Annotated in this window: 39 protein-coding genes and 1 CRISPR repeat array (1 of these 40 only partly in view); of the genes, 29 read left to right on the top strand and 10 right to left on the bottom strand. The window is 39.3% G+C overall.

The window, feature by feature from the left end; genetic code table 11:
* From cas7c (WKU33_RS07710) to cas3 (WKU33_RS07695), 4 genes are all read right to left on the bottom strand, one after another.
* The coding region (cas7c, locus tag WKU33_RS07710) for a type I-C CRISPR-associated protein Cas7/Csd2 (RefSeq protein ID WP_340454008.1) at nucleotides 1–885 on the bottom strand (885 nt) is incomplete at its 3' end.
* 1 nt (nucleotide 886) lies between these two features.
* Nucleotides 887–2,515 (bottom strand): type I-C CRISPR-associated protein Cas8c/Csd1, encoded by a 1,629-nt coding sequence (gene cas8c / locus WKU33_RS07705; protein WP_340454006.1) that lies wholly within the window; start codon nucleotides 2,513–2,515, stop codon nucleotides 887–889.
* Nucleotides 2,515–3,153 carry a type I-C CRISPR-associated protein Cas5c gene (cas5c, locus tag WKU33_RS07700; protein WP_340454004.1) on the bottom strand — a complete coding sequence of 213 codons (639 nt, stop codon included), beginning with the start codon at nucleotides 3,151–3,153 and terminating at the stop codon, nucleotides 2,515–2,517. The genes cas8c (WKU33_RS07705) and cas5c (WKU33_RS07700) overlap by 1 nt, the downstream gene beginning before the upstream one ends.
* Before the next feature lie 19 nt (nucleotides 3,154–3,172).
* Nucleotides 3,173–5,299 carry a CRISPR-associated helicase Cas3' gene (gene cas3 / locus WKU33_RS07695; RefSeq protein WP_340454001.1) on the bottom strand — a complete coding sequence of 709 codons (2,127 nt, stop codon included), beginning with the start codon at nucleotides 5,297–5,299 and terminating at the stop codon, nucleotides 3,173–3,175.
* A gap of 640 nt (nucleotides 5,300–5,939) precedes the next feature.
* Between cas3 (WKU33_RS07695) and WKU33_RS07690 the strand changes: the two genes are divergently transcribed.
* On the top strand, nucleotides 5,940–6,353 hold the full coding sequence (locus WKU33_RS07690) for a VOC family protein (protein WP_340454000.1): 414 nt from the start codon (nucleotides 5,940–5,942) through the stop codon (nucleotides 6,351–6,353).
* On the opposite strand, the gene WKU33_RS07685 is transcribed toward WKU33_RS07690, so the two are convergent.
* Nucleotides 6,341–6,535: a hypothetical protein gene (locus WKU33_RS07685; protein ID WP_340453998.1), complete on the bottom strand. Its 195-nt coding sequence runs from the start codon at nucleotides 6,533–6,535 to the stop codon at nucleotides 6,341–6,343. The two genes, WKU33_RS07690 and WKU33_RS07685, sit on opposite strands and share 13 nt — an antisense overlap.
* Nucleotides 6,536–6,563: 28 nt before the next feature.
* Nucleotides 6,564–8,138 (bottom strand): bifunctional metallophosphatase/5'-nucleotidase, encoded by a 1,575-nt coding sequence (locus tag WKU33_RS07680; RefSeq protein WP_340453996.1) that lies wholly within the window; start codon nucleotides 8,136–8,138, stop codon nucleotides 6,564–6,566.
* Nucleotides 8,139–8,685: 547 nt separating this feature from the next.
* Between WKU33_RS07680 and WKU33_RS07675 the strand changes: the two genes are divergently transcribed.
* The 15 genes from WKU33_RS07675 (at nucleotide 8,686) to cas2 (ending at nucleotide 26,762) form a co-directional block, all read left to right on the top strand.
* On the top strand, nucleotides 8,686–9,705 hold the full coding sequence (locus tag WKU33_RS07675) for a phosphate/phosphite/phosphonate ABC transporter substrate-binding protein (RefSeq protein ID WP_156855256.1): 1,020 nt from the start codon (nucleotides 8,686–8,688) through the stop codon (nucleotides 9,703–9,705).
* Between the two features lie 84 nt (nucleotides 9,706–9,789).
* Nucleotides 9,790–10,572 carry a phosphonate ABC transporter ATP-binding protein gene (phnC, locus tag WKU33_RS07670; protein WP_340453994.1) on the top strand — a complete coding sequence of 261 codons (783 nt, stop codon included), beginning with the start codon at nucleotides 9,790–9,792 and terminating at the stop codon, nucleotides 10,570–10,572.
* Nucleotides 10,565–11,377: a phosphonate ABC transporter, permease protein PhnE gene (gene phnE / locus WKU33_RS07665; RefSeq protein WP_340453992.1), complete on the top strand. Its 813-nt coding sequence runs from the start codon at nucleotides 10,565–10,567 to the stop codon at nucleotides 11,375–11,377. The genes phnC and phnE (WKU33_RS07665) overlap by 8 nt, the downstream gene beginning before the upstream one ends.
* A gap of 14 nt (nucleotides 11,378–11,391) precedes the next feature.
* Nucleotides 11,392–12,198, top strand: a complete 807-nt coding sequence (gene phnE / locus WKU33_RS07660) for a phosphonate ABC transporter, permease protein PhnE (protein WP_340453990.1) — start codon at nucleotides 11,392–11,394, stop codon at nucleotides 12,196–12,198.
* 180 nt (nucleotides 12,199–12,378) lie between these two features.
* Nucleotides 12,379–13,542 carry an RNA-guided endonuclease InsQ/TnpB family protein gene (locus tag WKU33_RS07655; RefSeq protein WP_340453988.1) on the top strand — a complete coding sequence of 388 codons (1,164 nt, stop codon included), beginning with the start codon at nucleotides 12,379–12,381 and terminating at the stop codon, nucleotides 13,540–13,542.
* 252 nt (nucleotides 13,543–13,794) lie between these two features.
* On the top strand, nucleotides 13,795–16,395 hold the full coding sequence (locus WKU33_RS07650) for a DUF3945 domain-containing protein (RefSeq protein ID WP_340453986.1): 2,601 nt from the start codon (nucleotides 13,795–13,797) through the stop codon (nucleotides 16,393–16,395).
* Between the two features lie 345 nt (nucleotides 16,396–16,740).
* A complete protein-coding gene (locus tag WKU33_RS07645) occupies nucleotides 16,741–16,920 on the top strand; it encodes a type II toxin -antitoxin system TacA 1-like antitoxin (RefSeq protein WP_336252286.1) in 180 nt (59 codons plus the stop codon).
* Complete coding sequence (locus WKU33_RS07640; protein ID WP_336252285.1) at nucleotides 16,904–17,446, top strand: GNAT family N-acetyltransferase; 543 nt, start codon at nucleotides 16,904–16,906, stop codon at nucleotides 17,444–17,446. Before WKU33_RS07645 ends, WKU33_RS07640 begins: the two co-directional genes overlap by 17 nt.
* 1,491 nt (nucleotides 17,447–18,937) lie before the next feature.
* Nucleotides 18,938–21,298: a CRISPR-associated helicase Cas3' gene (cas3, locus tag WKU33_RS07635; protein WP_340453983.1), complete on the top strand. Its 2,361-nt coding sequence runs from the start codon at nucleotides 18,938–18,940 to the stop codon at nucleotides 21,296–21,298.
* 13 nt (nucleotides 21,299–21,311) lie between these two features.
* Nucleotides 21,312–22,031: a type I-C CRISPR-associated protein Cas5c gene (gene cas5c, locus WKU33_RS07630; RefSeq protein WP_156855174.1), complete on the top strand. Its 720-nt coding sequence runs from the start codon at nucleotides 21,312–21,314 to the stop codon at nucleotides 22,029–22,031.
* Between the two features lie 2 nt (nucleotides 22,032–22,033).
* Nucleotides 22,034–23,932 (top strand): type I-C CRISPR-associated protein Cas8c/Csd1, encoded by a 1,899-nt coding sequence (gene cas8c / locus WKU33_RS07625; RefSeq protein ID WP_340453981.1) that lies wholly within the window; start codon nucleotides 22,034–22,036, stop codon nucleotides 23,930–23,932.
* Entirely contained in the window at nucleotides 23,913–24,788 is an 876-nt protein-coding gene (gene cas7c / locus WKU33_RS07620) for a type I-C CRISPR-associated protein Cas7/Csd2 (RefSeq protein WP_340453979.1), read from the top strand. Before cas8c (WKU33_RS07625) ends, cas7c (WKU33_RS07620) begins: the two co-directional genes overlap by 20 nt.
* Nucleotides 24,775–25,434, top strand: coding sequence for a CRISPR-associated protein Cas4 (cas4, locus tag WKU33_RS07615; RefSeq protein WP_340454014.1), 660 nt, complete (start codon nucleotides 24,775–24,777; stop codon nucleotides 25,432–25,434). Before cas7c (WKU33_RS07620) ends, cas4 begins: the two co-directional genes overlap by 14 nt.
* Complete coding sequence (gene cas1c, locus WKU33_RS07610; RefSeq protein ID WP_340453977.1) at nucleotides 25,431–26,462, top strand: type I-C CRISPR-associated endonuclease Cas1c; 1,032 nt, start codon at nucleotides 25,431–25,433, stop codon at nucleotides 26,460–26,462. The genes cas4 and cas1c overlap by 4 nt, the downstream gene beginning before the upstream one ends.
* Before the next feature lie 9 nt (nucleotides 26,463–26,471).
* Nucleotides 26,472–26,762 (top strand): CRISPR-associated endonuclease Cas2, encoded by a 291-nt coding sequence (gene cas2 / locus WKU33_RS07605; protein ID WP_156855253.1) that lies wholly within the window; start codon nucleotides 26,472–26,474, stop codon nucleotides 26,760–26,762.
* 157 nt (nucleotides 26,763–26,919) lie between these two features.
* A CRISPR array of direct repeats spans nucleotides 26,920–29,645; the repeat unit is 33 nt; unit sequence GTCGCTCCCTGTATGGGGAGCGTGGATTGAAAT.
* 6 nt (nucleotides 29,646–29,651) lie between these two features.
* On the opposite strand, the gene WKU33_RS07600 is transcribed toward cas2, so the two are convergent.
* Together WKU33_RS07600 and bla are read right to left on the bottom strand one after the other, a co-directional pair.
* Nucleotides 29,652–31,730 carry a methyl-accepting chemotaxis protein gene (locus WKU33_RS07600; RefSeq protein WP_340453974.1) on the bottom strand — a complete coding sequence of 693 codons (2,079 nt, stop codon included), beginning with the start codon at nucleotides 31,728–31,730 and terminating at the stop codon, nucleotides 29,652–29,654.
* Nucleotides 31,731–32,272: 542 nt separating this feature from the next.
* Nucleotides 32,273–33,142, bottom strand: a complete 870-nt coding sequence (gene bla / locus WKU33_RS07595) for a class A beta-lactamase (RefSeq protein ID WP_340454012.1) — start codon at nucleotides 33,140–33,142, stop codon at nucleotides 32,273–32,275.
* A gap of 395 nt (nucleotides 33,143–33,537) precedes the next feature.
* Here bla and WKU33_RS07590 point away from each other — a divergent pair, with 395 nt between their 5' ends.
* From WKU33_RS07590 to WKU33_RS07580, 3 genes are all read left to right on the top strand, one after another.
* The gene (locus WKU33_RS07590; RefSeq protein ID WP_188857704.1) at nucleotides 33,538–35,328 is read left to right on the top strand and encodes a BlaR1 family beta-lactam sensor/signal transducer; all 1,791 of its coding nucleotides are present in this window, start codon (nucleotides 33,538–33,540) and stop codon (nucleotides 35,326–35,328) included.
* Nucleotides 35,329–35,382: 54 nt separating this feature from the next.
* Nucleotides 35,383–35,763 (top strand): penicillinase repressor BlaI, encoded by a 381-nt coding sequence (gene blaI, locus WKU33_RS07585; protein WP_156855162.1) that lies wholly within the window; start codon nucleotides 35,383–35,385, stop codon nucleotides 35,761–35,763.
* Between the two features lie 147 nt (nucleotides 35,764–35,910).
* Nucleotides 35,911–36,309: a hypothetical protein gene (locus WKU33_RS07580; protein ID WP_188857707.1), complete on the top strand. Its 399-nt coding sequence runs from the start codon at nucleotides 35,911–35,913 to the stop codon at nucleotides 36,307–36,309.
* Between the two features lie 252 nt (nucleotides 36,310–36,561).
* Here the strand turns inward: WKU33_RS07580 and WKU33_RS07575 are convergent, their stop codons facing one another.
* Both WKU33_RS07575 and betB read right to left on the bottom strand, forming a co-directional pair.
* Nucleotides 36,562–37,770 (bottom strand): iron-containing alcohol dehydrogenase, encoded by a 1,209-nt coding sequence (locus tag WKU33_RS07575; protein ID WP_188857709.1) that lies wholly within the window; start codon nucleotides 37,768–37,770, stop codon nucleotides 36,562–36,564.
* Nucleotides 37,771–37,977: 207 nt separating this feature from the next.
* Nucleotides 37,978–39,447, bottom strand: a complete 1,470-nt coding sequence (betB, locus tag WKU33_RS07570) for a betaine-aldehyde dehydrogenase (protein WP_340453969.1) — start codon at nucleotides 39,445–39,447, stop codon at nucleotides 37,978–37,980.
* A gap of 290 nt (nucleotides 39,448–39,737) precedes the next feature.
* On the opposite strand from betB, the gene cudC reads away from it, so the two are divergent.
* From cudC to ald, 10 genes are all read left to right on the top strand, one after another.
* On the top strand, nucleotides 39,738–40,295 hold the full coding sequence (gene cudC, locus WKU33_RS07565; protein WP_156855152.1) for a choline uptake/conversion transcriptional regulator CudC: 558 nt from the start codon (nucleotides 39,738–39,740) through the stop codon (nucleotides 40,293–40,295).
* 24 nt (nucleotides 40,296–40,319) lie between these two features.
* Nucleotides 40,320–41,225, top strand: coding sequence for a glycine betaine ABC transporter substrate-binding protein (locus WKU33_RS07560; protein WP_156855150.1), 906 nt, complete (start codon nucleotides 40,320–40,322; stop codon nucleotides 41,223–41,225).
* 703 nt (nucleotides 41,226–41,928) lie between these two features.
* Nucleotides 41,929–42,732: an APC family permease gene (locus WKU33_RS07555; protein ID WP_188857717.1), complete on the top strand. Its 804-nt coding sequence runs from the start codon at nucleotides 41,929–41,931 to the stop codon at nucleotides 42,730–42,732.
* Between the two features lie 175 nt (nucleotides 42,733–42,907).
* On the top strand, nucleotides 42,908–44,971 hold the full coding sequence (locus tag WKU33_RS07550; RefSeq protein WP_188857745.1) for a sigma 54-interacting transcriptional regulator: 2,064 nt from the start codon (nucleotides 42,908–42,910) through the stop codon (nucleotides 44,969–44,971).
* Nucleotides 44,972–45,197: 226 nt separating this feature from the next.
* On the top strand, nucleotides 45,198–46,565 hold the full coding sequence (locus tag WKU33_RS07545) for an aminotransferase family protein (protein WP_340453965.1): 1,368 nt from the start codon (nucleotides 45,198–45,200) through the stop codon (nucleotides 46,563–46,565).
* A gap of 101 nt (nucleotides 46,566–46,666) precedes the next feature.
* On the top strand, nucleotides 46,667–47,779 hold the full coding sequence (locus WKU33_RS07540; protein ID WP_188857719.1) for a C45 family autoproteolytic acyltransferase/hydolase: 1,113 nt from the start codon (nucleotides 46,667–46,669) through the stop codon (nucleotides 47,777–47,779).
* Entirely contained in the window at nucleotides 47,766–49,187 is a 1,422-nt protein-coding gene (locus WKU33_RS07535) for an NAD-dependent succinate-semialdehyde dehydrogenase (protein ID WP_340453963.1), read from the top strand. Before WKU33_RS07540 ends, WKU33_RS07535 begins: the two co-directional genes overlap by 14 nt.
* A 23-nt stretch (nucleotides 49,188–49,210) precedes the next feature.
* Nucleotides 49,211–49,861: a GNAT family N-acetyltransferase gene (locus tag WKU33_RS07530; protein WP_229782700.1), complete on the top strand. Its 651-nt coding sequence runs from the start codon at nucleotides 49,211–49,213 to the stop codon at nucleotides 49,859–49,861.
* Between the two features lie 202 nt (nucleotides 49,862–50,063).
* Nucleotides 50,064–51,506: a Na+/H+ antiporter NhaC gene (gene nhaC / locus WKU33_RS07525; protein WP_156855136.1), complete on the top strand. Its 1,443-nt coding sequence runs from the start codon at nucleotides 50,064–50,066 to the stop codon at nucleotides 51,504–51,506.
* 147 nt (nucleotides 51,507–51,653) lie between these two features.
* Nucleotides 51,654–52,418: the 5' portion of an alanine dehydrogenase gene (gene ald, locus WKU33_RS07520; protein WP_188857723.1), read on the top strand. 366 nt of this gene lie beyond the right edge of the window; 765 of the gene's 1,131 nt are visible here — the first part of the coding sequence; it begins with the start codon at nucleotides 51,654–51,656; the stop codon falls past the right edge of the window.

The raw sequence follows: 52,418 nt of genomic DNA, 5'->3' as shown, positions 1-52,418 counted from the left end.
CACACCTTGTGGAAGTGTTTTATTAGTAAGGACCTCATAGTCTTTATAAGAACGTGGAGCAGTGTTTCCTGTTTTGTTTTTAATATCAACTTTTTCAAATAAAAGATGGGAAGGAGCATTGCCATATGGGCTTTCATGTTTGAAAACGTATAATCCTCTACATGCTAACCGGCCTCGTGAGGCTGAATGGTCTAGATCCCACATATTAATAAGGGCGTCCCAAAATATTTCTAAATCTTGTTCTTGGATCCCAGTTTGCATAGCGAAGGCGGGGGTGAAAAAGCCGTAAGCTTCATATAGGCCATACGGTAAGTAGGCTTTCCGTCCAAACTGACCGTGTCGTGCTTCTGTTTCGTCTTCCGAAATTACTCCTTTTTTCTTTCCATCTTCTGCATTTGTCAGTGCAACCCTTGTGATTGTCATATCGAAAGGAGTTACTGGATCAATCGAACGGGCAAAGGTTAACTGCATTGGACCACGAACTTGGCCGGCATTATATTTTGTTGAAGACATTACAGCTCCGAACATGCGGGTATCGTAGTACTGTTTGCACATCCAGTCACGAGCGTTATTTACAATATTGGATTCTTGAACTTCAACTGTTTCTTCATTGATTGCTTCATATGCTTTCTGTTGTTCATTTGTCAGGATGCCGCGATGTTTTACGAAAATATCGAAACCTGGCTGGTCTCCTCGGGTGATTTGGATATAGTCGCGAACTTTTCTTTTGATTGCGACGTCTGTTACGATACCTTGCATAGTTTCAGGGTCTACACGAGGTAAGTTACCTGCATCTGGATCCCCGTTGGGATTACCGTCTGTTACGTCAAATACTAGTTTAAAGTCATATCGTTTTGTTGGATCAGTTAATTGAGAGAAATTCACCTTATTTTTCCCCTTCCAATTCTTTATTTTTTGTCACACCTTGGAGTTGATGAAAGTATCCTAAGGAAAACTCAGCTTGTTCTTTTAAATTTAGGACCGTTGGAAAATCGTTCAAACCACCTGCTATCTCTCGAATTTTACTCGAATAGAAGTTTGCCGTTCTATCTGATATTTTCTTTCTAACCGTATTCAAATGTGCCTGACTATTTTTTATTAATAAACCAAATATTGATTTTGGAGCTGTCGAAGCAGAACCAAAATAACGAGATGATAGTCTTTCTCTCGAATTAGTTGCTTTCTGCTGTAATTCTTCCAATACAGCAAATAATCTTCCGCAAAGATAGGGTTGTTCTTTCTTTATTTTTTCCAATTTCCATTCTCCTCTCACTTCTTGACTAATGAGCCAGCTTTGAATTGCTGCACCGTGTTCTGGATACATCACTCCTTTTGCTTGAATTTGTTTTAATAAAGGGATTATAACTTGGTTAGGAAGAGGTCTTCCGAAAAGTAACCATTCCATCCATGTTGTGATTGCGTATGTTTTCATTTGAGTGGTTGGGTTTTGATACATCATAGCAGCTAGACGATAGATACCGAATCGCTTTCCGTTATTCATATCCTGTGCATTGAAAAAACACTCGATATTATGTTGTACATTAGTTAACGAGCCTTCCTCATAATTACGGACGACCATTCGAGATTTATTTGCTGATACTGTTAAAATGCTGAAATCCTTTAAATTGTTGTTTTTTTTGATACCTGAGAAAGCTGAATTCAGTAGTTCTTGAACTTCTTTTTCTGTGGTGACAGAAATTGAGAAAAGGTTATTAAAATTGATTTGCTTTTTATTTCGTACCCAGTACACATAAGTGATATCTTGGATTGGATACATATGCGGACCAACGGCTTTAGCTTTACCTGAGTGATTCTGTAATAAATAGGAGAGGGCTTGACCATATTTTTGCTCACACATAAAACAGATTGGTGATCCGGTTGAAGCTTTCATCCCATGAGATTGATAGGCTGGTTTGTCTGCGGAAATGAGCTTCGTTCTTTGACTTTTTAATGGAAATTCAATTGTGTGTCGCTCCATAACAGCGCCCGTTGTTCCACAAAGCATGCATCTGGTTTTTGTAACTGTATTTGAATCTGGTTGTAGTTTCTTTTTCCAATATGCTTGGATCGTTTCTTTTTCATGCAGGTATGTTTCTACTGGATCACGGAAGATGATAATGTCGCTTCCCTTTAGCTTCCCTGGTAAATTTGGTAAAGGTTTTTGAAGGATGTTATAAAGATTCCAAATGTCTCGGTCATTTGTTTCTTTTGCACAATCTTCTAATAGGGACAGATAGGCTTCATGTTGTTGTTTTAATCGTTTTTTCACTCTGTCGCTTGAGTCTTTATTAGTGAATCCAAAGACATATTCCGCCTTATCGGCAAGTAAAATTGGTTGGATATCGGACGAGCGGCTTTTGTCAGGTATAATACGTTTGTTTTGTTGTTCTTCCTTAATAAAGTGGAGTTTATTGTTATCTATAATTGCAATCCAGTGAAATTCTTTTCGACTATATCCAATGGGAGGAAGATTTGTTTGTTGTTCGGCAAACTCGACTAATCGTTTTAGATACATTATCGGTAAACCTCCTCATAAAGATAACTTGGTACTTTCATAATACCGTTTTTTACTTCAGCATTAAAAAAATACGGAATCGTAACTGAACCTTTTTCAGGATAGCGAAAATCAAAGAACATGGGACCGAGGTTTTCTGTCCAGTTAATCGTTTGATCTTCTTCAGTTGGCAAACTGAATTCGGCAGCACATTCTCTTGTTCCTAAATAGGGTCGATGAAAGCATTGTCCTTTTTCAAGACGTCGTTTAAACATTGCATTATATTTTTCAATTGGATCTTTCGCATGTGGTTGTAGGTGAATTTTTGCTTTAATGATATAAGCAACATCTTTTAACATAAGCGAATGACGGAGCTGTCGGTACTTATCGGTGTAATAATCTTCCGGGTTTTCCATAGTTCGTTTATTGATGGTAGCTTTTGTTGAGACCTCGTTACGGACTATGGAATAAAATGTTGGTTGTTTCAGGGCCTCTATTTGTAAAATTTCCCATCTAAACTCTGGCTTCCATAAAATTGCTTCGAGAACACCACGAGCTGCAGAAGGGGTGATAATGGGATAGCTTACTCGTTCCACTTTTGCCTCGGGTCTTGTGAATAGGGCGTAATCTCCGGTTACTTTCACAGAGAAAACTTGCATGCTAGATCAACTCCTTATTTTATAATTGGTATCCAATATCTGGGTCGTACGTTCCTTCCCATACGTAGATCTCATTTATACATTGGATATCTTGTGATTTTATAGATAACGGAATCATAAAAGGTTGCAGCATTCTTATCCATTCACGTGAGAAAGTTTGCTCCTCGTATATGTCATGGGGGAACCCTGGATAGTTTAAACAAAGTACCGATACTTGATGTTGGTTTTCAATCATTTTAAAATCCTCCGCTACCTCTTTGAATTGGAAAAGCTTGTCTTTGTTTATGTTATACCGATCTAATCCATTATCTTCCATTAGACTGTATAGTTCTCTGAAATAAGTGATACAGGCATCGGGATTGTTGAGTGAAGCAATTCCATATCGGGCTATAAAGGATTTTGTTAGAATCGTTGCTTTTTCGTAATAGGGATCTGTTTTCTGGCGATTGATCAGGTCAAAGAGATAAACATTTCCCCTTTCCAGCACATTTTCTCTGTTGCATCTTCCAGCCGATTGGATAATAGAATCGAATGGAGCATACATCCGAAATACAGCTGGGAATGAGATGTCAATGCCTGCTTCCAAAGCTTGCGTGGATATTACTGCGATCGTTTCTTTATTAGTTGGGTCATTCTGTATCTCTTTAATTTCTTTAATCACACGTAAGCGATGTGCACTACACATGGTAGTAGAGAAATGATAGATTCGATCCCAACTGTTATTTCTATTCATTGTCTGGAAAACCCGTTGTGCTTCTTTTCTTGTGTTAACAATGCATAGTACGGAGGTATGCTCTTTCGCCAACAGAACCAACTCATCTTCTGTAAGCAACTGTTTAATTTCATGGTATTGAATGCGGGATATCGATCGAAACAGTTGTCTTGGTTGCTCGATTATTTCATAAGGATTACCAACATTGGGAAGCACTTTACTTTGTTCGAGTGCGAGTGGAGTGGCACTCATGAAGAGCATTGTGACATTAAAATGTTCCCGTAAAGTTTTTAACATAAATAAAATTGGTTTGAGAACATGGAGCGGTAACTTCTGATATTCGTCCAAGATAATAATACTGTTTGCGATATGATGTAATTTCCTCATTTTGCTTGGTCGATTGTGAAATAAGCTCTCGAAAAGTTGGACGGTAGTGGTTACGATGCAGAAATGAGTCCAATTTTCTGTTGCGAGTCTTTTTTTATCCATCGATTCTTGGGTATCATCAAGGTTAAGTTGGGAATGGTGCTCGATAACATGCTCATTCCCTAAGATTGAACGATACGTTTTACTTGTTTGTTCGGTAAGATTTGTTAGTGGTAATGCAAAAATAATGCATTGCTTATGAAATTCTTTCGCATGGTGCAAAGCAAAAGATAAGGCTGCAAGTGTTTTTCCGCTTCCCGTTGGCGCATGGAGGGTAAAGAAGTTTTCCTTTTTTAAAGCTGCCTGTGTCGCAGCATCGTACACTGTCCTCCGCATATGATTAAGCTGAGATGAAGGAGAATTCTTGGTTAGTTTTTTCATATGTTGTTGTAATTCTGGTAAAAATTCTGCTGGTTCCGGTAGAGTGTAGGAACGTAGATCTGTTTTTTGTTGATTGAAGTATCGTTCTGTATCGAGCCAGTCCGCATCAACTAAGGCGGAAAAGCAAAATCGAGTAAGTGTACTGAAATACCAATGGTAGTCTATCGTTTTTGGAAGTTGGTCTATCTCTTGTAGTGATTGGGTTAGAAGTTTATCTGCTTGCTTTTGTTCTTCGTGTGCTAATGGAACGATCTTTTTTAAAGCATCTGGGGCTCTATCAAGTTTATCTTGTAATTCCGTGAAATTTGGTAATCCAGCGTGGTGCCCTGCAACGATTAAGCTAGCGAGGATTATTATTAATGTATTTTCATTTGGGATTTGATTGAGAATAATGGCTCCTCCAATAGCATGTTGAACGCTGCCACGCTTTTTGTGTGAAGAATTGATATAAATGAAGAAGGGCCTGCTTTTTTTACCTTGGTCATGCATGATGGCAGAGATTTGTCCCAAGGCAAATGGATCAAAGGTTTCAGTGAATTGGAGAACTAAAAATTCAACAGCGTCTCTGTGGTCTTTTAAATAATGCGGTTTCTTGGATTTGTCTGTGGAGATGTGAGCAATATACATATTAAAAACTCCTCCTTTCTATATGTTATTATATAATTCTATTTTGTTAACTAATTCAGATTATTCCACAGATTAGGGTAGATGTCAATAGAGAAAAAGAAAAAAGTGCCCAATTTTGGGCACTTTTTCAAAGAGTGGTTATAAAATAAGATATATTTTCAATCCACGCACCTATACAGGGTGCGACAGTTCTAATAGTAGATTCATTGCGTTAGAAGGAGTCGTTTCAGTCCATATTTTTTATAAAATTTCAATCCACACTCCAAATCTAGGCAATGACCGAGAGAGGTTGACAAATCTATCTCTAACTTACTATATATAGTATCGTATCATCTTCACTATCAATAAGACAAGTTAAAAATCAGAAGTATGCATATATGAAAGACCGCGGAAGTGCGCTTACAAATGGTCGTCTGGATATTTATATAGAGGCGCTCGTTAATAGACTACACATTGAAAAAGAGATTGGGACCAATTTGTATGCCATACAATGGTTAGACTTGAGATTATCTCCGTATTTTGAGACACTTCTCTAATTACATCATTTTTCGAATTAAACAAGTCCAGTCGCTCAAGATTTGATTATTATTTTGCACACCCGCTATAATAGGGAGAATACAATTAAAGGGAGTGTTTTAAAATGGCAGTAGAAGTTTATCTCGTATTTGACGGCGATTGTCGCCAAGCAGTGGAGTTTTATTCACAGGTGTTTGGAACGGAAATCACAGATCTAACTACTTTCGGGGATACACCACAGCATCCCGATTACACACTTCCCGAAGAGGCAAAAAACCGAATCATGCATGCCCGACTTGAAATTAGCGGGAGCAGGGTCATGTTCTCTGATACATTCCCAGGTCAGCCTTTCGAGCAGGGCAACAATGTAACATTGGCATTGCTTAGTGACAAGCAGGACGAGTTAAAGGAATGGTTTGAAAAACTGAAAGACGGCGGAATCGTTGAGATGGAGTTACAGGAAACTTTCTGGAGTCAACTCTACGGACGTGTTACCGATAAATTTGGAATACATTGGCAGCTTAGTCACGAGGTATAATAAAATGCAGTCTCTAATTGAAGGGACTGCATTTTATTAGGATTTGAAAAATCGAAAGGAATTTGGGGTGCAGCTTTCTTAGCTTTGTATAAATCATTGCAAGTAACTTTAAATTCTGCTGTTTTTAAATAATTTTCATCAAATGTCCAGATAGCAGTCTTCTCAATTACAAATTTTGACAATACATACAATACTTGCTTTATCTCTCACTCAAACCTCCACCCAAAAATTCTCCGTCACACTCGCCCGAATTGTTCCCCGCTCCTCTATGTAATTACTAATCAACTCCACCATATCCTGTTGAATTTCTTTTACAACCGGTTTGTTTTTAAACATATCAAAGTCGCCGCCTCCGCTTGCACGGTAATTATTCATGACGACATTGTAATTTCCTTCCATATCTAGTGGTTCGCCCTTGTACGTAATGTTTTCCACTTTGCTTCCTTTAGGGTTTGATACTCGTATGGAATACTCGATCCCTTCCCACATATCATAATTATAATGCTCCGGCTTCGGAATGAGATAATCTGGGTTGACGGTCAACTCTCCATTCGCATCAAGCATGAAATAATTTGCACTTTTTTCCAGTGCTTGTTTGATATCCTTTCCAGTTAGTGAAAGAACGACGAGTGTGTTCGGGAACTTATAGTTTGTAACAATATCACGCATCGTTATTCTCGAAGGAAATCCAGTTGCTTCATTCCCCAGCAGAGCTGTGACTGAAATATCTGCACCTGACGCCTCCATTTGCACCTTTTGCACCAGTTCAATGAAGGGATGCTTATTCACTCTCGCCTTGAATGGGTCCCTGATAATCATATCGCCTTCGATTTTTCCGATTGGTTCATCCAGCCAATTTTGCGTGGATTGCTCCAATTCTTCCATTTCTTCTAAAATAACTGGATCCGCCTGTATCCCTTCTAACGTTTTCACGTCTGCTTGCTTATTTGCTATGACCCAGCTGTCTTCATCCCGCTTGAATGTTACATCAATTTCTCCGTAGGCCTCTCCATTATTTCCTGGCTGAATGACAAGACAATCACGAATTGTACCAGTTAAGGTTCGGTGTTGATGGCCGGTTAAAAGGATGTCGATCCCGTCTATTTTATCCGCCATTTCATACCCTTGGTTTTCACCAGTTAAATTTTCTGTTATATCTCCTGTTTCAACATCCCTTTCGAATCCTCCGTGATAGAGGGCGATGATGAGATCGTAGTCTTCGTTAGATTGTATTTCTTTTACGACATCTTTTAGAGTGGAAAAGGCATCCGCAAATTGTATCCCTTGAATATGTTCCGGTGCTTCCCAATTTGGAATATAATGCGTTGTCACGCCGGTTATCGCCACTTTAATCCCATTACTTAATGTTTTAATGATGTAGGACGGACCAAAATAAGGTTCTCCCGTTTTTTTATCCAATATATTAGCGGATAGCCACGGGTAGTTTGACTGATTGACAGCGTCCTGTAAAATCGTTTTACCAAAATTAAATTCATGATTGCCGGGGACACCTGCATCAAGACCGATTCGATTCATAATTGCAATCATTGGATTCGGTTTTGCTGCATGATTTTTTACGTAATGGGACATCAGTGGCGTCCCTTGAATAAGGTCACCATTGTCGAGCACAATCAGATGCTCATTTTCCTGGCGTTTTTTCCGGGCAAGTGTAGCGTATGTTGCTAAACCGAGCTCTGCCTTTTCGTTTGTTCCATAGTTAATCGGGAGAATATTCCCGTGAATATCGCTTGTATAAAGCACTTTAATAGTCGTTTGTTCCGTCAAGTGTGTTCATCCTTTCCTGGAGAAGTGTTCCTAATAATAGTTTACCAAAAGAAAGCTATATTTTTATAATAAAATATTGTCAAAAACTGTGACATAAGACATAATGAGAATGTAGGGTTTGTCTATTAGTAATATACTTAAAAATAGCAAACGTTAAAACGTGATGGGTTGAGAAAAATGGGCAGCGTGCTAAGGGCAGCATTTGTTTAAACCTTAACACAAGTAGTAAATCTCGTAAAAGTATTGCGAATAAACCGCAAGCACTTTCGTGGAGCTAACCCATTAGAAATTAATAGGTTTCTATATTTAGGAATCCCGTCACTTAAAACAGAAGGGGGCAATTACGAAGCGTTAGGGGAGAGGGAAGCAGCTACATATAATGATGATAATGGAAAAAGAAAACGTTTCAACGTAAAAAAACTTTTATAAAAATTTACAAATGTTTACCTGCCGTTCATAGTTATTTAAGACTTATTTTATAAACTAGTCTTTACCACCATTAAATAAAGAGAGGAAGATTGCTTTGAAGAAATTCTTATATTTATTCATGGTAAGTGCAATTATTGTTGTATTAGCGGCTTGTGGAGGAAAGGATGAAGGAGGATCTTCATCTGGAGAAGATGGGAAAACGTCGATTGACAAGCTATCCATCGGGTTTGTTCCATCAAGAGAGCCAGAAGAAATTATCACAGCAACAGAACCTTTGAAAGATTTATTGAAAGAGGAAATGTCTGCTCAAGGTTATGAAATAGGTGAAATCGATATTACAGTAGGGACAAACTACGAGGCGGTTGGTGAAGCACTTTCAGCTGGGACAACGGATATTGGGCTTATTCCTGGTGGTACATATGTGCTATATGATGATGGTGCAGAGGCCGTTTTGACAGCAACACGTGCTGGATTAAGTATTGAATCTGATGATGCAAAAGAGTGGAATGATAATAAGCCGACAGAAGACTCCGATGAACAGACGACAAGCTACCGTGCTTTGATTATCGCTGGTCCGTCTGCAAAAGGACAGGAATTGTCGGAAAAGGTAAATAATGGCGAAGAGTTAACGTGGGATGATGTGAATAGTGCATCTTGGGCTGTGATGTCTTCCTCTTCACCGGCAGGCTATATTTACCCTGCTTTATGGTTGGATGAAAACTATGGAAATACGATTACGGACCTTGATAATGTAGTAAAATCTGATTCTTATGGAAGTTCATTTGCGCGACTTGCAGCAGGTCAAATTGACGTCATGGTAGCATACGCAGATGCAAGACGTGACAATGAAGACCAGTGGCAAGATGAATTCGGCGGAGAAGGAACGATCTGGGATGAAACGAATGTCATTGGTGTAACTCCTGCTATTTATAATGACACGGTTAGTGTCAGTAAGAATTCTGAAATTATGGATGATGACTTGAAAGCAGCCATTCAGCAAGCCTTTATCAATATTGGTGAGTCAGAAGAAGGACAAGAAGTCATTTCTATCTACAACCACGAAGGATACCAAGAAGCTGATCCAGCCGATTATGACACTGAAAGAGATGCACAGGAAATGGTTCAAAGTCTGAACTAATCAAACGCATCATTCAATAGAATGCTAGTTAAATGAGAGCATCACTTGTTGATGTTCTCATTTTTCAAGATTGGAGAGTAAGAGATGATAGAATTTATCGACGTTGAAAAAACTTATTCGAATAACATGAAAGCACTGGAAGATATTAATTTGCGGATTGAAAAAGGTGAATTCGTTGCGGTTATCGGTCCTTCAGGTGCTGGGAAATCTACATTGCTTCGTTGTATCAACCGAATGCATGATATATCTGAGGGAAAATTAATTGTTGACGGAGTGGAAGTAAACTCATTGAAAGGAAAAGAGATTCGCAAATTCAGGCAGCGTATTGGCATGATTTTTCAATCGTATAATCTTGTTACAAGAATCTCTGTTATAAAAAATGTCCTCGTGTCCTTCGCTCCTAAGCTTCCCTATTGGAGAAAAGTGCTCGGGTTGTATACGAAAGAGCATAAAGTGAAGGCACTGACAGCACTTGACCAAGTTGGAATTTTAGACAAAGCGTATGTCCGAGTTGATCAATTGTCTGGTGGACAACAGCAACGTGTGGCACTAGCACGAACACTCGCGCAGAATCCCGACATTATTCTAGCTGATGAGCCGATTGCATCCCTCGACCCTGTGACAGCTAAACAGGTGATGGATGATTTCACAAAAATAAATCGGGAAACGAATATGTCTGTCATTATCAACATCCACCATGTCGAGATAGCGCTTGAATATGCGGACCGGATTATCGGGATTAGAAAAGGAAAGATTGTTTATGATGGAAAAGCAGAGGATTTAACAGAGGAAAATCTTAATTACATATATAAAGGGCAGACAGAAGAATTGCAATCAAATGAAATGGAGGGGAAAACGGATGTATGATAAAATTTTCCCCCCTGCTAAAATTACACTCCCAAATGGAAAGATCGTTTATGAGAAAAAGTCGCGGGCACCGATCATTCTCGTACTGCTTGTGCTCGCAACGATTATTTCGGTCCGGTTTACAAATTTTGATTTGAATACATTGTTTAAGCGAGGACATGAATTTTTTGTGATAATCGGTCAAATGATTCCACCAAAATGGGATTATTTAAATAATATTTGGAAGCCGCTCCTCGATACCATTAAGATGTCATTATTGGGTTCCATTCTCGGCTCGATTGCTGCCGTTCCAGCGGCTTATTTCGCATCTTCTAATATCGTAAGTAAGCCGGTAGCTGCGGTGGCAAAGTTTTTCCTGAGTATTCTCCGTACATTGCCGACGCTTGTTACGGCATTGATTGCTACTTTTATATTTGGTCTCGGTACATTGGCAGGTACGGTAGCGATTTTCCTATTTACGATTGCTTATGTTGGGAAATTGCTATATGAACAAATTGAAAATGCCAACATGGGATCTTTTGAAGCGATGGAATCAATTGGAATGGGCCGCCTGCAAGCGTTCCGTTATGCGATTTTCCCCCAAGTCTTGCCTAACTACTTGTCAACCTCGCTATTTTCCTTTGAAGGAAACGTCAGGTATGCTGCAATTTTAGGGTATGTCGGTGCTGGCGGGATTGGACTATTGCTAGATGAATCACTTGGCTGGCGCGATTATTCAAGTGTTGGGATGATATTGCTCATGCTGATTATTACGGTATACCTCATTGAAAAAGTCAGCGAGCATTTTCGCAAAAAGTTAATCTAAAGGAGTATATTCATATGGATGCAATCGAAAAACAGCTTCATGCTTCACCGCGAAATTTACGCTATATCCTTACAATAGCCGTACTCATCCTGCTTTTATTTATTTGGTCGCTCACTACTGTGAATCTAGATAATGTATCTGAAAGCGGGTTGGGGATTGCTGCAGGGATTATTGGAGGGATTCTGAATCCAGATTTAGATTTATTATTTAGTTTTACATCCCAGGGTGTGTTGTATTTACTTATTGAAACGATAGCAATTGCTTTTCTCGGTACGATTATGGGTTCGATATTGGCGATTCCGCTTGCGTTCCTATCTGCCTCAAAGATTGTACCAAAACCTGTTGCGAGTGTTACGAGACTTTTATTAATTATCATTCGTACGATTCCGGCTCTTGTTTATGGATTAATGTTTATTCGCGTCACAGGGCCTGGTCCATTTGCCGGTGTGTTGACCATTTCACTTGCATCAATCGGAATGCTCGCCAAATTATTCGTCGATGTGATTGAAGAGCTCGATACAAATATCTTGGAATCTCTTGACTCGATTGGCTGCAATACATTTGAGAAAATCCGTTACGGTATATGGCCACAGCTTTTTTCCATGTTTCTTTCCATCATCATTTACCGTTTCGATATGAACTTAAGAGAAGCATCGATTCTTGGAATTGTAGGGGCAGGGGGAATTGGTGCGCCACTAATCTTTGCGATGAATGCTTACCGGTGGTCTGAGGTTGGTTCGATTCTTATTGGTTTAGTTGTGCTTATCTTATTGGTGGAGTTTTTCTCTAATCGAATTCGGAACAAACTCGTACGGGGGTAGGATATCCATTTTGTTGTATAAACTATAATTTACAGATTTTTAACTAATTAAAACGAGAAGTCTCCCTCCTCTTAGAATGGTGTGGTGGGAGATGAATCGTTTGTTTTGTCAGAAATTATTGATAGTTATTTTCTTTTTGGTTATAATAGAACAAACGTTCCTATTGAGGGGGTGAGTATCATGTATCGTGGAAAGCGAGTTTCTTTTCATGCATCGAAGGAAGCAATCGATCGCTTGTTTGCATGCAATCGTATGTCCGCTTATGTGTGGAATGCTTGTTTAGAAGTTGCTAAAAACCATCATCTGCAAGCAGGTAAGTGGATCAATCGAACCCATTTACAACAAGCAATCAAGAAAATGGTCCCTCTTCACAGTCAAAGTATCCAAGCAGTGGCACATAATTACTTGGATGCCAGAGATAGCACGAAGAAAGCCAGAGAAAAAGGGATTTCTACTGCCCGCTATCCCTACAAGAAAAAACGCCATTATAATACGAAGTGGGTGGACAAAGCCTTCAAAATAGAGGGAAACAAAATCACCTTATCCATGGGGGCTAAACGTAAACCGATTGTTGTCTTCGTCTCGGATTTACCATCTGGCGATATCAAAGAAATCGAGCTTTGTTATGACAACGGCTTATATTTGTCCGTTTCCTTTGATGATGGCCAGCTTCCAGAAGAGCGAGTAGGAACCCAAGAGGCGGGTGTCGATATGGGAGAAATCCATTCCTTCGCTTCGATCGCTGAAAATGGGGAAGGTGTGATTCTGTCTGGCCGGAAGCTGCGAAGTATTCACCGTTTCCGCAATCAAAAGCTAAAAGAACTGCAACGCAAAATGAGTAAATGTAAAAAAGGCTCGAACCAATGGAAAAAATACCAGCGTGCTAAAAAGTACATCCTGTCAAAAAGTGATAAACAATTACGTGATGCGAGTCATAAAATTACGAGAAATTTCATGGAGTGGGCGGTGGAAGAATCGGTCCACACGTTACATGTTGGTGACGCACGAAATGTCAGTAAACATACGAAAAAGAGAAAACGATTGAACAGAACCAATCGACAAAAAATGTCGAATTGGAATGTAGGACAGCTACTAGGTTACCTCGTCTATAAGGCGGAGGCAACAGGTATCCAGGTCGTATTAGTAGATGAATCCTACACCACACAAACATGTCCTGTTTGTCAAAACAGACGAAAACCATCCGGAAGAACCTATACTTGTTCTTGTGGTTACGAGGCGCATCGTGATTTGCATGGTGCAGCGAACATCTTAACGAAATCCAAATACAAAAAGATGCTGCCGGTACCGACAAGCAAGAAGATAACGTATCTACGAGTTGCATAAAACAATGAGTAGTAAATGGCGTGTTCCCGCCCACATGGATTGATGTGTTGCTTATTATGAGATAAAGAACACCCACCACCATCAGGTGGAGCGTCTCCTAACCGATGCGCACGGGAACTCTTTTTCTTTAAGATAAGAAACCCCCATTTCAAAAGATGTTCATCTTTAAGTGGAGGGAGGTTCATTAGGAATACAACAATGATTTGATAGAGTGGATATGAAAAAATAAATGATCTGACTAGGAGGGTAAAAGTGAAAAGAAATGCTTATGCTTTATGGATGTTGCTGCTCACGCTAATCGTAAGTATTACCGTTTTACCAATGCCATTTCAGGCGGAGACAATGGATGACCCAGCTCCAATCATTCAGCCGGAAACCCCAAATGGAAAGAAAGTATTATTTGATAATACCCACGCACAAACGGCTGGACAAGCAGATTGGGTGATTGATGGGGCTTTCTCCGATTTTGCGGAAGGGATAGCCGACAATGGGTATTATGTGGAAGAGTTTCGGAAAAACGGTCCACTAGCTGTAGAAGACTTGGAAGATTATGATGTGTTTGTCATCCCAGAGGCAAATATTCCGTTCAAGAAAAAAGAACAGGATGCGATGATTACGTATGTTGAAAATGGTGGAAGTATATTCTTTATTTCCGATCATTATAATGCGGATCGCAATAAAAATCGCTGGGATTCTTCGGAAGTGATGAATGGCTACCGTCGCGGGGCACATGATGATCCAACGAAAGGAATGTCAGAGGAAGAAAAGAACTCTGAAGCCATGCAAGGTGTGGAAGGGTCCGATTGGCTAAGTGATAACTTTGGTATTCGTTTCAGGTACAATGCCGCGGGAACAGTAATAGCAGATCAAGTAGTGGACCCAGCAGAAACATTTGGGATTACACAAGGTGTGAGCGAAGTAACGATGCATGCTGGTTCGACACTAGCTATAACAGATCCGGAAATAGCAAAAGGAATTCTGTACTTGCCAGAAGGTCTTGATGAAAGCGATAAATGGGGGCCAGCAGTGGATGAAGGAATTTATCATGGTGGTGGAGTAGAAGAAGGTCCCTATGCCGCTATTTCCAAATTGAAGGAAGGTAAAGCTGCCTTTATTGGTGACTCCTCTCCTGTAGAAGATGCGACACCGAAATACCGAAATGAAGAAACCGGTGCAAAGAAAACAACGTATGATGGATTTAAAGATGCTGACAACGGAGAATTACTATTAAATATGATTGATTGGCTAGCAGAGGATGAATCCTATGAGAACTTTGCCGAGGCAGGTATCCCGTTAGATGAACCTTCGCCCTTCTTGGACAAGGAAATACCAGAAAATTCAACAGAACCCGAGGAGGAACCTTGGTCTACACCGTTAGAATCTTATGATTGGTTTGATCCAGCAACATTCGCACCAGGCTCTTTTGGTTCACCAGAAGATCCGGTTGCGGAACCGGAACTATCCTTGAGTTATCCATCTGTTTTACCAAATAACGAGCTCTTTACCATTGAAGTTTTGGCAGAAGGTTTAAATCCCGGGCAAACGATTACGGGGTATAACCTTGGTGTTTATTTAGATGGTGGAAAGCAAGTAGCCAAAGTTCAGAATGCTGATGGAAGCTGGCCTTCTGATTATGGTTATAGTGAACAATTTTCACTTACAGCAAATAGTGACGGTATTGCAAAGCAAACCTTAAACGTACAGCTTGATAAAAATGCGGATGGAAATGCGAATGTACGCTTGCGTAAAGGTTCAACAAACGTCCTTACAAATCCCGCGCTGATTAGAGAAGCGGAAGAAACTGTAAAACTTTCAATTCAGGAAGCTCGTGCTTTAGCGGATGGTAAACCTGTAGAAGTAGAGGGCGTTATTACGACAAAACCAGGACTATTCGGTGGGCAAGGTTTTTATTTACAAGATGAAACGGCAGGCATTTATGTGTTTCAACATAATGAGGCGTTTCGTCCTGGAGATAAAGTGAAACTTGAAGGAGTCGTCTCGACACATCAAGGGTTAAAGCAAATTTCAGATCTTGAGCTAATTGAAGTTATAGGAGAAAGTGAACTCCCAGAATTTGTAGCGGTCGACAAAATAGACGATGCCAACCAAGGGCAGCGTGTTACGATTCAGGGTGAAATTGAAAATATCGTGTCCCACTGGAATGCATTTGAATTTGATGTAAGAAACGGTGAAAATTTGACGAGAGTGCGAGTCGATGACCGAACGAATATATCCTATGAAGCGTTTGTAAGCAATTATGAAGAGGGAGAAAAAGTTTCGGTATCTGGTATCGCTTCGATTTTTCAAGATACGTATCAATTATTAGTAGTGGATGAAGACCATATCCAGAAGACGGCAGATTCTGGTTCTGCCCCAATCATTAACCCTATTCCAGATTTCACGACATTTGATATTACGGAATCTTATCAAATTCCGGTTGATGTGTATGATGAAGATGGAGATTTAGCTCAGGTCATTATTGAGATGGAAGACAATACAATGGAAAATGATATTTCGATTGAGCCTCTAGATTATACACCTGGAAATTATGAAATAAAAATTATTGCACGTGATGAGGCAGGGCATGTCACGGAAGAAGTGTTTCCTGTAGAAGCAATTCTCTCCCTATCTGAACTGGATGAATTAGTGGAATTAGGAGAAGATCAAGGTTATCTCGATGAAAAAATGGAAAAACGGTTATTGAAGAAAGCTATGGATGTTCAAACTGCTAAAAATGAACAAGCGAGAAATGGGAAATGGAATGCATTGGTTAATCAGATTAGAGCGCAATCGGGTAAGAAAATAGAGCAGGGGTATATTGATTATTGGGAAATGCCGGTGGAGATGCGGTAGGTGAATACTGGGAATAAAAACTTAATGTTTGGTTCGCTGCACCTTTCATGAAATGATACTGGCATTGCAGGATATGTAATAAAACATGCTAATAGAAAAATGAAAAAGAAGCTAGGTACTTCAGCCGAGCTTCTTTTTACTTTAGTATATCTTGTTATGGAAAGGAGAGCATTATATAAACTTTCCCAGATGGATTGGATTTACTTCTGAATGCTCGCTTAACTCATCTACTTGTTTAATATTGTCAAGTCATATGGTATACTTAAAGTACTTAAAGGTGAGACTGCACATATACTAGCTAAAAAGGACGTGACGTATGTGTGCGTAAACAAGGAGGAAAAAGACATGGGGACAACGACAGAACGTATGCAAGTTAAATCCACTGAGATTGAATTTAAATCTGAGAAAGAGTATGATGATTTTGTTAAATTAATAAATAATCCTCCAGAGCCTAATCAACGTGTAAAGAGACTTATTAAACAATATCAAAGCCAAAGAGAGAAGAAGGATGACAGTAATAAATAATCCATTAAAAGAAGAATGGATAAATAAAAATCACTATTCTGCGATAAATGGTTTTAGTTGTATTGATGAAAAAGGTGATAATCAGGTACAATTGTTCTTACAAGAGGAAGCATTAGACTTGCTAGAACGAAATTTAGTCAGAACACGATTATTTTTCGATGAATATAGGAATTTGATTGGTTTTTATTCATTATTTAACAATACAATAAAAGCCAATAAAGGGAAGAGAGAAGAGCTTAGCATATATCTTCCTTATGAAGTCAAAGAAATACCAGCAATTAGGCTTCATTATATTGGAGTAGATAATAAGTATAGACGTCAAGGGCATGGAGATAACCTCATGACATCGGTGTTAGTTAACTGTGCTAAAATTGCTCAATTATCAGGCTGTTCGCTTATTACTGTAGAGTCAACTAAAAATGCAATAGGATTTTATGAAAAATATGGCTTTGTCCATATTAGAACAGAGGGAAACTTTAACTTAATGGGGATAAACACAAAAGGAATATTAGATCTAGTGAAATAGCAGATTGGTAACTACTTAACTCAAATTATGGTAGATGCCTGTTACTAATTTAAGAGCATTATGAAAAAAGCTAAACGTTATATTACGGTATTTTTAAATTCATTCATCAGTTAAAAAGAACAGTGAATCGTTTAACATACGCGTGATTTCCAAAAAATATTTTGTGTGGCGGAGATGAAAATTTTAAGATGTTTATAGAAAATCCAATGCAATTATTAACTAATATTAGCTAGAATTGACTAAGGGTAAACCGACGCCGATTCTAGCTAATTTTTATTGAAGTTTTTTGTTTATTTTAGTTAGTAAATGGGAAGGAACAAGCGTTTTAGAAAATACTATACTCAATTATATGAATATCTTTAGATTTCGATGGTATGAATAATACCTTTAAATTAGAGTGTTTTGAGCTAAAAGGTTGAGCTATCCGGGGTCGGACTATGAAGGCGATGATATGACTTGGTGCAAGTGCGCACCATCCTTTACGATTTCGCACACTAACCAAGCAAAGCGTACCAGCCCCAGATGACCTCGCATTACAATAATATTTCACGTTCTAATCTTGAAGGCTTCTTATATTTTATTAGAAGAACCCTAGAATAGCCTGATCTCCGAAATTGTGTAAAAGTTTTTTATATGGAGCCGTTCAATAAGTAAATACAGGGAGTGACTGCTTAAAGACCAAAACAAGCGGTCATTATGCGATTTCAATCCGCACTCCCAATACAGGGAGTGACGAAGACTTACCATATCTTGCAAAGCCCTTTACAATTTCAATCCACACTCCCAATACAGGGAGTGACTTTCTGCTGCAACATGGTCAATTTCATTCATTTTATTTCAATCCACACTCCCAATACAGGGAGTGACAGCGGGATATTGATAAAAATATTTCTATCTTACTATATGTAGCATCGTATCACTTTCACTATCTATAAAACAAGGTATTAATCGGAAAGTATCCGTCTTAATATTGGATTTTATGTGCGAATCTACCGGGGAATTCAAGTGCGCTTCAGGTACGGGCATTTTGTTCATAGTTTTCAATTAAATTATTTTCATATCATAGTTATAATAGATGTATAGTCTAAGTGCAGCCCATTCAAATCCAAAAATAAGAAGATTTAAAAGCATGAACTTCAAAAATATCAGATGTTAATGCGTCAATAAGGGTAGTAACTAAATATTAGAGAACTTAATCTGTTAGCCTTTACTAAAGATGTATTCAATCTAGTGAAGGCTTATTCCTGCTTCAAGCCAACAAAAATATGACAAATTCTGAGTCCTTCCAGGCATGAAAAAGGTGTAAAACCAAATATTGGTAGAAATTACTCGGGACTTAAGGTATACTTGAATGTAATGTAGATTTTAGTTCTTTATATCTGGGAATCTAGCAAATTATTTAGAATAACCTCCAAGGTATACAAATCTCTGCAAGCGCTTTATTTCATAATAAAGATATGGAAAATTAATAAATTTAGAGGAGGGTGTCCTTTGTTTATAGCTCATATTCGCAAAAGTGATCATAAAATCCAAACGGTTCAAGACCATCTTGAAGGGGTTGCCTGGCTAGCGCGAATATATGGTAAATCGGTAGCGCTAGCTGCTCACACAGAATTATCTGGTTTACTCCACGATATGGGTAAATACACGGAAGCTTTTACGACCTACATAAGAAACGCGGTGCTTTATGATGATGTGGCGAGCACTAAGATTGATCACTCCACCGCAGGAGCAAAATATTTATATGAAAATTATTATGGGAAGGATCCCTTGCAAAATCTCGTAGTAGAAACGGTAGGGATGGCTATTTTATCTCACCACTCCGGCCTGCAGAATTTTATCCAGCCCGATACGAGTCAATCGGATTATATCCGCCGTGTGACAAATGTTGATTTACCACACTATCAAGAGGTAGTAGCCAACTTTGAGGCTGTTTCTGGAAACGTGGAAAAGGTAACTCAATTGATCGAAGAAGCTAAAAAAGAAGTCGAGGAATTTATGGAGCGGATTAAGCACCTAAATGGAAAAGAACGAACCATTCATTTAAATTATATGCAAAAACTCGTGTTTAGTTGCTTGATCGATGCGGACCGTACTGATACTCGCTGTTTTGAAGAGGATACGGAAGTAACGCTCTCAGATCATTCGGCTGTTTTTGAAGAAGGATATAAAAACCTGATGAATCAAGTGAACGAATGGGGAGAGGCGGTTCAACCCATTTATAAACTGCGGAACGAGATGTCCGAGAGTTGTGATAGAAAAGCGGATGAAGCCTCATCTATCATGACTTTATCCATCCCGACCGGGGGCGGGAAAACCTTTGCAAGCCTCCGTTACGCCTTAAAACATGCGATGCAGTACAAAAAAGAACGGATTATTTATGTAGTTCCTTACACAACCATTCTGGAACAAAATGCTACGGCCGTCCGCGATATTATCAAACAGCCAGAAGCTGTCCTTGAACATCATGCGAATGTCATTGATGACAGCGGTTTGGATGATGAACCGGACTATTATCAGGAGGCATATCATAAACAGTTGCAGCTCGGGCGTGATAATTGGGACTATCCGATTATCTTTACGACAATGGTGCAGTTTCTGGATGCCTTTTTCCAAAAAGGAACGAGAAAAAGCCGGCGTCTCCATCATCTCACGAATAGCGTAATTATCGTGGATGAAGTACAGTCTGTTCCTTACAAACATTTCCATCTGTTTAATACAGCAATGAATTTTCTCCAAATGGTCGGAAATAGCAGCATCTTGCTTTGTACAGCAACACAGCCGGAAGTAGCTGAAATGAAGTATAAAATACACCTGGGGAAAAATGCGGAAATTGTACCAGACCTTGTGAAGACTGTCGACGCGTTTAAAAGAGTATCAATCATCAATAAAGTGGACAAGGGCGGTTGGAATCTCGAAAAAATAGCATCATTCACAGAAGAAGTCATGTCAGAAAACCAATCACTTTTGATCATTTTAAATACAAAGTCAGAAGTCCGGAGGCTTTATAAGCTGCTGGAAGAATTGAATATAGCGGAAGTTTATCATCTCAGCACCTCAATGTGCCCGGCGCACCGAATGGAGAAGCTGGATAAGATACGGGACAAATTGGGTAAAGAACGAATCATATGTGTCAGTACACAATTGATTGAAGCTGGTGTCGATATTAGCTTTGAATCCGTGATCCGCTCTCAGGCGGGACTCGATTCGATTGCTCAAGCGGCTGGTCGCTGCAACCGAAATGGGGAGCGAGAAGAAGGGAAAGTTTATATCATCCGCTCCGCAGAAGAAAATCTTTCAAGACTGCCCGAAATCCGAATCGGCGGAGAAGTGCTGGCAAATTATATCTTGAATAATGAAGACTTTGACGGCAATTATTTAAGTCCTTTGGCAATCCAGACTTATTTCAGACATTTCGATGCCCAGGCTGGACGTGTGATAAAAGTAGTGCCACCACCGTTGGATTGCCCTCTTATTAGTCACCTGAACGGGAGACATCCTAACGCGGGAAAAGCAAGCACCATCTCTAAAGGGATGTTTAAGACAGTAGAAAAGCATTTTGAAGCAATTGAATCGCCTACAACATCTGTGATCGTTCCTTACGCGAGAGGCGAAGATATTATTGCTTCACTCAACCAAGACCTCGACATCAAAGAATTCAGCAACATTATGAAACAGGCACAGCAATATTCCGTAAATCTCTTTGACTATGAAATACAGAAACTCAGTCAAAATAACTTGCTCGTACCCCTTTACGACAATTCGATTTATTGTCTCACGGAGCGGGCGTATGATGAAGATTTCGGCGTCACGATAGATGGAGAAGGTTCGATGATGGATTATAACTTTTAAGGAGGTGATACCAATGAGGAACCAGATTGAATTTGTTGTTCATGGCAAATATGCCTTGTTCACCGATCCCGTGACTCGGATTGGCGGGGAGAAATTTACATACCAAATCCCCACATACCAAGCTTTAAAGGGAATCGTAGAATCGGTGTACTGGAAGCCAACGCTGACTTGGTATATCGATGAGGTACGTGTCATGAACCCAATCCAGACAGAGGTTAAGGGAGTTCGTCCGATCAAATATCAAAGCAATTCCAATGATTTAATGTACTACACCTACTTACGTGAGCCTGTCTACCAAGTACGGGCCCATTTTGAATTCAATGAAAACAGACCCGATCTTGCTTATGACAGAAACGAGCACAAACATCACAACATCGCAAAGCGAGCGGTGAAAAAAGGCGGTCGGCGTGATGTATTTCTCGGAACACGTGAATGTCAGGGGTATGTAGAAGATTGCGCGTTTGGTGAAGGCGAAAGTTTTTATGATGATTATGGTGAAGTAAGTTTTGGTCCGATGTTCCACGGGTTTACTTATCCGGATGAGGGAGATCAGGAAACGCTCCAGGCACGAATTTGGGTACCTACGATGAAAAACGGAATTATCCGATTCAAGCGCCCGGAGGAATGTGAAATCATCCGGGACGTCCGGAAAGGCTCCATGAAACAATTTACCAAAGGAGAAAACTTCACCGATGTGGATCAAGAATACGAAGAGATGTTTAAGGAGGTGTGAAAATGAGCTGGATGCAGCAGTTAAGCAAAGTGTATGAAAATAATATGGACCATGTTGGAGAGTTTGAGGAAAGGCAGAATCAGCGGATAACGTTGCTCCCTGTTTCTCACGTTATGCAGAGTGCACAAATTGAAATTTTGATTAATAGAGATGGAGAATTTGTGAGTGCGAAAGTTATTGAGAAAGAGAATGCGCGGACGATTGTGCCTGCTACCTCCGCATCAGCAAACCGCAGTAATTCGAGTGCGCCCCACTATATCCATGACAAATTGTTTTACGTTGCCGGCGACTACGTAGCTTATACCGGGGAGAAAAAGCGTGAAAAACATCATCAGGATTACCTAGGGCAAATGAAAGAATGGGCTGAATTTCCAAACGCACCAAAAAAAGTGAAAGCAATCTATCAATATGTCAAAAAAGGAAATGTGATAGAGGACCTAATTAATGAAAAAGTAATCCCGGTAGACAGCAACAATGAAGTAATCACCAAGTGGACTTCATCCGAGGAAAAGCCATTGATTTATAAAGTGGTACCTGGTGACATTCTATCTGCATTTGTTCGATTTGATGTGCTTCACGAAAGAGCAGATGATCCTTTTATCTGGGAAGATAAACAATTATTTGATGACTATATCGAATACCAGGAAACAATTGCAGAGATGGAAAAAGGCTACTGCTATGTTACGGGAAAGGAAACGATACTGACCACACAGCATGGCTCGCGGATTCGAAACGCCGGTGACATGTCGAAGTTGATTTCTGCCAATGACAACAGCGGTTACACATACCGCGGAAGATTCGCAAAACCAACCGAAGCAGTACAAATCGGCTACGATGTCTCTCAAAAAGCACATCATGCACTGCGTTGGCTCCTACAACGACAGGGGACTTATGTGGATTCCCGTTACTTTGTTTCATTTGGTGTAGAGGAAGTAGAGGTGGCTGATCCGCTTGAAGGAACAGCAAATCATTTATTCGATTTCTTCTCTGCGGAAATGGATGAAGATACTAAAACGCACATTTATACAGAAGAAATTGTAGCGAAGGAATTAAATAAGGCGCTGCAAGGAAAAAGGCATGAGCTGAAAAAAGATATGTTGGAAAATATTATCGTTATGTCCGTGGATGCTGCAACGCCAGGCAGGCTTGCTATTGTGTACTATCAGGAACAAAATGCGGATTTATATTATGAAGCACTAGCCCATTGGCATCGTACATGTTACTGGCTTATGAGTTTTAAAAATGAAAATAAATGGATTTCATATCATGGTGCTCCTTCCACCTATCAGATTGTAGAAGCTGTCTATGGGAGGAATGGAGATCCAAGGATGAAGAAAGAGTTATATACAAGGTTGCTCCCGAGTATTACAGAAAAGAAGGCAATCCCGAAAGATATCGTTCAGACGTTGTTTAATAGGGTAAAAAATCCATTTAGCTTTGAGGGATTGGGACAGTGGAATTCTGTTATAAACATTGCATGCGCACTGATTAATAAGCAATACGAAAAGGAGGGATTTACCGTGGCGTTACAGGGAGAGAACTCATCAAGAGATTATTTGTTTGGAAGATTGCTGGGTATTGCGGAAGTAATGGAGCAAAGACAACTGAAAGAAAGAGATGAAGGTAGAGCAACGAATGCCACCAGATATTTTAATGCGTTTTCTCAGCATCCTGCCCGTACCTGGATGGTCATCCGAAAGCAGCTCAATCCATATTTTCAGCGTTCCGGAGGACAAACAGGATATTATGCAATGCTCATTCAGCAGATAGAAGATAAGCTGGCAGTGGAGAATATGACCGACGCCCCGCTCAGCCCAGTTTTCCTATTGGGGTACAGCAGTCAAATCCAACATTTATATACAAAAAAGGAGGAAAATGAAAATGACAGCGTTGCAGAATAAAATTGACTTTGCAGTAGTATTTACAGTCGATAAAGCAAATCCAAACGGGGACCCGTTAAATGGTAATCGTCCACGTCAGGATTTTTTAGGATATGGAGAGGTATCTGATGTGGCAATTAAGCGGAAGTTACGTAACAGATTACAGGATGATGGGGAGGAAATTCTTGTTCAGTCGGATGAAAGGCGATCTGATGCATTCCGTAGTATCAAAGACAGGGTAGATTCAGTGGAAGAATTGAAAAAATTACTGACCAAGTCGAAAGCAACAGGAGCAGACGAAGAATCAGCTGAAATGATAGCAAGCAACACCTGGTATGATGTGCGTGCTTTTGGACAAGTGTTTGCATTTAAAGGGACAAAAATGTCTATCGGCATCCGCGGTCCGGTATCTATTCATACTGCAACAAGTGTGGAGCCGGTAGATATATCTAGTATGCAGATTACAAAGAGTGTTAACTCGATCACAAATACAAAAGATCCGGGTCAAAAAACATCCGACACGATGGGGATGAAACATCGAGTAGATTTTGGTGTATATGTATTTTACGGAAGCATTAATCCGCAGCTCGCTGAACGTACTGGATTTACTTGTGAAGATGCACAAAAACTGAAAGAAGCGTTAAAAACATTGTTCGCAAACGATGCATCTTCCGCACGACCAGACGGTAGTATGGAGGTAAATAAAGTATTCTGGTGGGAGCATGATTCGAAATTAGGAAATTATTCTTCTGCTAAAGTTCATCGGACCGTACACGTGAAAAAGGTAGAAGACAATCTTCCTCATTCTATTGAAAATTACAAGATTACAGTAGATGAGCTGGAAGGACTGCCAGTTGAAGAACATGACGGGCTATAATGAACAAGATTATCTGATGCTTTCAGGGATCCAGCATTTTGTATTCTGCAAGCGGCAGTGGGCGCTTATTCATGTGGAGCAGGAGTGGGCTGAGAATGTATTGACGGTAGAAGGAAATGCCCTCCATGAGAAGGCTGACGACCCTTTCATACGCGAAAAAAGGGGAGATACCATTTTTGTCCGCGCGCTGCCTGTTCATTCAAGCTCGCTTGGCATCAGTGGCATCTGCGATATGGTGGAATTTACAAGAGATGAAGACGGTATTCCTTTAGACAAAGAGGAAGGGCTGTATTCTGTAAAACCAATAGAATATAAAAAGGGCAAACCCAAAAAGCATGATGCCGATATTTTGCAGCTAGCTGCTCAGTCCCTGTGTCTCGAGGAAATGCTCGGAACAGTGATTGAGGAGGCTGCACTCTACTACCATGAAATCAAACGAAGGGAACCAGTCCCTATCACAAATAATCTCAGGAATAGAGCAAAAGAAATGTTAAAAGAAATGCATCATTACTATGGTAGAAAGCACACTCCAAGGGTAAAAACTGGAAAACATTGCTTAAGATGCTCATTACGGGATATCTGTTTGCCGGAAATGCTGGAAAAAGAAAAAGTATCTGCGTACATGAATAGGGTGTTGGCGGAATGAAAAAATTACTTAATACTGTTTACGTTTCTCAGCCCGATATCTATTTGGCTCTTAAAGGAAAAAATCTAAACCTTATAAAAGAAGATGAATCAATTGCACGTGTCCCGCTTCATAATATCCAGGCGATTTGTACCTTTGGACATCAAGGAGCAAGCCCAGCACTAATGGCTGAATGCATGGAACAAAATATTAGTCTCACCTTTTTCACAAGCGCGGGCAGATTTCGCGGGCGGCTAACGGGAGAGTCGAATGGCAACGTTTTGTTGCGGAAAAAACAATATAGAATTTCCGACTCAGAAGATGAAAGCTTACGGGTAGCTAGACATATGATCGTTGGGAAAATCTTTAACAGTGAGCAACTGTTAAATCGTACGTGGAGAGACCATGTACTGCGCGTGAATTCAGAGCGGATTAAACATGCAATCAGTAGTCTTGCAAAAGCCCGACAGCACATACTTACATGCATCAATTTAGAAGATTTAAGAGGAATTGAAGGAAACGCCGCAAGTGTTTATTACAGTGTTTTTGACGAATGCATTCTGCAGAATAAAGAAGATTTCACATTCTCGCATCGTAACCGGAGACCGCCATTAGACCGAATAAACGCGTTACTGTCTTTTTCGTATTCTTTACTGGCATCGGAAACAGTGGCTGCTCTAGAAGGGGTCGGACTTGATTCGTATGTAGGTTTTTTGCATCGTGACCGGCCAGGAAGAACTTCTCTTGCTTTAGATGTCATGGAAGAGTTGCGACCATTGATTGCAGACCGATTTGTTTTAAAGATAGTTAATAGAAAACAGATTCATGCAAAGGATTTTGTTATTAAAGAAAATGGTGCTGTCATCCTTAAAGATGATGCGAGAAGGAAATTTCTGCAGCTATGGCAGGAAAATAAGGAGTCTGAAATTACTCACCCGTATTTAAAAGAAAAAATCTCCTGGGGATTAATCCCGCATGTGCAAGCATTATTATTAGCCAGATTTTTAAGGGGAGACCTTGATGCATATCCTCCAATTTTACTTAGGTAGGTGAAGAAAGTGTTAATACTAGTAACCTATGATGTCCAGACGGTGTCTGCGAGTGGCCAAAAGAGATTGAGAAAAGTAGCTAAGAAGTGTGAGGAATACGGGGTCCGAGTGCAGAATTCTGTATTTGAGTGTGTGGTGGACAGTACGCAATTACGCCAGTTGGAACTAAGCTTAGAATCAATCATCGATCCATCTGTTGATAGTCTTCGGTTCTATCGCTTAGGGAACAATTATGAAAATAAGGTGAAGCATATAGGTGCTAAACCGTCGCTTGAAGTAGAAAAGCCACTGATTTTTTAATGCGCGAACCCGAAGTGACCATGATTTTCCAGGGAGGTTCGCGCAGAATATGCATGTTTACTTAAGGAAATAGAAGGAATTTTGATTGAATTAGTGAAAAGTAATGGATAGACTACTATATGTAGAGGCGAAATGTTGGATTTGTCAATATCTCGCAGTCGCTCCCTGTATGGGGAGCGTGGATTGAAATTAAATATTTTTACAGGGATAAAAGTAAGAAAGACGGTCGCTCCCTGTATGGGGAGCGTGGATTGAAATTATATCGTCATAAGAGTAGTACCCCCAAGCTATCTGTCGCTCCCTGTATGGGGAGCGTGGATTGAAATTTCCAAATCATCCACACGATTGATAAGCCACCCCAGTCGCTCCCTGTATGGGGAGCGTGGATTGAAATCAGCCCACCGTATACCTCCAGCAGGGACGGGGCTTGTCGCTCCCTGTATGGGGAGCGTGGATTGAAATCTCAAGCTTCAGCACCCATCTGCTGGCTTTATCCGTCGCTCCCTGTATGGGGAGCGTGGATTGAAATTATCAGTCTTAAAGGTTTAAGACTGATAGAGGTACTGTCGCTCCCTGTATGGGGAGCGTGGATTGAAATGTTCATAGTGCAAGATATTTAAAAATAACTTATCGTCGCTCCCTGTATGGGGAGCGTGGATTGAAATTTGCCCTAATCCACCAAGCGATAAAAGAAAAAGTGTCGCTCCCTGTATGGGGAGCGTGGATTGAAATTAAGGAGGTTGTCATGAAGTCTTTAAAGAACATCGTCGCTCCCTGTATGGGGAGCGTGGATTGAAATTATCCCGAAAACTATGGGAACAGGCGCAGTCAAAAGTCGCTCCCTGTATGGGGAGCGTGGATTGAAATACTAGTGTTAAAGGGTCTCCGTGCGCCTTAAATCGTCGCTCCCTGTATGGGGAGCGTGGATTGAAATCTCCCCTGCAATCACCCTAAATGTGATTATGACCGGTCGCTCCCTGTATGGGGAGCGTGGATTGAAATGCCAATGTATTCATCATTTACATAAGCGACATATCGTCGCTCCCTGTATGGGGAGCGTGGATTGAAATTCTATGGTGTTTAGAGCAAAGGGTTAGGGCATTTGTGTCGCTCCCTGTATGGGGAGCGTGGATTGAAATTGCCATGAAATAGGTATGAAGCAATCGGCAGTAACGTCGCTCCCTGTATGGGGAGCGTGGATTGAAATCCTCTTTTAGTCCTTATATTATTATCGTTTAGATGTCGCTCCCTGTATGGGGAGCGTGGATTGAAATTTACCGCAATGTTTACAAACACTTGTTACAAAACGTCGCTCCCTGTATGGGGAGCGTGGATTGAAATAGTCAGCCAAACTACTCGTTTTTGTTCACCGACAGTCGCTCCCTGTATGGGGAGCGTGGATTGAAATTTTTTGAATGTTGACAGTGATTTCTTTACTCATCCGTCGCTCCCTGTATGGGGAGCGTGGATTGAAATTGTGCGTGTCCTAACGCTATATCTTTATCAAAAGTCGCTCCCTGTATGGGGAGCGTGGATTGAAATTCTATCATTAAGAAACGAAACCGGAATGTTAAACAGTCGCTCCCTGTATGGGGAGCGTGGATTGAAATATATTTAGCCAAGAACCAATTAAAACTTCTGAATTGTCGCTCCCTGTATGGGGAGCGTGGATTGAAATTATAAGCCTTTTGGTCATACTACGCTTTTCATCGTCGCTCCCTGTATGGGGAGCGTGGATTGAAATATATTTAGCCAAGAACCAATTAAAACTTCTGAATTGTCGCTCCCTGTATGGGGAGCGTGGATTGAAATCAGTTGTCTATCACATCCAAAAAATGCATGATTTCGGTCGCTCCCTGTATGGGGAGCGTGGATTGAAATTATATTTAGGCAATCCTCTCTCTACCGTGATAAAGTCGCTCCCTGTATGGGGAGCGTGGATTGAAATTTTCTGCGGGGGTGGGGGTCATATGAAAATCAACGTCGCTCCCTGTATGGGGAGCGTGGATTGAAATACTTTTATCTGCCGGTTCAGGTAGTGAGTTTACGGTCGCTCCCTGTATGGGGAGCGTGGATTGAAATAAAAAAATTGAATCTGAATGGTACAATTACCACAAGTCGCTCCCTGTATGGGGAGCGTGGATTGAAATCATCGTCATCCCTCCATATCTTTAAATCGCTCAAGTCGCTCCCTGTATGGGGAGCGTGGATTGAAATAAACATGGCACGAGCAGAGATTAAAAGCAGGCCCGTCGCTCCCTGTATGGGGAGCGTGGATTGAAATTCGAAGATAATCACAATCATATGTCAAACAAAGGTCGCTCCCTGTATGGGGAGCGTGGATTGAAATTCTATATTTCTACCGTCGCTAGTGTGATAGATCGTCGCTCCCTGTATGGGGAGCGTGGATTGAAATTTTAAAACTTCTCCACAGTACCAGCAATGACCGGTCGCTCCCTGTATGGGGAGCGTGGATTGAAATCAGACAATTATAAGGAATTAGTCAGGATTAAGTAGTCGCTCCCTGTATGGGGAGCGTGGATTGAAATCGGACAGATGGTACAAAAATTGGTGGAACAATCGGTCGCTCCCTGTATGGGGAGCGTGGATTGAAATCACACCTCATGGTCCTATGGGCGCTTGTAAGCCGTCGCTCCCTGTATGGGGAGCGTGGATTGAAATTAATGCAAGGACATTTTAGGGAGGTGAATCAAAGTCGCTCCCTGTATGGGGAGCGTGGATTGAAATAATCCGTCTCCTAAGCTTTTGATTTTGCCGTCTAGTCGCTCCCTGTATGGGGAGCGTGGATTGAAATACTTCATGGTCGGAATTCGCCGCTGCATAGATGATGTCGCTCCCTGTATGGGGAGCGTGGATTGAAATAAATGTCTATAATTTAAATTCATTTACTAACCGGTTTAATTCTTCTGCTAACTTTGCAAGCTCATCCGAACTAGCGGTAACCTCTTCCATCGCAGAGCTTGTTTGCTGGGTTGATGCAGAAGTTTGCTCTACACCTGCTGCTGATTCTTCTGAGATAGCTGCAATTTCTTGGATGGATGTATTCATCGCTTGGTTATTTGCTGCGATGTCCATAAGGTTTTCAGATGCAACGTTAATTTTATTTCCCATATCCACAACTGCTGTACGAATCTTCTCGAATGTTTCACCAGTCGTTTTTATTTGCTCCGTGCCTTGCACTACGTCTGTATATCCTTCTTTCAAGGAGGTGACGACCATACTAGATTCATTTTGAATGCTATTTACAATATCTGTAATGTTTGTTACAGAGTTAGAAGATTGTTCAGCAAGCTTTCTCACTTCATCGGCAACAACAGCGAATCCTTTTCCTTGTTCACCGGCTCGGGCAGCCTCGATAGCTGCGTTTAGTGCTAGTAAATTTGTTTGATCAGCAATATCTTGAATAACTGAAACCAACTCTGAAATCTCTTGCGCGTGCGTGTCTAATCCCTCTACTTTTCTAACCGCATGATGGACAATTTTGTCAATAACAGCCATTTGCTCAGTAGAGGATTTCATTAACTCGGCTCCTTCGTCGGTCATTTGTAAAACCTCATCTGAAGATTGTTGGATGTGTTCACTATTTTCACTTGTCTCTTGCACTTTTGTAGTAAATACATTCATCTTGGAAGAAAGCTCACTTGCATTATTTGCTTGAGATTCGGAACCTGCTGCGATTTCTTGCATGGTTGATGCTACTTGTTCCGTCCCAGTCATTACTTCATTTGAAGATTGGGTTAGCTCTTCACTTTGGTTTGCTACGGTTTCAGACACGGTGTTAATCTGATGTAGTAGATTGCGCATATTTTTATTCATTTCATTTGTCGCAACACTTAGTTGTCCAATTTCATCCTCTAATTTCACTTCAATTGGTTCTTTGCTTAAATCCCCATTTGCAATTTCCTTCATTCTATCCATGACCATTTGAATTCGAGTCGTAATTCTTTTTGTGGTGAAAAACGATACGGTGATTGCTACAATCAGTGCTAGACTTAAGGTGATGGCAATTGGAATTAAAATAGTTCGCGCCTTTTCTCGGAACTCATCCACATAAACCGTACCACCAAGAATCCATCCTGTAGTTGGATTTTTTGTGAACGCCATGATCTTGTCTTTCCCCTCGAATTGATAGTCAACAATCCCCTGGTCCCCAACTTTTTCGATTGCTTGATAGAACTCACTCTGGGACCCATCTTCTCCAATATATTGTTCATCTGGATGTGTGATGTATTTGCCAGCACGATCTAACACTAATGCATAGCCAGAATCACCGATTTTTATGTCGTTAACCATTTCTAACAGTGTATCAACAGATACATCGAGGGCAAACACACCAACAAGTCCGCTCGTATCATAGTAAGCACGAGCTGCAGTGACTACCGTATAATCTGAGCCATCCGATTTATAAGGTTCTGTCCAGATTGTTTCTCCTTCTGCCTCTACAGCATCTTGATACCATGGTCGCTCGGTAGGATTGTAACTTGAATCTGAGTCATCATGAGGATCGATTATCTCTGCTGTTTCCTCAACACCAATATACTCTTCTGTTTCCTCAATACCAATATAAATACCGAAAATGGTATCATCCGAATCTTTCATTGCAGCTAAGTCTTCCAAAATCTGCTCTTTATTATCATTGTCATAGTTGGAAAGAAGTTCACTGGAAGTAAAGCGGTCTATTGTATTAATTATATTTTTAAAGAAGATTTCAAACGTATCATTCATCCCGGTCATCTGGTTTTCTACGTTTTTCGTAAGTTCCTCCGTTGTATTCCTTGCACTAGATTGATAGCTTACAAAAGCCACCGCTCCTACAGCTAAAATCAGTAGAATTAAAAAGGGAATGATAATTTGACGTTGTAAATTTTTCGTGAAAAAACCATTTCTCCTAGAGGCTTTATTTGTAACCCTCTTATCCTTCCCATTAGCTGTTTTATCATTTTTCATTTTTTCTATTTCCCCTTCCATTTGAATTATCTAAGTTTGGTTAATCTCTATCTTATGTTGATATAAATTTAAGCATTTCTACGACAAATGTAATAGAAAATACTACGAATTGTTATTTTTACTTCAACCAACCAGATCAGCGCTTTAACTTAAAAATAAAGATAGAGAAACAATGATTAAGAGTTAAAAGGATTGGTATATACTACCTATATCGGGCATTTGTATATTTAGTAAAGGGATCCCTTAAAAGAGTTAATAGTTGAATTATTGGGATAAAGGCGATGTTAGACTAAAATTAGACACACTAAATTGGGATTGTATAATAGCCAAGAAATAGATCGAAGTGTATTAAAGAACAAAGCGTAAGAGTTATGATAAGGAATTTAATTTATATGTTGAAAAACTTGCGGAAGAATCATAAAATAAACAAGTCCATTCCTTTGATTGAATGTACTTGTTTATTTTAAGTACTAGTATAGTAGAGTGGGGTCCGCATTTCTTTAGTTATCAGTTTTCAGTTATTTCGATAACTTATAAAAAGACTATTTAAGCGCATCTACTGTTATTTCGGTTGCTTGTTTTATCAAATCATCATTATATGATGCGTCTTCTGTATCACGGCTTGAAAGAATTGCAATGACAATAGGTTCTTGATCAGGTGGCCACACAATCCCAATATCATTTCGTGTTCCGTAACCACCTGCGCCGCTTTTATCGCCAACTGTCCATTCTTCAGGCACGCCGGCGCGGATTAATGTGTCCCCGGTAGTATTCGTTTGAAGCCACTCTAATAGCATATCTTGCTTGGGCTTATATAGTAAATGATCATCAAGCGCGAAAGCTTGCAAGCTTGTAGCAAGTGCCTTTGGAGTGCTTGTGTCACGAATGTCTCCTGGTTGAGCTTCATTTAAATTTGGTTCTGTCCGATTAGAATGTAAAACGGTATCTCCTATATCCCTCATTGCTTTCTCCAAACCATCCGGACCACCTAATTCATTAAATAATAAATTACCCGCAGTATTATCGCTGTAACGAATAGCTGCTTCGCTTAATTCCAATAAGGTCATTCCAGAATCTACATGTTTCTCTGTAATCGGGGAATAGGTGACCAAATCATCTTTCGTATAAGTAACCGTTTCGTTTAATTCTTCCATTGTGTTCTGTTGTAGAACCGCTCCAACTGCTAATGCTTTTACCGTAGAGGTAAAGGCGAATCGTTCATCAGCTTGATAATCAATTATTTTTCCAGAACCAGTGTCAATCGCATAAACACCAAGTTTAGCATCAAACTCTTTCTCTAATTGGGCGAAATGGTTGTCTATCGTCTGATTGGATTCTTCGTTACTTGAGTTAGATACGGACTCGCTCGAATCCTTTTCTTTTGTACATCCAATCAATCCAATGACTGCCATAAAGCAAATTGCTAGTATGAACTTTCTAGTATTGAATATCTTCTTCAAAATAAACCCTCCCTAAAAATTTAACTTGTAGACTACAAGCGTAATACAATATTACATTTGTAGTCTATGATTGTCAATTACTTTTTTTATATTTTTTGTATTGAACAAACCATGCTAGCATGTTATATTACAATTGTAATATTGAGATAGACATGGTAAGTAGACATGTTTCCCATATACTTGATAAAGTGAAACTTCATTCAGTGGGGGTTTCCTTACCTCCCCAACTGAATGTTAGTTGAACAGAATCAGGTTTTGGTTTTCCCTCTTGTTTAGAGGTGGGGGTATTACAGAGCGTTAATACGTGATAAATTTACTGGTAACCGACAGAATTGAGGTCGAAAGCTATGTTTTTTACTAATTTTGTAATCAGTTTACTCTTACCTACCTTTACAATTATAGTAATTTTGCTGATTAAAAAGATATTCCAGAAACAGCTATCAGCAAAATGGCATTATAATCTATGGTTTTTGTTATTATTTGCGTTGGCTATTCCATTTTTACCGGAAGAGCTCCTTCCTTTTGATGGTCATTTTATTGCTCTGGATTCCATTGAGAGTAACGAAAATCGTTACACTATTGATTCAGGAGAAGTGGAAGGAGAACGTGAAAATTGGATGAAGGATTTTTCAGTATCCGTCAATCGTTCAAGCCCTGATTTCTTAATCAATTTCTTTGTAAGTTTGTGGATGGCAGGAATGCTATTTATGGGCATCTTGACCATAAAATCCTGGTATAAGCTAAAAACTATCAAAAAAACAACACAGCTCATCCAAAATAAAGAATTGCTATTGCTATTTGAACAATGTAAGCAGCAATTAAAGCTAACTAAGCCTTTTACCTTTAATGTAAGCGTAAGAGAGTCGCCAGTAATAAAGTCTCCGCTGGCTTTTGGTTTATTTAAGCCCTATATCGTATTACCAACAAATTTAGATCAATGGCTTACTACGGAAGAGATCAAATATATTCTGCTGCACGAATTACATCATTTAAAAAACAAAGATGTCCTGACCAATTACTTTGTTATTATTTTCCAAATTCTATACTGGTATCATCCACTAGTTTGGTTTTCTTTAAGAGAAATGAGGTTGGATCGCGAGATTGCTTGTGACACTGCGGTGTTAAATTCAATGGGTGGGGATTGTGCTGTCGATTACGGAAATACCATCTTAAATTTTGCTGGGAAAACGTCAAAATTAAAAAACCTTGCTTTGGCAAACCACTTGAATGGTTCAAAGAAGCATATTAAGAAACGTATCATCAATATTGCCGGTTTCACACAAGAATCTAAGCTGCTGAAACTAAAAAGTATACTCATTTTTCTCATGGTTGGGATAATCTTATCTTGTCAATTACCATTTGTTTCCGCTATGGCAAGTGGCAATGATCAATACAAATTTAATCATGAGCGCGTGACTTACGAGGATCTTAGTACGTATTTCAAGGATGATGAAGGTAGTTTTGTATTATATGATGCACAGGCTGATAGTTATAGGATTTATAATAAAAATCAAAGTACATTAAGGGTTTCACCGAATTCAACTTACAAAATTTATAGTGCATTATTTGGTATGGAGGCAAATACGATAACAAGTGAAAACTCCACTATCAAATGGGATGGTGAGAATTATCCTTTTGATTCCTGGAATAGAGATCATAATTTATATACAGCAATGGCGAATTCGGTAAACTGGTATTTTCAGGAATTAGATAAATCAATGTCACTTGATAAGATCCAAGAAAATTTAAAAGGAATTCATTATGGCAATTACGACGTTTCTGCTGGAAAAGAGCGTTATTGGATGGAGTCATCCTTAAAAATATCTCCAGTTGAACAGGTGCAATTGTTAAAAGCATTTTATTTCAATGAATTTGGCTTTGAAGAGAAGAATGTGCAAGCCGTTAAAGATTCGTTGCGAATTAAGGAATTAGACGATTTCCATTTATCTGGGAAAACCGGTACCGGTATGGTTAATGGTGAAAATATTAACGGCTGGTTTATTGGTTACGTAGAAAATGGAGCAAACATATACTTTTTTGCAACAAATATACAGAATGATACCGATGTGTCTGGAAGTAAAGCTGCAGATATTACATTATCTATTTTAAACGATAAAGGCATCTTTAAGGATGAATGAAATTGTGTCTAAGTGAAATGTTTTTCAGCAAATATAATCGGGAGGTCGGTAACAGTGTCTAAACATATACCTAATATATCCGAAGCGGAATGGGAAGTTATGAACGTTCTTTGGGAAAAAGCCCCGCAAACAGCGAATGAAGTAATTTCTTCTTTACAGGAAAAAACAGACTGGAAGCCTAAAACCGTACGCACACTTCTTGATCGCCTCGCACAAAAAGAAGTAGTTGGTATTAATAAAAATCAAAAGATCTATACCTTCTATCCCAAATACTCTCAGGAAGAATGTCAGCGTGCCGAGGCAAAATCCTTTATTAAACGGATTTATGGTGGAACGGTAAAATCCATGCTCGTTCAGTTTATGGAAGAGGAATCTTTGTCTGAAGAGGATATTAAAGAGTTACGTACGATTCTAAATAAAAATCAGAAAAAGTAATGTTTTAAGGTGGGAGGGCACAGGTACCCGTTCTTTTACCTTGCAACATTGAAACAATACAGAACCTTCCCTATGTTTATTATCATAGATTTATAGTAAACTAAAGCTATTCTTTTATTCATCCAAAGCAGTTTTAGGAGGCTTCCAGTGAAAGAAATAATTATTACATTGGCAGAAATAGTGAATGACATCCATGATCTATTGACCGATATGTTCGGTTTACATATGACAGATAAACAGCTTCATTTCTGGATAATTGGTATTATTGGAATGGTTACATTCTTCATGGTGCATTTCTTCTTTAAAATTATTGAAAAGATGAAATGGAGTACGACTATTCTTTCCTTTGTTTATACGTTTACGGTAATGGTTGTCCTTGTCTTTGCTATCGAACTGCAGCAAGCAATTACGAACAGGGGGAATATGGAATTTGCTGATGCAGTGATGGGGTTGTGGGGATTTATAGTATTCTTTCTGGTTTATGCTGTAATAGCAATACTCGTTTATTTCCTATTTAAGACATTTAAAAAGAAAAAACGGAGATAGTTTTTCGTATGAAATGATGCAAATTTAAGAACTCTATATTACTATTATATACAGCGTGATTGTTAGGTGTTTGTAGTTTCTCTTTTGTATTAGCGAATTTGTTCTGGTCATTTACTAAGGGTATATTCAGAGTACCTCCTCTATGACTGTACTGTTGACGTAATCGGATAACGAACCTGTCCCGCAGTCTAAATAAAAATAGCTCCGTTCATTATAATAATGACCGGAGCTGTTTTGCTGCCTGAAATAAAATTAGAGAGTTTTAGGAACCAAGTTAAAGCAACGTTTGTAAATCCACTTATAATCTTCTTCCGTCAAGTCGCGTGGGTTACCTACTGTTTGTGGATCTTTCATTGCTTCTTTTGCAAGCCTATCAATCATGTCAGGGGATACACCTTGTTCTTCTAAATTTGGAATATCCAAGTCTTCTGCAAGTTTATAAACTTCATTAACCGCTGCTTTTGCTGCTTCGTCTGTTGTCATATTGAATGTATTCACGCCGAGCGCTTGTGCGATTCGAGCAAATTTAGCTGGATGACCTTTCCAGTTATATTCCATGACAGGGCCCATCATCGTTGCAACACACTGACCATGTGCAACCGGGATAATACCACCGAGTGTTTGAGACATTGCGTGCGCTGCTCCTGCTGATTCACTTCCGTAAGATAAACCTGCAAGCATGGCAGCTTGAGCCATTCCGTATCTTGCTTCAATGTCACCGCCATCTGCGTAAGCACGACGAATGTATTTTCCAACATATTCGATAGCAAGGAGTGCGACTGCATCTGTAACCGGTTGTGCGTAGTGCATCGTGTAGCATTCGATTGCATGTGCAAGGGCGTCAATACCTGTCATTGCCGTCACGTGTGGAGGCATGGAAACATGTAACTCTGGATCTATAATCGTTAAGTGTGCTGCGATGAGTGGTCCGCCTGTGTTAAATTTGAATTCACGTTCCTCATCTGTAATCACTGCCCATTGTGTTACTTCTGAACCAGTTCCAGCGGTGGTAGGGATTGTTGTTAGTGCTGGAATTCGGTTCTCAAGCGGCTTTTTGCCTTCCGCTGCTTCATACTCTAAAACGGAAGCATTATGAGCTATTTCAACACCAATTGCTTTTGCTGTGTCCATGGAGCTTCCTCCTCCTACAGCAACAAGCCCATCACAGTTATCTTCTTTGTATTGTTTGCTTCCTTCTGCAATAAGACGTACCGGCGGGTTTGGTTCTACTTTATTAAATAAAGAAATCTCGATTCCAGCTTCTTTTAAATAGTTCTCAATTGGCTTTGTTACACCAGCTTCATAGATTCCCGGGTCGGTAACTAATAGTGCTTTTGTAACGCCAAGGTTTTTAACTTCTTCTCCAATATGCTTGATAGATCCAATCCCGTGTTTAATCGCTGTTGGTAGTTCGAATTGGTGAAAATTATACATTTGTTCAACTTTCATATTTAAACTCATTAATAAATACCTCCTAAGTACTTTTAAGTGTTTAGACATTTATAAGATTTCATGGCTGTAGATTATTTGTATTTACTGCATCAGCCGCGTCCACTCTGCGCCAAGCAACTAGCAGATCTTTTGATGGGACGAGCAATGCGGCGCTGTCCCAGGCGCCCGCGAAACGAATCGCGAACTGAGCCTGCAAGGGCGCCTCCGCTTTTGATATTAAAACCAGTTCATTGTTTCCGGTTTCAAATTATGGAATATATGTTTTGTTTCTTGGTATTCTTCCAGTCCCATGCCTCCTAGTTCGCGGCCAGTTCCAGATTGCTTATAGCCTCCCCATGGAGCGTGTGGGAAGTAGATATTAAAATCATTAATCCATACGGTACCCATGCGCATTTTTGCAACACAGCGTTCTGCTTTTACGATATCTTTTGTCCATACACCGCCGGATAGTCCGTAAATGGAATCATTTGCTAGTTTGATCGCTTCTTCTTCGGTTTTGAATTTCTCCACTGTAATTACAGGACCGAAAGCTTCGTCTTGAACAACACTCATGTCGGTCGTGCAATTCGTCAAAATGGTAGGCAGATAGAAAAAACCATTTTGGAGTTCTGCATCATCTGGACGTTTGCCTCCGACTGCGACAGTTGCTCCTTCTTTAATTCCTTTTTCAACATACCTTTCGACCTTTTTTAAATGCTCTTCAGAAATAAGTGGTCCCATCTGTGTTGTTTCATCAAAGCCATTACCGAGTTTAATCTTTTTCACTCGCTGGGTCAGTGCGTCGACAAATGTATCATGGATGCTTTCCTCGACGATGATTCTCGTTCCGGCTGAACAGATTTGTCCAGCATGAAAATATACAGCGTTTAAGGCTTGATCGATTGCTACTTCTAAATTGGCATCGGCAAAAATAACATTCGGGTTCTTGCCACCGAGTTCGAGTGCGATTTTTTTCATGTTGTGACTTGCAGCCTGCATAATCGTTTTTCCTGTTTCGATTCCGCCGGTAAAGGAAATTAAATCTACATTTTTGTGACTCGAAAGCTCTGCGCCAACTGTGTTTCCAGGGCCAAGTACAAGGTTGGCAACACCTTTAGGTACACCGGATTCTTCGATTAATTCAAAGATTTTAATATGTGTAAGTGGCGTAATTTCACTCGGCTTGATGATGAGTGTGTTTCCAGTGACGAGAGCTGGAGCTAGTTTCCAAGAAGCTTGAAGTAGTGGGTAATTCCAAGGAGTAATTTGCCCACAGACACCAACAGGTTCTTTCACTACTTTGCTGATCGAATTCGGGATGGGAGAGTTTATTATTTCGCCTCCATCTTTATCGGCAAGCTCGGCATAGTAACGGAAGACACCGGCAATATCTTCCATATCCCACCGGCTTTCTTCTAGTGTTTTTCCGGTATCTAATGATTCAAGTTTTGCAAGTTCTTCTTGATCACGGTCAATCAGGTCCGCGATTTTTTTAACGATCTTGGCACGTTCTGTAGCTGGCGTATTCGGCCAATCGCCTTGATCGAAAGCTTCTCTTGCTGCAGCGATTGCTTTTTCGGAATCCTGTGCGTTTCCATCAGCAACAACCGCAATGACCTCTTGGTTATACGGATTAATAATATCTCTTGTATTTCCGGAGATTGCTTCAACCCACTGGCCATTTATGTATTGTTTTTTTATGTCCAATACCGAAACCTCCTCATTTTGTTACGTTGCTTTGTTGTTAAGTTTGTTAAGAAAAAATTTAACGTTTTGAACAAATTTAATCTAACACATAAAAAAGTGTGTGTCAAAGAGATTTAGTCATTTTTTAACACATGTATGCTAGGAAAAAATAGTTTTATAAATTAATATATATAGGTAACGAAGCGGTTTGGCATGTTTTCATCCACTTGACATTTATTTTAGAAAGAGTAGTATTAAGTTTGTTAAGAAAAAATTTAACAAAATGAACAATAGGCAAGGAGAGTAAGTCATTGGGAAGCTTAAATGATAAAGAAGCGAGAGAAAAATTGGACTTTGCCAAGGATCAAGTCATTGGTGCTATCGCAGAAACGATGGATTTATACGGAGTGACGCCAGCCGCCGGTAGGTTGTACGCCACGATGTATTTTGAAGATAAAATGAATTTGGATGAGATGCTTGAAGAAATCGGGATGACTAAAGCAAGTATGAGCACAAGTGTGCGTAAATTGCAGAACATCGGTTATGTAAAGCGTGTTTATACGAGGGGCTCAAGAAAACATACTTATACAGCGGAAAAGAATTTCTTTAATACCTTTATGTCCTTCTACTGTCAACAATGGGAGCGAGAAGTAAGTATGAACTTGGATGCAGTTCAACTTGCTGAAAAGGAATTAGCAGAAATTATTAATGATGAGTCAATAGCAGATGAAATAAAAGAAGAAGCGAAAGAGCATTACGACATGTTGAATGAATCGAAAGTATATTATCATTGGTTAAGAAAATTAGTAGCAAGTATTCGTTCAGGAGAAATATTTGAATTTTTACCAAAGGAAAATGAAGAAACTTAAATTTTACTGGAGGCAATCTAATTCATGAGTTTGAGAAGGGGAATATTATTTGTCTTTACTTTTTTGATGATAGGTGTTCTTGCGGCATGCGGCAATGGAGATGCAGAAGGTGCATCGTCAGAAAGCGCTGCAGAAAGTGCGGATGAGACGATCGATATTGGACAAATTAGTTGGGCAGAAAACATTGCTGTCACAAATATGTGGAAAGTCATTCTTGAGGAAGAAGGATATGATGTTGAGTTTCACTTATTAGATATGGGGACACAAATGGCAGCACTCGCAAATGATGAATTGGATGTCAACTTGGAATTTTGGCTGCCGGTTCAAGATAAGAACTATCTCGAGCAATATCAAGAGCAAATCGATTTTTCAGAAGAGGTTTGGTATGACAATGCTAAGGTTGGATTAGTTGTACCAGCATATATGGAAGATATCAATAGTATTGAAGATTTAAATGAGAACAAAGAACTGTTTGAGAATCAGATTACTGGATTTGATCCTGGTGCCGGAACAATGGATACTACCGAGGAAATGATTGCAGAATACGAGTTGGACTTTGAGCTTGTACCAAGTTCCGAACCAGCGATGCTTACAGCAATTGAGGAAGCAATTCGTGAAGAGGCCCCAATTGTCGCGCCATTATGGAACCCACATCGTGTGTTTTCGGAAATGGACTTAAAATATCTAGACGATCCTAAAAACATGTTCGGGGAAACGGAAAAAATTCATCACGCAAAAAGGTTAGGTTTCGCTGACGATTTCCCAGAAGTTAATCAATGGTTAAAGAACTGGAAAATGGATGATGATTCCATTGGGGAATTAATGAGCTATGTAGCTGAAGCGGAAGAGGCTGGAGAAGAACCGATTGTTGGTGCAGAAAAATGGGTAGAAGACAATCGAGATTTGATTAACGAATGGTTAAGTGAATAAGTAGAAATAACGGGAACGTAATCTACTCTCCTATGTTGATGGAGAGTGGGTTCGTTCTTTTTTTTATCCTCTGGGAGATTATAAAGTGAAACTTCATTCAGTGGGGGGATTACAGACCGTTAATGCGTGATAAAATTGCTCTACATCACTGTGCCGAGAAGACTTTACATAGTACAGTTGACTAGCTCAATATAATAAACGGACAGCTTCAGTAGCGAATTCAAGCAAGGTAAGTGTTTTCAGATGTTGATAAGATTTTTCAGCCCGAGTGAACTAGAATCTTGTTCAAACGGGAATGAGACTCCTCTATTTATCCGAACGGACTGGAGTCTGCTTCATTCGATCGATTAGCACCTTTCTATTCATTCGAATGGACTGGAGTCTGCTTCATTCGATCGATTAGCATCTTTCTAATTACTCGAACGGACTGGAATCTGCTTCCTTCGATTGATTAGAGCCCCGCTATTCACTCGAATGATCTGGAATCACCTTCAAACGAGACATTAGAACCCTCTAATGTCTCAATTGAAGTTTTGGAATCGTGTCCATAACTATAATGAATTGCTGGTTTCACTAATTATACCAGAGAGTAGTTTACTGTTTCAGCTGCGAAAGTTGAAACCTTACATACAGACTCCACGGTTATGCGCTCATAACCTAAATAGTTAAAAGTTTATGAATAAGAATATAAAATTATGCGGTATTGCATAACAATTTTATTTACGATGGATATTCTTTTCCGCAAATAGTCGCAGGAGCCGCGCTGCTTTGTTTCTCCTTTCTTGGATTTGATGCCGTTTCAACTTTTTCAGAAGAAGTGAAAAATCCAAAGAAAAATATACCGCGTGCCATTCTTATCGTAACTATTATCGGAGGGATAATATTTATTATTGTCTCCTATCTCGCTCATAATGTTTGGCCCGACTATAATAGTTTTAAAGATGCTGATGCTGCATCTTATGAAATCATGGCGCGTGTCGGAGGAAGCGCTTTAGAATCAGCATTTTTAGCTGTAACTGCAATTGTTGTATTTGGTTCTGCCTCTGCAGCACAAGCAAGTGCTTCTCGTGTTTTATATGCCATGGGGAGGGACGGGCAACTTCCGAAAAGTTTCTTTGGGAAACTGAGTAAGAAAACAAAAGTTCCAGTCAATAATATTTTGCTGATTAGTTTATTATCTTTATCAGCTTTATTCTTAAGTCTAACCTTGGTTGCTTCCTTTATTAATTTTGGAGCATTAATTGCTTTTGCTTTTGTAAATATTTCGGTTATTGTTTTATACTTTGGTAAAAAAAGAAAGCGCTCTCTTCGCGGGGTTATGAAGTACTTTATTATTCCTTCAGTAGGATGTTTGTTAAATGTTGTACTCCTATTCAACTTAGATAGTTATTCTAAAATATTGGGAAGTATTTGGTTCGGGCTTGGTGTGTTATATTTGATATTTTTAACAAAAGGATTTAGACAGAAGCTTCCGGAGATGGAAAAGGATAAAGATAAGGCTGTGTAAAATAATAATATCCGCGCGATAATGAATACTGACACGATTTTACTAGTTGAATAAAACAGAAATAGTATTATGATTATTTCGAATACCGTGATACAATGTGAATTGATCTGTAAAAGGGGTGCTTATATTGAATCAGACAATTTCTAGTAAATTAAAACCTATATTTGCAGTTTCAATGGACATTGATCAAGTATGTTTTTCAGAGCAAATAGCAAATCGCATGGATCCTTATGTATTTTTAACGAAGAATAACGAATTAAGTGCATACGTGGATTTAAGAGATTTGAAAACATCAGGAAAGAAGAACGAAGATTTATGTGTAGAACAAATACGTTCCAATGCAATATCGATAAAAAATATAGAGATATTCAAGCCGGGTAAGGAAATTACCATGTCGTTTGTATTCAAAGTGCTTGGAAACCCGATTGTTTTAGTTAAGAACAATGAAGATGAATTAATGGGATATATTACCCGAGAAGACATGCTGATTGGTTTGTTTCGTAAAGAGAAAAATATTAATATACTTAAGTTACTCTTGGGTTCAATACCGATGGGTGTTTTTGTAGTTGACCACAATCAAAAAATTATTAATTGCAATGAAACTGGTCTAAATATGATCCAATCCGCAAGCAGTGAAGTAATGGGAAGCGATGCAGGTCAGATTTTCAATCAGGAAAAGTTGAATAACGTGTTCTCGACAGGGGCAATTCTGTTAAATGAAATTCATTTTATAAATGAAATGGGCGTATTGGTTGATTATAGTCCAATTGAGTCGGCAGAGGGAAATGTTGAAGGCGCTATCATTATTGTGCAGGATCTTCCAAAAGTGGGGGAAATGGCACTTGAAATGGAAGCAGTCAAAGATTTAAACAGGGATATGAATGCCATTCTGTCTACCATCTATGATGAACTTTTAGTTATTGATAACAAAGGAACTCTTATACGACATAGCGAGAATTACATCAAAGATTTTTGGCCGAGGCCCCTTAAAGAGCTGATTGGTGAAAATATTTTGGAGTTAGAGAATGAAGGTGTTTTTTCTCCTTCTGTAATAAGGTTAGTTTTAGAGAAGAAAGAAAAGGTTTCCGTCGTTCAAGAAACAATAAATGGAAAAAAGATATTAGCTGTAGGGAATCCTATTTTTAATAGTGCAGGGGATTTACAAAGAATAGTTGTGGCTTCGAGAGATATTACAGAAAATACGAAACTAAGATCCGAACTAAAACAAACGAAGGAAATGACGAAAAAGTATGAGCAAGAACTGAATCGCCTAAAAAACAAGGAGGATCCCTCAAAAGATATTATTTATGGCAGCTTAAAGATGCAAAAAGTTGTTAATCAAATTGAGAAGATAGCAAACTTTTCTTCTACTGTATTAATCCAAGGTGAATCGGGAGTAGGGAAAGAATTAATCGCACGTGCAATACACACGAAGAGTAACCGATCAGATAAGCCATTTCTAACAATAAATTGCGGCTCTATCCCAGAGAATTTACTGGAGAGCGAACTCTTTGGATATACGAAAGGCTCGTTTACCGGGGCTGATTCTCAAGGGAAAAAAGGGTATTTTGAACAGGCAAATGGCGGGTTGTTGTTTCTTGATGAGATTGGCGATATGCCAATGTCGTTACAAGTGAAATTGTTGAGGGTATTACAAGAGGACGAAGTTGTTCCTATCGGGAGTGTTACACCAATTCCTATTGATGTCCAGATTGTTGCCGCGACGAATAAAGACTTAAAAAAGCTGGTGGAAGATGGAAGTTTCCGAGAGGATTTATATTACCGGATTAATGTTATTCCAATCCATGTTCCGCCCCTTGGAGAGAGACCGGAAGATATTCCGTTATTAGCTTATCATACCCTTGAAAAGTTAAACCACAGATATGATAAAAATTGCTACCTTTCACCAGAAGCATTAAATTTATTAGAAAGCTATTCATGGCCTGGCAACATCCGTGAACTACAAAACTTAATTGAACGACTATTTGTAACCGCTGATGAGGAAGTAATAACGGCTGAATTAGTAGAACACTTTTTGTCACATGAAACAGTTCATAAGCCGTTCCCTTTAATTAATGGGATTGTTCCCCTGAAACAAGCAAAGGAAGAAATAGAGGAGCAGTTAATTATATTAGCAATGAAAAAACATAAAACGACAATAAAGGCTGCTGAAGCGCTTGGGATTAGCCAATCTGCAGTTAGTCGAAAATACCAGCAAATTTTACAAAGGGAAAAATAACGGTATAAGTAAAAACCAACTTTCATAAAAAAGTTGGTTTTTATGCATTATTGCATAATGTTATCCGTTAATGCATAAATAAATCGATGTAAACTCTTAATAGATTAAAAGTTTATTAATGTAAAGGCCAGATCACCATATATTACGCGATTTTTTACAATGAAAATAAAAGTTGGCATGATTTTTGCTTTATATTATTTGAATACTAAAATTGGAGGTTTTAATTATGGTAAAAGAAGTCTCTGTCTTAAAGTCGAAAACTGATGAACTAGCTGAATTAGATAAAAAACACTTTATCCATCCTACTTCAGCACCTAAAAAAGGTGCACAAGATGGGCCGGATATTATTTTTTCCGACGGTCAAGGTATTTTTGCTAATAATTTAGAAGGTGAAGCTTATATTGATGGGATGTCCATGCTTTGGAATGTGAATATTGGTCATGGTCAAAAAGAACTTGCGGAAGCTGCGAATGAGCAAATGTTAAAAATTGCTTACTCTTCGGCATTTAAGGGCTTTTCGAATGTACCAGCTATTAAACTTGCTGAAAAATTAGCATCTATCGCTCCAGGTGATTTAAATTCAGTTTTTTATACTTCGGGTGGTTCTGAATCAAATGACACCGCTTTCAAGTTATCGAGATTTTATTGGTCATTAAAAGGAAAACATGAAAAAAAGAAAATTATTGCAATGAGGGACGGATATCATGGTGTAACACAGGCTGCGCAGAGTGCTACTGGGATTCCAACAACACACGAATTTGCGGGAGCTAGTGTGGAAGGGTTTTACCATGCAACACCACACTTAACAAATTGTGAATTGGGCGATAAAAATGATCCAAATTATGAACAGTCTATTCGATATCTTATTGAGAAAGAAGGAGCAGATACAATTGCAGCGGTAATTATCGAGCCAGTTCAAGGAGCAGGCGGGGTAAATATTCCACCTGAAGGTTATTTGCAAGCCGTTAGAAAACTTTGTGATGAGTTCAATATTTTATTTATCGCAGACGAAGTGATTTGTGGATTTGGCCGCACAGGAAAAATGTTTGGAGTTGAAAATTGGGAAGTAGTCCCTGACTTAATGTGTATTGCTAAAGGGATTACAAGTGGTTATTCGCAGTTGGGAGGCGTAATGATTAGCGATACGGTAAGAGAAGCTATCGTAAATTATGAGGGAGTAATGGCTCATGGCTTTACCTATAGCGGACATCCAACAGCATGTGCAGTAGCGCTGAAAAACATTGAAATTATTGAGCGCGACGGTATCGTAGAAAATGCCAAAGCAATGGAAAAAGAAATGCAAAAAGGATTGGCATATCTGGAGGAAAAGCACGACATTATAAGAAATAGCCGCTCTATTGGACTGCTCGCTGCATTTGAACTCTATAACCCTGCAACCGGTGAACATTTCGATCCTTCTTTACAAGCTGCAACGAAAGTGGTTGATGAATGTTTTAATCGCAAGCTTATTCTCCGAGCTATTGGGGATTTCAGAGTTGCAATCGCACCACCACTAGTTATTAACAAACAAGAAATTAATGACATGATTCACATTATTGATGAGTCTATCACCGCTTTTAAAAAGACGATCTAGTAATACAGAGGTTCAAAAGGTCCCCACAGCTACCCGGAGACTTTTTGAACTTACAAATCTATTATGGACAGAAAAGTAAGCATGATAAGCGAGGGAAGATAATGATTAACAAACTAGTATTAAGCGGATCAGCGAGGGATATAGGATATAAGCATGGTGCATATGGAAAAAAAGAAGTTTTACAAAGTCTAGAAACATATGAAAAATTATTTCACGGCTATCAGCATATTGATTGGTCAGAAGCAAGGGAGCGTGCGCTTACGCATCTTGATGCAATAGAAAAATACGATGTAACCATGATTGAAGAAATGGAAGGGATTGCAGCAGGTGCGGGGGTAGATTTTGAAGATATATTAGCTCTTAATGCGCGTAGTGAAATTGCACTGGCCGGATATAAAGGAACATCATTTTCAGATGGCTGTACAGCAATAGCAGTTACCGAACCAACTATATCAGAAACAATTATTGGTCAAAATTGGGACTGGAAGCCTTCGCAAATAAATAGTCTTTTATTACTGAATATACAACATGAAGGCAGGCCGGATATAACGATGGTGACGGAGGGAGGAATGATCGGGAAAATTGGTTTTAATTCTTCCGGTGTAGGGATATGCTTTAACGCATTGATTACTGATAAAAAGTCAGATGAAGTTCCGATCCATTTAGGGTTACGGGCAGTCCTTAATTCTCATTCTTTAACGGAAGCTATTTCAAAAATCAAAGGGACGCAAATGGCTTCTGCTGCTAGTTTCCTGATTGGTTATGATGAAGGAAATGGAAATGGAATAGCTGTTAATCCTGAGGTGTCTCCATTTGGCATTGATTATGTTGGAGGAGAGGACGGGAAATTAGTACATACAAACCATCTTCTATCCGAAAACATTAAACAGAATTTAAAAGATATGAACGAATTCAGATTTGATGATTCGATGCTTCGTAAAAAGAGAGCGGAACAGCTTATAAATACAACCATTGCAAATAAAGAGCCAATAGACGAAGAAACATTCAAAACATGGCTTTCAGATGAATTTAATGCACCAAATTCTATTAACCACTTTGAAAACGAGAGAGCACCAGAACACCGGAGAATGGAGACTGTTTTTTCTATCGTAATGAATCTATCAAAAAGAAAAGCATATCTTCGGGTCGGAAAATCTCTTGATAACAATAAATACGAAGAAATCAGCTGGAGGAATTCGAATGCTATATATTAATGGTGAATGGATACAAACAGATGAAAAAATAAAAGTCGTAAACCCCGCAACAGGTGAAATAATTGAAACCGTTTCAACAGGTGGGAGAGCGGAAACGAAAAAAGCAATTGCAGATGCAAAAGAAGCATTTAAGCAATGGAAAAAAACAACTGGTAATGAACGAAGTGCCTATTTACAAAAAGTGGTTCAATTAATGAGGGAAAAATCAACAGAATTAGCGGAAACGATTACGAAGGAAAATGGAAAGTCATTAAAAGATGCGAAAAGCGAAGTAGCCGGTGCGATAGCTTATTTGGAGTGGTATGCCGAGGAAGCGAAACGAGTTTATGGTGAAACTTTACCAGCATCACAGCAGGAAAAACACCTCATGGTAATTAGACAGCCTATCGGTGTATGTGCTGCTATTACTCCGTGGAACTTCCCGCTCTCAATGATTACAAGAAAGCTAGCTCCAGCGCTGGCTGCAGGGTGTACGGTTGTATTAAAACCCGCTCCTGCTACACCTTTATCTGCAATAAAAGTTTTTGAATGTTTTCATGAAGCCGAAATCCCTCATGGCGTTGTAAATCTTTTAATTGGACCGGCGGAAGAAATAGGAAGCGAAATGACTAGCAGTTCAGATGTACGAAAGATTACATTTACAGGCTCAACCGCTGTTGGTAAAATGCTTCTTCGTGATTCTGCTGCGACTGTTAAAAAAGCATCGATGGAGCTTGGCGGTCATGCCCCATTTATCATCTTTGAAGATGCGGATCTAGACGAGGCCGTTCGTGGAGTGATGCTATCCAAATTTAAAAATACCGGGCAAACATGTATCAGTACAAACCGTATTTATGTGTCAGAAAGTATAGCGGAACAATTTGGAGAAATGTTAGCGGAACAAACAGCGCAACTAAAAGTAGGAAATGGAATGAACGCTGACGTCGACGTTGGACCACTAATTAATGAAGATTCATTGAAGAAAGTAAAAGCTCAAGTTGAAGATGCGGTAGAAAATAATGCAAAAGTGCTTTGTGGCGGAAATGTATACAAAGAAAATGACTTAAACGGTTATTTTTATGAACCAACTGTTATTCAATACGCTAATGAAAATATGAAAATCGCAACAGAAGAAACCTTTGGCCCGGTTGCACCGATCTTTACGTTTAAAGAGGAAGAGGAAGTCGTGGAACGGGCAAATGGCTCATCATACGGACTAGCTGCATATTGTTATACAAAAGATTTGGGACGTGGATTACGTATGATGAAGGAACTTGACTTTGGAATAGTAGGTATTAATGATTCGTTGCCAATTGTAGTTCAGGCGCCATTTGGCGGCGTGAAGGAAAGTGGAATGGGTAAAGAAGGTGGAAAATACGGATTGGAAGAATACCTGGAAGAAAAGTTTGTCTCTATTAGTACAAAATAATGAATAGGAAAGGAGTTAAAAAAATGCCGGAAACAAAATCAATCCAGCTCGGTGAAAATATGACAATCCGAAAGATTCAACAGGAAGATCTTGATGAAGTGGCAGAGCTATCTTATACATGTTTTGGGCCGGACATGTCCCTAACACGTGCGAACTTGGCAAGTCAAATAGAGATTTTTCCAGAAGGTCAGGTCTGCTTGCAATATGAAGGAAAAATAGTAGGTTCAGCGTGTAGTTTAATTGTTGACTTTGATGATTATGGTGAAGAACATTCCTATACGATGATTTCTGATGATGGTTATATTCGAAATCATAATCCGAATGGCAGTAATCTTTATGGAATAGAAGTAGGTGTTCATCCAGAATTCAGAAAAATGAAGATAGGGAAGTATTTATATCAGGCCCGCAGAGAGATATGTAAAAATCTAGGGTTGAAAAGTATTATTATAGGTGGGCGTATCCCGAACTATTATAAATATGCGGCTCGATTAACACCTGAAGAATACGTAGAGGAAGTAAAAAAAGAAAATATTTATGATTCCGTTCTTACATTTCAGCTTAAAAATGGCTTTAAATTAAGAAAGGTAATGCGAGGCTATTTAATGGGAGATAAAGAATCGCTTACAAATGCTACATTAATGGAATGGCATAATCCGGATTATAGGGAAGAATAATTGGATTACAGGATTTTAAATCAAACTAAATGAACAAAAAGAGTCTCCTGATTTCACTGTTGACATGGGGCCGCTCTTTTATGGTTCCATGAGTATTTACTATGGTAAGTGGTTTCGTTGATTTACTGTATCTGTCTTGAGAATTATCTTGCTTGTGGGAAGGAAGGTCGATTTAACTAAAGTGAAACAAGGAGAGGTGTAAATGAGTAAGGAAAACAAGCAGTTAGGAATTAGAAAACCAACATTATTCGAAGCTTTGATTCCGATTATATTCATGATTGTCGCTTTAGTAATTGGCATTTTTGTATATGATACAGATCCGCATATTCCATTATTGCTAAGTGCTGGAGTCGCCGCCATAGTTGCATTTAGACTTGGGTTTAAATGGTTCGAAGTTGAAAAAGGAATGTTGGATGCCGTTCGTCTTGCTCTTCAAGCGATTGTTATTCTTTTAGTGATCGGAACGATAATTGGTTCTTGGATAGCAGGTGGTATTGTACCAACAATGATTTATTACGGACTCAATATACTTTCGCCAAGCTTCTTCCTTGTGGCAGCTTGTTTAATATCATGTGTTGTATCTATCGCTTCTGGAAATGCCTGGACAGCGGCAGGAACAATTGGAATTGCAATAATGGGTATTGGACATGGACTTGGCATCAACCCGGCTATGGTTGCGGGAGCTGTTATTTCAGGTGTTTATTTTGGGGATAAAATCTCACCACTTTCTGAAACAACGAATCTTGCTCCAGGCATTGTCGGTGGAGAGTTGTTTGAGCATATTAAACATATGCTTTATACAACGATACCAGGTCTCGTCATTTCGTTAATACTGTTTTCAATTCTTGATTTTAGATATTCTGGTGAAGGTGCAAGTATTTCCGAAGTACAGGTTTTGCAAACTCAATTGAATGAGATCTATAGCATTTCACCATGGCTGCTGTTAGTACCGTTATTCATCATTATCATGATGATCTTTAAAATCCCGGCACTACCAGGTTTAGTTATCGGTTCCATACTAGGTACAATCTGCTCAATTGTTGTACAAAAAGTACCAGTAGGTGATGCGATTAATATATTATATTATGGGTATTCCATCGAGTCGGGAAACCAAGTAGTTGATAATCTATTAAATAATGGTGGAATAGAGTCCGTATTGTATACGGTTTCATTGATTATTATTGCAATGTGTTTTGGTGGTGTTCTTGAATTAACAAAAATATTTGAAGTGCTAGTTGAGGAGATTATTAAATTTGCCCAAAAAACTGGCAGCCTGATAACGGCAACAGTAGTTACATGTATTTCCTCGAACATTGTCGGATGTGACCAATATATGTCCATTATTGTTCCAGGCCGAATGTATGCGGAAGAATATGATAAGAGAGGACTGAAGTCGAAAAACCTATCCCGGACATTGGAGGATGCAGGAACGATGACTTCACCTCTTGTACCATGGAATACTTGTGGAGCATTCATGGCGACCACATTAGGTGTATCGACACTAAGCTATTTACCATTTGCATTTCTATGTTTAATTAGCCCTTTAATTGCTATTATCTATGGCTTTACAGGGTTTAAAGTAGAATATAAAGAAGGTTATAAACAGGAAGCAGATCCGCCGATGTTAAAGGAAATGGTGAAGTAAAAAAATCTAAACTACCTGCACACCTCGTTTAAATACGGTGGCATAGGAATGTTAAGTAGATTTGTAGCAACGATTTACCTTTCATAGTAGAGAGAATACTAGAAGAAAAAATTAGCTAATAATAAATCACAGAATGGAGAGAATAACATGATTATCGGAGTACCAAAGGAAATTAAAAATAATGAAAAGCGTGTCGCTATTACGCCAGCTGGAGTCACTAATTTAACGAAAGCAGGACATACTATTTTAATCGAAAAAGATGCTGGGGCTGGCAGCAGCTTTACAGATAAAGAATATGCAGCAGCTGGAGCGGAAATCATAGAGGATGCTTCCGAGGTTTGGAAAAGGTCAGAAATGATCTTGAAGGTAAAAGAACCGATAGAATCGGAATACAAATATTTCCGCGAAGGGTTAATCTTATTTGCCTATCTTCACTTAGCTGCAGAGCCGGAACTGACCCAAGCATTAGTTGACAATAAAGTAACAGCCATCGCTTACGAAACAATTACTGTCAACAATACACTACCGCTCCTTACACCAATGAGTGAAGTCGCAGGCCGGATGGCAACACAGATTGGAACACAATTTTTAGAGCAATCAAAAGGCGGTAAAGGCATTCTGCTAAGTGGCATTCCTGGTGTGAATCAAGGAAATGTTACAATTATTGGAGGCGGTGTCGTTGGTACGAATGCAGCTAAAATCGCAGCGGGAATTGGAGCCAAGGTTACTATTATTGACTTGAATCCGGTCCGATTACGTGAGCTCAGCGACATCTTTGGTTCAACGGTACAAACTTTAATCTCTAATCCTTATAATATTGCAGAAGCCGTCAAGAACTCCGATTTAGTCATCGGTTCTGTTCTTATTCCAGGCGCGAAAGCACCAAAACTTGTGAGTGAAGAGATGATTAAA

Source organism: Oceanobacillus sp. HCA-5259 (genome assembly GCF_037892815.1).
Lineage (GTDB): Bacteria > Bacillota > Bacilli > Bacillales > Amphibacillaceae > Oceanobacillus > Oceanobacillus indicireducens.
Note: the sequence above shows the minus strand (reverse complement) of the source record. Positions and strands in the feature narration are given on the sequence as shown.

What these genes read in the sequence shown, in the direction of transcription:
- cas8c (WP_340454006.1), bottom strand. Translation starts at nt 2,515, where the DNA reads ATGTATCTAAAACGATTAGTCGAGTTTGCCGAACAACAAACAAATCTT.
- cas5c (WP_340454004.1), bottom strand. Translation starts at nt 3,153, where the DNA reads ATGCAAGTTTTCTCTGTGAAAGTAACCGGAGATTACGCCCTATTCACA.
- cas3 (WP_340454001.1), bottom strand. Translation starts at nt 5,299, where the DNA reads ATGTATATTGCTCACATCTCCACAGACAAATCCAAGAAACCGCATTAT.
- WKU33_RS07690 (WP_340454000.1), top strand. Translation starts at nt 5,940, where the DNA reads ATGGCAGTAGAAGTTTATCTCGTATTTGACGGCGATTGTCGCCAAGCA.
- WKU33_RS07675 (WP_156855256.1), top strand. Translation starts at nt 8,686, where the DNA reads ATGGTAAGTGCAATTATTGTTGTATTAGCGGCTTGTGGAGGAAAGGAT.
- phnC (WP_340453994.1), top strand. Translation starts at nt 9,790, where the DNA reads ATGATAGAATTTATCGACGTTGAAAAAACTTATTCGAATAACATGAAA.
- phnE (WP_340453992.1), top strand. Translation starts at nt 10,565, where the DNA reads ATGTATGATAAAATTTTCCCCCCTGCTAAAATTACACTCCCAAATGGA.
- phnE (WP_340453990.1), top strand. Translation starts at nt 11,392, where the DNA reads ATGGATGCAATCGAAAAACAGCTTCATGCTTCACCGCGAAATTTACGC.
- WKU33_RS07655 (WP_340453988.1), top strand. Translation starts at nt 12,379, where the DNA reads ATGTATCGTGGAAAGCGAGTTTCTTTTCATGCATCGAAGGAAGCAATC.
- WKU33_RS07645 (WP_336252286.1), top strand. Translation starts at nt 16,741, where the DNA reads ATGGGGACAACGACAGAACGTATGCAAGTTAAATCCACTGAGATTGAA.
- WKU33_RS07640 (WP_336252285.1), top strand. Translation starts at nt 16,904, where the DNA reads ATGACAGTAATAAATAATCCATTAAAAGAAGAATGGATAAATAAAAAT.
- cas5c (WP_156855174.1), top strand. Translation starts at nt 21,312, where the DNA reads ATGAGGAACCAGATTGAATTTGTTGTTCATGGCAAATATGCCTTGTTC.
- cas8c (WP_340453981.1), top strand. Translation starts at nt 22,034, where the DNA reads ATGAGCTGGATGCAGCAGTTAAGCAAAGTGTATGAAAATAATATGGAC.
- cas7c (WP_340453979.1), top strand. Translation starts at nt 23,913, where the DNA reads ATGACAGCGTTGCAGAATAAAATTGACTTTGCAGTAGTATTTACAGTC.
- cas4 (WP_340454014.1), top strand. Translation starts at nt 24,775, where the DNA reads ATGACGGGCTATAATGAACAAGATTATCTGATGCTTTCAGGGATCCAG.
- cas1c (WP_340453977.1), top strand. Translation starts at nt 25,431, where the DNA reads ATGAAAAAATTACTTAATACTGTTTACGTTTCTCAGCCCGATATCTAT.
- WKU33_RS07600 (WP_340453974.1), bottom strand. Translation starts at nt 31,730, where the DNA reads ATGAAAAATGATAAAACAGCTAATGGGAAGGATAAGAGGGTTACAAAT.
- bla (WP_340454012.1), bottom strand. Translation starts at nt 33,142, where the DNA reads ATGGCAGTCATTGGATTGATTGGATGTACAAAAGAAAAGGATTCGAGC.
- WKU33_RS07590 (WP_188857704.1), top strand. Translation starts at nt 33,538, where the DNA reads ATGTTTTTTACTAATTTTGTAATCAGTTTACTCTTACCTACCTTTACA.
- WKU33_RS07575 (WP_188857709.1), bottom strand. Translation starts at nt 37,770, where the DNA reads ATGAGTTTAAATATGAAAGTTGAACAAATGTATAATTTTCACCAATTC.
- WKU33_RS07560 (WP_156855150.1), top strand. Translation starts at nt 40,320, where the DNA reads ATGAGTTTGAGAAGGGGAATATTATTTGTCTTTACTTTTTTGATGATA.
- WKU33_RS07550 (WP_188857745.1), top strand. Translation starts at nt 42,908, where the DNA reads ATGGACATTGATCAAGTATGTTTTTCAGAGCAAATAGCAAATCGCATG.
- WKU33_RS07545 (WP_340453965.1), top strand. Translation starts at nt 45,198, where the DNA reads ATGGTAAAAGAAGTCTCTGTCTTAAAGTCGAAAACTGATGAACTAGCT.
- WKU33_RS07540 (WP_188857719.1), top strand. Translation starts at nt 46,667, where the DNA reads ATGATTAACAAACTAGTATTAAGCGGATCAGCGAGGGATATAGGATAT.
- WKU33_RS07535 (WP_340453963.1), top strand. Translation starts at nt 47,766, where the DNA reads ATGCTATATATTAATGGTGAATGGATACAAACAGATGAAAAAATAAAA.
- WKU33_RS07530 (WP_229782700.1), top strand. Translation starts at nt 49,211, where the DNA reads ATGCCGGAAACAAAATCAATCCAGCTCGGTGAAAATATGACAATCCGA.
- nhaC (WP_156855136.1), top strand. Translation starts at nt 50,064, where the DNA reads ATGAGTAAGGAAAACAAGCAGTTAGGAATTAGAAAACCAACATTATTC.